The sequence below is a fragment of the Variovorax brevis genome (assembly GCF_030317105.1).
Classification (GTDB): domain Bacteria; phylum Pseudomonadota; class Gammaproteobacteria; order Burkholderiales; family Burkholderiaceae_C; genus Variovorax; species Variovorax brevis.
This window is the reverse complement of the sequence record NZ_JASZYG010000008.1, coordinates 225419-280446: the sequence shown is the minus strand read 5'-3', so window position 1 is coordinate 280446 and position 55028 is coordinate 225419. Positions and strand designations below refer to the sequence as shown.

Annotated in this window: 57 protein-coding genes and 1 pseudogene (2 of these 58 running past the window's edge); 19 read left to right on the top strand and 39 right to left on the bottom strand. The window is 66.3% G+C overall.

Going from position 1 to position 55028, the window contains the following annotated elements:
• Positions 1-273, top strand: partial view of an IclR family transcriptional regulator gene (locus QTI66_RS25200; RefSeq protein WP_286562793.1) — the 3' end only. 567 nt of this gene lie to the left of the window's left edge; the window shows 273 of its 840 coding nt (coding positions 568-840); the start codon falls outside the window, past its left edge; it ends in the stop codon at positions 271-273.
• Between the two features lie 6 nt (positions 274-279).
• Here the strand turns inward: QTI66_RS25200 and QTI66_RS25195 are convergent, their stop codons facing one another.
• Positions 280-2781, bottom strand: coding sequence for an AI-2E family transporter (locus tag QTI66_RS25195; RefSeq protein WP_286562792.1), 2502 nt, complete (start codon positions 2779-2781; stop codon positions 280-282).
• 173 nt (positions 2782-2954) lie between these two features.
• Between QTI66_RS25195 and QTI66_RS25190 the strand changes: the two genes are divergently transcribed.
• From QTI66_RS25190 to QTI66_RS25155, 8 genes are all read left to right on the top strand, one after another.
• Complete coding sequence (locus tag QTI66_RS25190) at positions 2955-3338, top strand: hypothetical protein (protein WP_286562791.1); 384 nt, start codon at positions 2955-2957, stop codon at positions 3336-3338.
• 136 nt (positions 3339-3474) lie between these two features.
• On the top strand, positions 3475-4446 hold the full coding sequence (locus QTI66_RS25185; protein ID WP_286562790.1) for a Bug family tripartite tricarboxylate transporter substrate binding protein: 972 nt from the start codon (positions 3475-3477) through the stop codon (positions 4444-4446).
• A gap of 17 nt (positions 4447-4463) precedes the next feature.
• On the top strand, positions 4464-5834 hold the full coding sequence (locus QTI66_RS25180; protein ID WP_286562789.1) for an MmgE/PrpD family protein: 1371 nt from the start codon (positions 4464-4466) through the stop codon (positions 5832-5834).
• A 55-nt stretch (positions 5835-5889) separates the two neighbouring features.
• Positions 5890-6711 (top strand): ABC transporter substrate-binding protein, encoded by an 822-nt coding sequence (locus QTI66_RS25175; RefSeq protein ID WP_286562788.1) that lies wholly within the window; start codon positions 5890-5892, stop codon positions 6709-6711.
• A 191-nt stretch (positions 6712-6902) separates the two neighbouring features.
• Positions 6903-8159 carry an MFS transporter gene (locus QTI66_RS25170; protein WP_286562787.1) on the top strand — a complete coding sequence of 419 codons (1257 nt, stop codon included), beginning with the start codon at positions 6903-6905 and terminating at the stop codon, positions 8157-8159.
• A gap of 109 nt (positions 8160-8268) precedes the next feature.
• Entirely contained in the window at positions 8269-8517 is a 249-nt protein-coding gene (locus QTI66_RS25165) for a DUF1272 domain-containing protein (protein ID WP_286562786.1), read from the top strand.
• Positions 8514-8966 (top strand): GNAT family N-acetyltransferase, encoded by a 453-nt coding sequence (locus QTI66_RS25160; protein ID WP_286562785.1) that lies wholly within the window; start codon positions 8514-8516, stop codon positions 8964-8966. The genes QTI66_RS25165 and QTI66_RS25160 overlap by 4 nt, the downstream gene beginning before the upstream one ends.
• 49 nt (positions 8967-9015) lie before the next feature.
• On the top strand, positions 9016-9969 hold the full coding sequence (locus tag QTI66_RS25155) for an AEC family transporter (RefSeq protein WP_286562784.1): 954 nt from the start codon (positions 9016-9018) through the stop codon (positions 9967-9969).
• Between the two features lie 72 nt (positions 9970-10041).
• Here the strand turns inward: QTI66_RS25155 and QTI66_RS25150 are convergent, their stop codons facing one another.
• Positions 10042-11103, bottom strand: coding sequence for a helix-turn-helix domain-containing protein (locus tag QTI66_RS25150; RefSeq protein ID WP_286562783.1), 1062 nt, complete (start codon positions 11101-11103; stop codon positions 10042-10044).
• A 178-nt stretch (positions 11104-11281) separates the two neighbouring features.
• Between QTI66_RS25150 and QTI66_RS25145 the strand changes: the two genes are divergently transcribed.
• Positions 11282-11974, top strand: coding sequence for a GntR family transcriptional regulator (locus QTI66_RS25145; RefSeq protein ID WP_286562782.1), 693 nt, complete (start codon positions 11282-11284; stop codon positions 11972-11974).
• A gap of 18 nt (positions 11975-11992) precedes the next feature.
• On the opposite strand, the gene blaOXA is transcribed toward QTI66_RS25145, so the two are convergent.
• The 5 genes from blaOXA to QTI66_RS25120 are packed head-to-tail and all read right to left on the bottom strand — an operon-like array spanning position 11993 to position 15137.
• Positions 11993-12796 (bottom strand): class D beta-lactamase, encoded by an 804-nt coding sequence (gene blaOXA, locus QTI66_RS25140; RefSeq protein ID WP_286562781.1) that lies wholly within the window; start codon positions 12794-12796, stop codon positions 11993-11995.
• Positions 12793-13296: a DUF2165 family protein gene (locus tag QTI66_RS25135; protein ID WP_286562780.1), complete on the bottom strand. Its 504-nt coding sequence runs from the start codon at positions 13294-13296 to the stop codon at positions 12793-12795. The genes blaOXA and QTI66_RS25135 overlap by 4 nt, the downstream gene beginning before the upstream one ends.
• 24 nt (positions 13297-13320) lie before the next feature.
• The gene (locus QTI66_RS25130) at positions 13321-13779 is read right to left on the bottom strand and encodes a DUF6790 family protein (protein ID WP_286562779.1); all 459 of its coding nucleotides are present in this window, start codon (positions 13777-13779) and stop codon (positions 13321-13323) included.
• A 23-nt stretch (positions 13780-13802) separates the two neighbouring features.
• Complete coding sequence (locus QTI66_RS25125) at positions 13803-14846, bottom strand: FUSC family protein (protein WP_286562778.1); 1044 nt, start codon at positions 14844-14846, stop codon at positions 13803-13805.
• Positions 14847-14876: 30 nt separating this feature from the next.
• Positions 14877-15137 (bottom strand): hypothetical protein, encoded by a 261-nt coding sequence (locus QTI66_RS25120; protein ID WP_286562777.1) that lies wholly within the window; start codon positions 15135-15137, stop codon positions 14877-14879.
• A gap of 303 nt (positions 15138-15440) precedes the next feature.
• Here QTI66_RS25120 and QTI66_RS25115 point away from each other — a divergent pair, with 303 nt between their 5' ends.
• From QTI66_RS25115 to QTI66_RS25100, 4 genes are all read left to right on the top strand, one after another.
• Positions 15441-15926, top strand: coding sequence for a peptidase associated/transthyretin-like domain-containing protein (locus QTI66_RS25115; RefSeq protein ID WP_286562776.1), 486 nt, complete (start codon positions 15441-15443; stop codon positions 15924-15926).
• 141 nt (positions 15927-16067) lie between these two features.
• Positions 16068-16286: a GCG_CRPN prefix-to-repeats domain-containing protein gene (locus QTI66_RS39935; RefSeq protein ID WP_444815048.1), complete on the top strand. Its 219-nt coding sequence runs from the start codon at positions 16068-16070 to the stop codon at positions 16284-16286.
• Positions 16283-16789: a cupin domain-containing protein gene (locus tag QTI66_RS25105; RefSeq protein ID WP_286562774.1), complete on the top strand. Its 507-nt coding sequence runs from the start codon at positions 16283-16285 to the stop codon at positions 16787-16789. The genes QTI66_RS39935 and QTI66_RS25105 overlap by 4 nt, the downstream gene beginning before the upstream one ends.
• Positions 16790-16853: 64 nt before the next feature.
• Positions 16854-17222 carry a hypothetical protein gene (locus tag QTI66_RS25100; protein ID WP_286562773.1) on the top strand — a complete coding sequence of 123 codons (369 nt, stop codon included), beginning with the start codon at positions 16854-16856 and terminating at the stop codon, positions 17220-17222.
• Here the strand turns inward: QTI66_RS25100 and QTI66_RS25095 are convergent.
• The 17 genes and pseudogenes from QTI66_RS25095 to QTI66_RS25020 all read right to left on the bottom strand — a co-directional run bounded on the left by QTI66_RS25095 (position 17199) and on the right by QTI66_RS25020 (position 33831).
• Positions 17199-17360 (bottom strand): hypothetical protein, encoded by a 162-nt coding sequence (locus QTI66_RS25095; RefSeq protein WP_286562772.1) that lies wholly within the window; start codon positions 17358-17360, stop codon positions 17199-17201. The genes QTI66_RS25100 and QTI66_RS25095 overlap by 24 nt on opposite strands.
• Before the next feature lie 122 nt (positions 17361-17482).
• Positions 17483-18478, bottom strand: coding sequence for a Bug family tripartite tricarboxylate transporter substrate binding protein (locus QTI66_RS25090; protein WP_444815044.1), 996 nt, complete (start codon positions 18476-18478; stop codon positions 17483-17485).
• Positions 18479-18508: 30 nt separating this feature from the next.
• Positions 18509-19495: a Bug family tripartite tricarboxylate transporter substrate binding protein gene (locus QTI66_RS25085; RefSeq protein WP_286562771.1), complete on the bottom strand. Its 987-nt coding sequence runs from the start codon at positions 19493-19495 to the stop codon at positions 18509-18511.
• The gene (locus QTI66_RS25080; protein ID WP_286562770.1) at positions 19492-20391 is read right to left on the bottom strand and encodes an amidohydrolase family protein; all 900 of its coding nucleotides are present in this window, start codon (positions 20389-20391) and stop codon (positions 19492-19494) included. Before QTI66_RS25080 ends, QTI66_RS25085 begins: the two co-directional genes overlap by 4 nt.
• Positions 20392-20435: 44 nt before the next feature.
• Entirely contained in the window at positions 20436-21374 is a 939-nt protein-coding gene (locus tag QTI66_RS25075) for a Bug family tripartite tricarboxylate transporter substrate binding protein (protein ID WP_286562950.1), read from the bottom strand.
• A gap of 112 nt (positions 21375-21486) precedes the next feature.
• A complete protein-coding gene (locus QTI66_RS25070) occupies positions 21487-23037 on the bottom strand; it encodes a CoA-transferase (protein WP_353506218.1) in 1551 nt (516 codons plus the stop codon).
• A 73-nt stretch (positions 23038-23110) separates the two neighbouring features.
• Positions 23111-23548 (bottom strand): annotated as a pseudogene (locus QTI66_RS39615) (CoA-transferase); the annotation flags it as partial.
• The gene (locus QTI66_RS25065; RefSeq protein WP_286562769.1) at positions 23545-24465 is read right to left on the bottom strand and encodes an alpha/beta fold hydrolase; all 921 of its coding nucleotides are present in this window, start codon (positions 24463-24465) and stop codon (positions 23545-23547) included. The pseudogene QTI66_RS39615 and the gene QTI66_RS25065, both read right to left, overlap by 4 nt.
• 54 nt (positions 24466-24519) lie before the next feature.
• Complete coding sequence (phaC, locus tag QTI66_RS25060) at positions 24520-25626, bottom strand: class III poly(R)-hydroxyalkanoic acid synthase subunit PhaC (protein ID WP_286562768.1); 1107 nt, start codon at positions 25624-25626, stop codon at positions 24520-24522.
• A gap of 11 nt (positions 25627-25637) precedes the next feature.
• Positions 25638-26528 carry a poly(R)-hydroxyalkanoic acid synthase subunit PhaE gene (locus QTI66_RS25055; RefSeq protein ID WP_286562767.1) on the bottom strand — a complete coding sequence of 297 codons (891 nt, stop codon included), beginning with the start codon at positions 26526-26528 and terminating at the stop codon, positions 25638-25640.
• Positions 26525-27652: a zinc-dependent alcohol dehydrogenase family protein gene (locus QTI66_RS25050; RefSeq protein WP_286562766.1), complete on the bottom strand. Its 1128-nt coding sequence runs from the start codon at positions 27650-27652 to the stop codon at positions 26525-26527. The genes QTI66_RS25055 and QTI66_RS25050 overlap by 4 nt, the downstream gene beginning before the upstream one ends.
• Positions 27649-29316 (bottom strand): acetolactate synthase large subunit, encoded by a 1668-nt coding sequence (locus QTI66_RS25045; protein WP_286562765.1) that lies wholly within the window; start codon positions 29314-29316, stop codon positions 27649-27651. The genes QTI66_RS25050 and QTI66_RS25045 overlap by 4 nt, the downstream gene beginning before the upstream one ends.
• A 75-nt stretch (positions 29317-29391) precedes the next feature.
• Entirely contained in the window at positions 29392-29880 is a 489-nt protein-coding gene (locus tag QTI66_RS25040) for an amidohydrolase family protein (RefSeq protein ID WP_286562764.1), read from the bottom strand.
• Positions 29877-30800: an SMP-30/gluconolactonase/LRE family protein gene (locus QTI66_RS25035; RefSeq protein ID WP_286562763.1), complete on the bottom strand. Its 924-nt coding sequence runs from the start codon at positions 30798-30800 to the stop codon at positions 29877-29879. The genes QTI66_RS25040 and QTI66_RS25035 overlap by 4 nt, the downstream gene beginning before the upstream one ends.
• Before the next feature lie 33 nt (positions 30801-30833).
• Positions 30834-32153 carry an MFS transporter gene (locus tag QTI66_RS25030; RefSeq protein ID WP_286562762.1) on the bottom strand — a complete coding sequence of 440 codons (1320 nt, stop codon included), beginning with the start codon at positions 32151-32153 and terminating at the stop codon, positions 30834-30836.
• 44 nt (positions 32154-32197) lie between these two features.
• Complete coding sequence (locus QTI66_RS25025; RefSeq protein WP_286562761.1) at positions 32198-33136, bottom strand: NAD(P)-dependent oxidoreductase; 939 nt, start codon at positions 33134-33136, stop codon at positions 32198-32200.
• Positions 33133-33831, bottom strand: a complete 699-nt coding sequence (locus tag QTI66_RS25020) for an RraA family protein (protein ID WP_286562759.1) — start codon at positions 33829-33831, stop codon at positions 33133-33135. The genes QTI66_RS25025 and QTI66_RS25020 overlap by 4 nt, the downstream gene beginning before the upstream one ends.
• A gap of 304 nt (positions 33832-34135) precedes the next feature.
• On the opposite strand from QTI66_RS25020, the gene QTI66_RS25015 reads away from it, so the two are divergent.
• Both QTI66_RS25015 and QTI66_RS25010 read left to right on the top strand, forming a co-directional pair.
• On the top strand, positions 34136-35026 hold the full coding sequence (locus tag QTI66_RS25015; RefSeq protein ID WP_286562757.1) for a LysR substrate-binding domain-containing protein: 891 nt from the start codon (positions 34136-34138) through the stop codon (positions 35024-35026).
• A gap of 64 nt (positions 35027-35090) precedes the next feature.
• Complete coding sequence (locus QTI66_RS25010) at positions 35091-35327, top strand: hypothetical protein (RefSeq protein WP_286562756.1); 237 nt, start codon at positions 35091-35093, stop codon at positions 35325-35327.
• Positions 35328-35354: 27 nt separating this feature from the next.
• Here the strand turns inward: QTI66_RS25010 and QTI66_RS25005 are convergent, their stop codons facing one another.
• Both QTI66_RS25005 and QTI66_RS25000 read right to left on the bottom strand, forming a co-directional pair.
• A complete protein-coding gene (locus QTI66_RS25005; RefSeq protein ID WP_286562755.1) occupies positions 35355-36353 on the bottom strand; it encodes a helix-turn-helix domain-containing protein in 999 nt (332 codons plus the stop codon).
• Between the two features lie 152 nt (positions 36354-36505).
• Positions 36506-37534: a helix-turn-helix domain-containing protein gene (locus QTI66_RS25000; RefSeq protein ID WP_286562754.1), complete on the bottom strand. Its 1029-nt coding sequence runs from the start codon at positions 37532-37534 to the stop codon at positions 36506-36508.
• 283 nt (positions 37535-37817) lie between these two features.
• Between QTI66_RS25000 and QTI66_RS39610 the strand changes: the two genes are divergently transcribed.
• Positions 37818-38285, top strand: a complete 468-nt coding sequence (locus QTI66_RS39610; RefSeq protein ID WP_353506217.1) for a DUF3565 domain-containing protein — start codon at positions 37818-37820, stop codon at positions 38283-38285.
• Between the two features lie 46 nt (positions 38286-38331).
• On the opposite strand, the gene QTI66_RS24985 is transcribed toward QTI66_RS39610, so the two are convergent.
• The gene (locus QTI66_RS24985) at positions 38332-39573 is read right to left on the bottom strand and encodes an alpha/beta hydrolase family protein (RefSeq protein ID WP_286562753.1); all 1242 of its coding nucleotides are present in this window, start codon (positions 39571-39573) and stop codon (positions 38332-38334) included.
• A 135-nt stretch (positions 39574-39708) separates the two neighbouring features.
• Here QTI66_RS24985 and QTI66_RS24980 point away from each other — a divergent pair, with 135 nt between their 5' ends.
• Positions 39709-40365 (top strand): TetR/AcrR family transcriptional regulator, encoded by a 657-nt coding sequence (locus QTI66_RS24980; RefSeq protein ID WP_286562750.1) that lies wholly within the window; start codon positions 39709-39711, stop codon positions 40363-40365.
• A gap of 74 nt (positions 40366-40439) precedes the next feature.
• On the opposite strand, the gene QTI66_RS24975 is transcribed toward QTI66_RS24980, so the two are convergent.
• From QTI66_RS24975 to QTI66_RS24940, 8 genes are all read right to left on the bottom strand, one after another.
• Positions 40440-40670, bottom strand: coding sequence for a hypothetical protein (locus QTI66_RS24975; RefSeq protein WP_286562958.1), 231 nt, complete (start codon positions 40668-40670; stop codon positions 40440-40442).
• Positions 40671-40674: 4 nt separating this feature from the next.
• Positions 40675-41178 (bottom strand): hypothetical protein, encoded by a 504-nt coding sequence (locus tag QTI66_RS24970; protein ID WP_286562749.1) that lies wholly within the window; start codon positions 41176-41178, stop codon positions 40675-40677.
• Positions 41179-41363: 185 nt separating this feature from the next.
• Positions 41364-42455 (bottom strand): helix-turn-helix domain-containing protein, encoded by a 1092-nt coding sequence (locus QTI66_RS24965; RefSeq protein WP_286562748.1) that lies wholly within the window; start codon positions 42453-42455, stop codon positions 41364-41366.
• A 33-nt stretch (positions 42456-42488) separates the two neighbouring features.
• Positions 42489-42812: a DUF4387 domain-containing protein gene (locus QTI66_RS24960; protein WP_286562746.1), complete on the bottom strand. Its 324-nt coding sequence runs from the start codon at positions 42810-42812 to the stop codon at positions 42489-42491.
• Complete coding sequence (locus QTI66_RS24955) at positions 42812-44176, bottom strand: acyclic terpene utilization AtuA family protein (RefSeq protein ID WP_286562745.1); 1365 nt, start codon at positions 44174-44176, stop codon at positions 42812-42814. The genes QTI66_RS24960 and QTI66_RS24955 overlap by 1 nt, the downstream gene beginning before the upstream one ends.
• A 22-nt stretch (positions 44177-44198) precedes the next feature.
• Positions 44199-45179, bottom strand: coding sequence for a Bug family tripartite tricarboxylate transporter substrate binding protein (locus tag QTI66_RS24950; RefSeq protein WP_286562744.1), 981 nt, complete (start codon positions 45177-45179; stop codon positions 44199-44201).
• 44 nt (positions 45180-45223) lie between these two features.
• Entirely contained in the window at positions 45224-47305 is a 2082-nt protein-coding gene (locus tag QTI66_RS24945) for a DUF4387 family protein (RefSeq protein WP_286562743.1), read from the bottom strand.
• Between the two features lie 193 nt (positions 47306-47498).
• A complete protein-coding gene (locus QTI66_RS24940; RefSeq protein WP_286562947.1) occupies positions 47499-48422 on the bottom strand; it encodes a LysR substrate-binding domain-containing protein in 924 nt (307 codons plus the stop codon).
• A 214-nt stretch (positions 48423-48636) separates the two neighbouring features.
• Between QTI66_RS24940 and QTI66_RS24935 the strand changes: the two genes are divergently transcribed.
• Positions 48637-52179 carry a helix-turn-helix transcriptional regulator gene (locus tag QTI66_RS24935; protein ID WP_286562741.1) on the top strand — a complete coding sequence of 1181 codons (3543 nt, stop codon included), beginning with the start codon at positions 48637-48639 and terminating at the stop codon, positions 52177-52179.
• A 13-nt stretch (positions 52180-52192) separates the two neighbouring features.
• Here QTI66_RS24935 and QTI66_RS24930 read toward each other — a convergent pair whose 3' ends face one another.
• The 4 genes from QTI66_RS24930 to QTI66_RS24915 form a co-directional block, all read right to left on the bottom strand.
• Positions 52193-53569 (bottom strand): FAD-binding oxidoreductase, encoded by a 1377-nt coding sequence (locus QTI66_RS24930; RefSeq protein WP_286562740.1) that lies wholly within the window; start codon positions 53567-53569, stop codon positions 52193-52195.
• A 91-nt stretch (positions 53570-53660) separates the two neighbouring features.
• On the bottom strand, positions 53661-53927 hold the full coding sequence (locus QTI66_RS24925) for a DUF4242 domain-containing protein (RefSeq protein WP_286562739.1): 267 nt from the start codon (positions 53925-53927) through the stop codon (positions 53661-53663).
• A gap of 116 nt (positions 53928-54043) precedes the next feature.
• Positions 54044-54850, bottom strand: coding sequence for an alpha/beta hydrolase (locus QTI66_RS24920; RefSeq protein WP_286562946.1), 807 nt, complete (start codon positions 54848-54850; stop codon positions 54044-54046).
• A gap of 27 nt (positions 54851-54877) precedes the next feature.
• Positions 54878-55028: the end of a spermine/spermidine synthase domain-containing protein gene (locus tag QTI66_RS24915; protein ID WP_286562738.1), read on the bottom strand. The gene runs 2255 nt beyond the window's last position; 151 of the gene's 2406 nt are visible here — the last part of the coding sequence; its start codon lies beyond the right edge, outside the window; the stop codon is at positions 54878-54880.

The following is a 55028-nucleotide window of genomic DNA, read 5'->3' as shown; positions in this document are numbered from 1 at the left end:
CAGCAAGCCGCCCTGCGCACGCAGATCCGGCAGACGCGCGAGCGCGGCTGGTCGGTGGACAGCGAAGAGAACGAGGCTGGCATCTATTGCTTCGGTTGCGCCATCCGCGGCGCCTCGGGCGCGCCGGTGGCGGCCATCAGCGTGAGCACGCTGATGTTTCGCCAGAAGGAAGATCCGCAACAGGCCTATGTGGCGCCTCTGCTGGAAGCCTGCCGCGTGATTTCGGAGCGCATTGCGCAGACGCCGTCGCTGTCGGCGGGCGACAACCTCTAGTCTGGTTCAACCTTCAGGCATCGGCACCAGTTGCCCCACGATGGCCGTGGGCCCGACGACTTGATCCGCCTTCACAGGCACCGTGATCGCTTCGCCCCATTTCGCCGCCGCCTCGCGCAAGGCCTCCATCACGTCGGTGGCCATGGATTCCAGCAGGTGCACTTCCCGCTTGCTGAGCGTGTGCGCCTCCACATCCAGGATGCACAGCGTGCCGATGGCCAGGCCGTCTTCATTGCGCAGCGCAGCCCCGGCATAAAAGCGCATGCCCCGCGCCTGCACGGCCGGGTTGCCCGCAAAGCGCAAGTCGCGCGTCAGGTCTGGCACCACCAGCGTGCGCGCATCGGCGACGACGTGGCCGCACAGCGACACGGATCGGGGCAGCCTCGGACCGCCCGTTTGCGCTTCCTCTTCCTGCGACGGCGCGTCCGCCATCGGCAAGTTGCCGAAGGAGCCCGCCGTGATCTGCTCGGTGGCGTCGATGAGTGACACCATCGCCATCGGCACATCGAAGATGTCCGCCGCGTGCTTGGCCGCCAGGTCGAAGATCGGCTTGGCGCGTGCGTCGAGTGCCCCGCTCGCGTTGAGCGCCTCCAGGCGCTTGGGGTCCGTGGCCAGCACGGGCGCCTGCACAAAGCCTTCGCTGAGATTGACGCCCGTGAGTTCCGCCAGCCGGATGATGGCCTCGCTCATCGAGGTGACAACCGCATCGGCGCGCACTGAACTGCTCGCATCCTCCGTGAGCAGTTCGGGCGGCGCATTCCACAGGGCGAGCACGATCTTGACGTCGGGCCAGCGGCGGCGCAGCCGGCGGCAGAAGTGCGCCGCATCCTCGCGCGGGTCGGTGCTGAAGTACGACAAGCACACCGCCTGCGCGTCCGTGAGGTCCAGCCCCGCGATGTAGTCCGCGCTCAGCGTCGCGGCTGGGCGATGGTCGGCATGCTGGCCCTGCAGCGTGAGAGCGTGCGCAAGCATCTTGGCCGCGAGCGTGTCGACTTCCCACTTGCCGCCGATGCACACCACCGTCGGCCGCATCCCCTCGGCAAAGCCACCCGAGAAGTCGGCGCGCAGCGCATCGAGGAGCGCGTCCATGCCGACCACGACCCGATGACGATGCTCGGCCGTCGCCACCACCGTGTGATCGCTGGAGGCCATGCGCAGCACAGGCAGGCCCGACGCGTCATAGAACGCAACCAGGTCCGCGTCGGCCACCTGCTTGGCGGCCAGCTCGATCGCTTCGTCCACGTCGCCGGCCAGCACGCGTTGATAGATGCGCGACGGCGTATCCAGCGCGGGCTGGCTGCCCAGCAGAACATCCAGGAACTTCAGCCGCGGCAGGTGCCGGCCGATGACCAGCAGGCACACCGTGAGCGGCGTCGACATGATCAGCCCCACCGGGCCCCACAGCGCCGTCCAGAAGGTGGCTGCGACCATGAGCGACATGGCCGACAGTCCCGTGCTCGCGCCATAGAGCCAAGGCTCGATGAGGTTGTTGCTGACGAGTTCCAGCACGACGATGAGCCCGATGACCCACAACACCATCGTCCATCCCGGGTCCACCGCAAAGGCCAGCACAACCGGAAAGATCGAAGCGATCAGCGGCCCCACGTAAGGCACGAAGCGCATGACCGCCGCCACCGCGCCCCAGAGGATCGCGCCCGGCACGCCGATGATCCACAAGCCCGCCGCCATCGGCACGCCGTAGCTGAGGTTCACCACGAGCTGCATCGTGAGGTAGCGGCTGATGCGCCGCCCGGCTTCGTCCATGGCGTCGGTCGAGCGATGCAGCGTGCCGCCCCACAGACGCAGCAGCCGGTCGCGCAGATCCAGGCGGTCGAGCAGGATCAGCACCATGAACACCAGCACGATGCCGGCCTGCGCGAGCGGCCCGCTGCTGGCCTCCAGCCATTGCACTGCCTGCTCCAGCGGCGCCGGCCGACGCGGCTCGACTTCCACGCGCTGCGGCGGTGGCGGACCCGCGCCACGCTTGGCGTCTGCCGTGCCTTCGACCTCATGCTTGAAGGTGTCGTAGGTCTTCACGGCGCCGTCGAAGAGGCCGGGTTTGTTCGCGCTTTGCCGCAGGTCGCGCAGCTTGGTCTTGATGTTGCTCTGGTAGGTGGGCAGCTGCGTGCTCAGCGAACTCACCTGGCTGCCCAGGAATGCGCCCGCCAGTCCGAGCATGGTGAGCGCGAACACCACCACCACGACGACAGCCGGCATTCGCGGCAGGCCCCAGTGGCGCAGGCGCACGACCAGCGGATCGAGCATGAAACCCAGCAGCAGCGCGAGTGCCAGTGGCATGAGGATCTCGCGCCCGAAATAAAGCGCACCGATGATGAGGCCGGCCGTGGCCAGGCCGATAAGCAGCTTGAGTTCGGGCAGCAGGTGATGAATCGACCGCTCCTGCGGCGCGGGCACACCTGCCGCTTGCGCGAGCGCATCGCGACCTTGCGCGCGGGCGCGTTCGCCGAAATGCTCGACGGGCTCGTCCGGGTTGTCTCTATCCACCATGCCTCCGCCTCGTGCCGCCGGGATGACGGTCATCTTGAGTGTGGTGACGCACCCCTCTCCGGACTGCCGGACGGATCACCCAAAGCTTGCAGGACACGCGCCCACGGCCTTGGTGAACTGGGCGATGACGGGAAGTGCCCACTTCGCCGCTCGCGCGCATACTGAACGGCGCCATGCAACTGGAGCCCTTCATACGCGTCGACGACGTTTCTTTCTCGGCCACGCAGGAGGATGTCTTGCGCCTGCGCGGCACGCCCGCCCTTGTGTGCCGCAACGGCATCGGCCTGAACGAACTGGACTACGGCGATGTGATCTACCGCTTTCAGGACTGCGGCCGGCTGGAAGAAATCACGCAGCAGGCGCCGGTGCTTCAATTCGGCAACGTGTCGGTGCCCTTCGGCGTGCTGGCGTCCTTTGTGCGAACTTCAGACCCGGCGCTGTTCGAACGGGCCGGCATGCTCGTCTCGCCGCGATTCGGCCTTGCCTTCGATCCGGGCGAACGGTGCTGGGTCACGGCGCTGGCCGCGCACTGCCTGGACGAATGGCGCGCCTTGTGAGGCGCTTTTCCACACCCCGTTGACCGCGATGCAGCGCTTTCCCGTAGTCGTAAGCCTGATGCGCGCGCCAGTTGTTTTTCATTAGTCTCCACAGGCGTCAGCACCTCAACACTGATCGTGAACAGGAGACCGCCCCATGCAACGCCGCGCTTTCAACCTCGCCATTCCCTCGGCCTTGCTGGGGCTGCACGGCTTTGCGGGTGCACAGGCCTTCCCCAACAAGCCGATCCGCTACATCGTGCCGGTGGCAGCGGGCGGCGGCAGCGACATGGTCGGGCGCACGGTCACGGAGCGTTGGGGCAAGCTGCTCAACCAGACTTTCGTGGTGGACAACCAGGGCGGCGGCGGCGGCGTCATCGCATCGCAGAACACGGCGCGTGCACCCGCCGATGGCTACACCTTGATGCAGGGCTATGTCGCCACGCACGGTACCAGTCCCGCCACGCGCAAGCTGCCCTACGACCCGGTCAAGGACTTCACGCCCATCGGCATGATCGGCGGCACGCCCAATGTGCTGGTGCTCAACATCGACGTGCCGGCCAAGGACTTCAAGGAGTTCGTCGCCTACGTCAAGGGCAACCCGGGCAAGTTCAGCTACGGCTCGGCCGGCCTGGGCTCGCTCACGCACCTCACGATGGAACTGTTCAAGCAGCAAACCGGCACGGAGATGACGCACGTGCCCTACCGCGGCGTGGCGCCGGCCTTCACCGACTTGCTGGGCGGTCAGACGCAGGCCATGTTCCCCGGCCTGGCAGCGGCCATGCAGTACATCAACTCGGGGCGCGCGCGGCCCATCGCCGTAACAGGCAAGACACGCCATCCGCAGATCAAGGACGTGCCAACGCTCGAGGAACTCGGCCTGACGGGCTTCGACGCCATGCAGTGGTATGGCGTCGTCGGTCCGGCAGGCATGCCCGCTGACGTGGTCAAGCAACTCAACGACACGCTCAACACGGTGCTCAAGGCGCCCGACCTGGCCGACAAGCTGGCCATCGAAGCGGTGGAGCCGATGCCGATGTCGTCGCAGGCATTCGGCGACTACATCCGCGCCGACGTGGCGCGCTGGACCCAGCTGGCGCGCGAACGCAAGATCGAACTCGAAAACTGATTCTTGAGGCACACGACATGGCACGCAACACACAGGTCGCAGCAGACCACAACGCACCGCCCATCACCCGCATCCTTGCCGAGTACGTCGCGGGCCATCCCTCGCGCGGCTGGAGCGACGCGGTGGATCACGAGGCGCATCGCACATTCCTCAACTGGCTGGGCTGCGCCGTGGGTGCCGCGCAGCATGAAGCGGTGCACGCTGCACTGGCGGCCGTGCAGGTGCTGCAGCCTGCGCCGCAGGCCACCATCCTCGGCCGCGCCGAGAAAGTCGACATCGCCAATGCGGCGCTGCTCAACGGCATCAGTTCGCACACCTTCGACTTCGACGACACGCACCTCAAGACCATCATCCACCCGGCTGGCCCCGTGGCCTCGGCCGTACTTGCCCTTGCCGAGCACACCGGCGCGAGCGGGCGCGCGGTGCTCGACGCGCTGGTGCTGGGCATCGACGTCGCGTGCCGGCTGGGCAACACCGTGTACCCCGAGCACTACGACCGCGGCTGGCACATCACCGGCACCACGGGCATGTTCGGTGCGGCGGCGGGTTGCGCGCGCCTGCTCGGGCTCGACGCGGACAGGACGCAGATGGCGCTCGGCATTGCGGCGTCGCAGCCGGTGGGTTTGCGCGAGCAATTCGGCACCATGACCAAGCCCTTCCATCCCGGCGGTGCGGCGCGGGCCGGACTCATGGCCGCGTTGATGGCGCAGCACGGCTACACGTCGAGCCCGAAGGCCATCGAAGCGCCGCGTGGATGGGCGCAGGTGGTGTCGACGAAATACGCGTGGAACGAAGTGACGGACGAACTGGGCGAGCGCTTCGAGATTTCCTTCAACAGCTACAAGCCCTTTGCCTGCGGCATCGTGATCCACCCCAGCATCGATGCCTGCGTGCAGTTGCGCGAACGCGGCGTGAAGGCCGAGCAGGTGGAGCGCATCGAACTCAAGGTGCATTCGCTGGTGCTCGAACTCACGGGCAAGAAGGAGCCGGCCGATGGGCTGCAAGGCAAGTTCAGCGTGTTCCACGGCTGCGCCGCGGGCTTGATCTTCGGCCGCGCGGCGGGGGAAGAGTTTGCGGACGACATCGTCTCGCGCCCCGACGTCGTCGCGCTGCGCCGCAAGGTCGTCGCCACGGTGGATGACGGCATCGACGAAGCCAGCGTCGACGTCACCGCGGTGCTCAACGACGGTCGATTCGAACATGTGTTCGTCGAGCACGCCATCGGCTCGCTGCAAAGGCCGATGAGCGACACCGACCTGGAGCGCAAGTTCCACGGCATGTCGGATGCCATCATCGGACAACAGCGCACCGACGAACTGCTGCGTTCGTGCTGGTCGCTGGGCGAGGCGGCGGATGTGCGCGCGCTGACGGGGCTGGCGCGTCCGTGATCCGCGTGATCCGGCGCGAACCGATGACCGTCTGACCAGCGAGAGACCGAAGCACATGAACCACCTTCCGAGCGGCACCCGTCGCGCCTTCTGCACCGCCGCAGGCGCACTCGCACTCACGGGCTGCGCCGGGCCGGTGCCCGACCCACGCGCCGCGGCCATCGCGCAGTTGGGTGGCACCGGCAAGCTGCGCGCCGCCATCAACTTCGGCAATCCGATCCTCGCCACTCGGGGACCGGGCAGCGAGCCGCACGGCGTGTCGGTGGACCTTGCGCGCGAAGCAGGGCGCGGGCTGGGCTTGCCTGTGGAACTGGTGCAGTTCAATTCCGCCGGCAGCGTCGTCGAGGCCATCAAGGCGCGGCAGGTGGACATGGCCTTCGTTGCCATCGATCCGGTGCGCGCGGCCGACATGGACTACACCGCGCCCTACGTCATCATTGAAGGCGCTTATCTGGTGCGCAATGAATCACCGCTGCAGCGCAACGAGGAGGTCGACCACACCGGCACGCGCGTGGTCGTGGGACGTGGCAGCGCCTACGACCTGTACCTCACGCGCGAGTTGAAGATGGCGACACTGGCGCATGCGCCAACGTCACCCGCGGTCACCGACATGTTCCTCGCACAGAAGCTGGACGTGGCTGCCGGCGTGAAGCAGCAACTCGAAGCAGATGCGAAGCGCGTGGGCGGCGTGCGCCTGCTGCCTGGCCGCTTCATGGTGATCGAGCAGGCCATGGGCGTGCCCAAGGGTCGCACGGCGGCGCAGGCGTGGCTGAGCAGCTTCATCGAGGAGATGAAAGCGTCTGGCTTCGTGGCGGATGCGCTGAAGCGGCACGGCATCGAGGGCGCGGCAGTGGCGCCCCGGCGCGGCGGCGTCTGAGCGGGAGCGGGCGCAGCACGCAGTCGTCTCCTCATGGTTCGCGAAGGCGCGTGGCGCGCATGCGTGTGCCCGCCTCCATCGTTCTGGCGTCACACGACGAACGGATACCCGCGCCGACGTTCGGGTCAAGGCCAAGGTCGCTATAGTCAACCATTCAGTTCACTATTTTCAACCCCCTTGGAGCAGGACCGATGACCAGCCAAGCCGCTCTCCGCCCGGGTGCGCATGACGCGCCCGATTCCAACTGGTCCATCGTGGCCGCAGGTGCGCTGATGACCTGCGTGGCCATTGGTGTCGTGTTCTCGCTGGCCGTCTTCCTGGCGCCCATGGGTGCAGCGACAGGCTGGTCGCGCGCGGGCATCTCCGCCGCGATGACGCTGGCCTTCTTGAGCATGGGCGTGGCCGGCTTCGGCTGGGGCGCGTTGAGCGACCGCTACGGCCCGCGCGTCGTCGTTCTGGCGGGCACGGTGTTGCTGGGGTTGTCGGCCGTGCTGGCCAGCCGTTCATCGAGCCTGATCGAGTTTCAGCTTTGCTTCGGCGTGATGACGGGCGTTGCCGCGGGCAGCTTCTTTGCGCCGGTGATCGCGACCACCGCGTCTTGGTTCGACCGGCATCGCAGCCTGGCCGTTTCACTGGTGTCGGCCGGCATGGGCGTGGCGCCCATGTCCATCTCTCCATTCGCGGCCTGGCTGGTCACGCACTACGACTGGCGCACGGCGCAGTTGATCATCGGCATCGGCGCGTGGGCGCTGCTGCTGCCGGCGGTGTGGTTCATCCGCGCCGCGCCGGGCACGGCCGCCGGAGACGCGACGACGGTTGCGCCGGCGCCTGCAGCAGGGCCACCGATGCGGGTCGGGGAGGCGCTGCGCTCACGCGCGTTCCTGGTGCTCAGCGCCACCTTCTTCGCCTGCTGCGCCGCGCATTCCGGACCGATCTTCCACACGGTGTCGTATGCGATCGGCTGCGGCTTGCCGACCTTCGCTGCCGTCACCATCTACAGCATGGAAGGCGCGGCGGGACTGGGCGGGCGCCTGCTGTTCGGCGTGCTGGCGGATCGGCTGGGCGCCAAGCGGGTGCTCATCGCCGGCTTGCTGATCCAGGCCTTTGCGGCAGCGAGCTACCTGCTGGTGAATCAATTGAACGGCTTCTATGCCGTGGCCATCGTCTTCGGCATGGCCTATGGCGGCGTGATGCCGCTCTATGCGGTGCTGGCCCGCGACTACTTCGGCGCGCGCATCCTGGGCACGGTGCTCGGCGCCGCGACGATGGTGTCCAGCCTGGGCATGGCGCTGGGCCCCGTGCTGGGCGGCTGGCTTTACGACCGCTCCGGCAGCTATGCGTGGATGTACATCGGCTCGCTGGCCGTGGGCCTGGGCGCGGTGGCCATTGCGTTTGCGTTTCCGCGTGGCGCGCGCGCGGAGCAAGGCCGCTTGCAGCCGGTGGGCTGAGCATTCCATTTGGCAAATGCGCGCGTCGCGGAAGAAAAGGAAGAACCCGAACCGGCGACCACGCCGTCGTTTAAGCTTGGCGCACCTGCTTTCACGGAAGGCCTGCGCCATGCTCCAGATGCGTCCCGGATGCGAGTGCTGCGACCGCGACTTGCCGGCCGATTCGGCCGATGCCCGTATTTGCTCCTTCGAATGCACGTTCTGCAGTGACTGCGCGCAGCAGCGCCTTGGCGGACGTTGTCCCAACTGCGGCGGTGAACTGATCCCCCGACCGCGACGGCCGGCCGACAAGCTCGCGAAATTCCCGGCCTCGAGCACGCGGGTGTTCAAGCCCGGGGGCTGCACGGCCGGGCCATGAGCGCCGTCACGGTCCGTGCGGCGCGCGACGGTGATGCTGTCGCGGCGGCAGCCTGCGTCAATGCTGCTTTCGAGCCCTATGTGGAGCGCATCGGCAAGCCGCCAGCGCCCATGCTTTCCGACTACGCGGCCCTCACCGCCGAAGGCGAAGTCTGGGTCGCCGAACTGGATGCACGCGTGGTGGGTGTTCTGGTTCAGTACGAGACCACGGACGGCTTCTACATCGACACCGTTGCAGTGTCGCCGGCGATTCAGGGCACCGGGGTGGGCCGCGCATTGCTGGTGTTTGCCGAAAACGAGGCTCGCCGGCGAGGCTTCAAATCGATTTACCTTTGCACGAACGCCAGGATGACGGAGAACCAGTTGCTGTATCCGCGCATTGGCTACGTCGAGTACGACCGCCGGGCCCAAGGCGGCTACGAGCGCGTTTTCTACCGCAAGAGGCTTTGACTTGTCATGAAGCAACGGTTTTTCGTCCACAGCTGAACCCGCGCGCCCCATGCTGCAAACCCTCGCCATCACCGGACCCATCTACCTCGTGATCGCGCTGGGTTTCCTCGCGGGACGATTCGGCGTCTTCACCAAGCTGGACATGCGCGTGCTGGGCACCTACGTCGTCCGGTTCGCACTCCCGGCGCTGGTGTTCACGGCCCTGTCGCAACGGCCGGTGAGCGAGGTCATGAACGGGCGCTACGTGCTGGGCTACGCCATCGGCTCGCTCACCGTGATGCTGGCCGCCTTCGGTTGGGGCTGGCGCTGGCAGGGCAAGAGCTTCACCCTGAGCGCGCTGTGCGGGCTGGGCTGCGCGAGTTCGAACAGCGGCTTCATCGGCTACCCGATCGCCATCCTGGTGGCCGGCCCCGCGTCCGCGGCGGTGGGCCTGGCGATGTGCATGCTGGTGGAAAACCTGCTCATGATTCCACTCACGCTCGTGATGGCCGACAGCGGCCGCGCGGGCGGCGGCAAATGGCATCGCATCATCGTGCAGTCGATGATCCAGCTGGGGCGCAACCCGGTGATCCTGGCGATCGTCGGCGGCTTCGCGGTCTCGTTGATCGGCATCCCCATCACCGGGGTGCTGGCGCGCACCATCAACATGCTGGCCATGTCGTCAGCGGCGGTATCGCTGTTCGTCATCGGCGGCACGCTGGTGGGCTTGAAGACCAAGGGCATGCGGCGCGACGTGACGGCCATTGCGCTGGGCAAGCTGATCCTGCACCCCTTGGCGGTGGGTCTGATGATGTGGCTGCTGCCGCCACAGGACGACACCCTGCGTGCGGCGGCGGTGGTCTTTGCGGCCGTGCCGATGCTGAGCATCTACCCCATCCTGGCGCAGCGGTATGGGTTCGAGGACATGTGCGCTGCAGCGCTGCTGCTGGCGACGGTGCTGTCGTTCGTGACGATCAGCGTGATCTTGTGGTTGCTGGGGCCGGTGCTGGGGTGGGCGGCGTGACGCAGGCGTTGTTCATGGAGGTCCGGATGCTTTGGCTGAAGGCCTCTGCGCGCGATCTGTAGCGCACGCTACTCACGCGACGGCAGGCGCAGAAGTCAGCCACCGTCCGAACGTGGAATCCAGCGCCGCCACACCTTGCGCGCCACGCGCACCCGAGCCTGTGACGCAGGCCTGCCCGGTGCGCGTCTCGCGCGGGCTGTAGCCGAACTTCGCGCGGAACGCGCGGCTGAAGTGCGTCGCGCTCTTGAAGCCGTTGTCCGCCGCGATGCGACCCAGGTAGCTCCGCTGCGTCGGCGATGCCAGCAGGCCATGGATGCGCAAGAGCCGGCGGTCCTGCAGGTAGTTGAGCACGCCGCCATCGGCTTCGAAGAGCCGGTAGAGCGTGGAGCGCGAGATATGGAAATGGGCGCAGATGCTGTCGGTGCCCAGGTCTTCTTCCGTCAGGTGCTCTTCCATGTACTTGCGGATCTGGCGCAGCAAGGTGCTTTCCATGGCGGGCCGTGCAAGGCCGAGCATGTCGATCGATGGCGCGAGGCTGGCTGCCAATAGTTGCAGCGTGGCGACCATGGCGTCCGGCGCCTCCTTGCGCGTGATGCGCGGCAGCAGCGTGGAAAGCGATTGCAAGTGGCTGGCCAGGATGGTGCTGCAGGCGCCCATCGGCACCACGCCATGCAGGTCGAGCTGGCGCGGCATCAGCGCATCGAGCGACGCGCGCGGGATGAACACCGTCAGCACGTCACCCTCGCAGTACACCGAACGCGGCTGCGCGAAATCGCTCACCAGCAACTGCCGTGGCCCGACGCTCGTGCGGCGGCCGTTGGCGTCGAGATGCATGGTGTGGGGCGCCTGGTTCAGGTGCAGCACGTAGTGGTCGAGCTTGTCGCGCGCGATGCTCGCGGGCGTGCGGGTGAGGGTCTGCGCGCTGTAGTGGCCACGCACGACCATCACGCCGCCGAGGTTCCAGCCCGTCGTGCGGGAAGCCCAATCCTGCGGCATGTGATCCGAGGGCAGGCTGACGTCCAGCGCCGGGCCCACGCATTCGCGCCAGCGCTCCAGCCGTTCCTTCGGTGCACCTTCCGCGGTCTCGAAGCTTTCTGCGGGAAGCAACAGGTCGTCATCGCACAAGAGTGTCATGCCAAGGCTCCGGGGGTTTCAGGCCTGCATGTCACGCGTCTGGGTGCGTGGGGCGGGCGTTGAGTGGAAGGCTTTCGCGCTGAGAGTGTCGACACTTTATGGACGGAACGCCCGTTTGTCCACTATTTTTACAATCTCCTCGCTACACTGTCGACATTGAATATCGAAACTAATTCACATGAATCAGCCCCAGGCGACCGAGGACATCACCGTCGACACCATCGTCGAATCGGTGCGGGGCAGCATCATCCGCGGCGAACTGCCGCCGGGCAGCATCGTCAATTCGGTGGACATCGCCAACCGCTTCGGCACCAGCCGCACGCCCGTGCGCGAGGCCTTGCTGATCCTCAACCAGTACGGCCTGGTCACGCTCACCGCCCGGCGACGGCCGCAGGTCACGCCGGTCTCCGCGCAGGCGATCCGCGACCTCTATGCGTTGCGCGCAGCGCTGCACGCCTACATCTCGGACGCGATCGTCGCCAACGCGCCGGATGAAGCGCTCAGGGCCTTGCGCGCCCACGCCGCTGCGCTGGCCGCCGACCGGTCGGACCAGGGCAGCGAGGAGTACATGGTGCTCATCGAGGCCTACCTTGCCGAAGAAGCGCGGCTGTGCGGCAACGCGCTGGTGATCGAGGTGCTCGACTCGCTGAAATGGAAGATCAGCTGGTTCCGCCGCATCGGCAAGATGAGCGAGGCGCAGGTGAAATCGCTCGCCGCCGACCGCCTGCGCGTCGCCGATGCCTACCTCGACCGCGACGCCCGCCTGGCCAACGCGCTGAACCGCTCCATGCTCCAACGTGGCGGCGACTACTGCGAGCAGAACTTCCTGGCGACGCACCCGGCGACAGACCTCCAGCCTGCCGGAAAGTGACGCGCGTGACACGCGGCGTCAAGACGCGGCTTGCGGCAAGGCATCGAGCGATCGAAGGATCCGCCGCGTGATGTCCATTCGCTTGGGCAGGTCGGACATGCGCTTGGGCGTGTCGATGATCAGCGCGAAGAACACCGGGCCGCTCGGCCATTCGACCCAACCGACCCACCAGCCGACCTTTCCGCTCCAGCCGCTTTTCGCGCGCAGGATCCAGTCGGGGCCGGCCTCGTTGACCATCACGTCCTTCACGAGTCGCTGGTGTTGGACCCGGAACGGCAACTGGTTGCGATAGAGCGCTTGCAGGAAAGCCACTTGCTCCAGCGCCGAGATCGCCAGATCGCCTTCGACCCAGAAGGGCTGCGCGCCGGTCGCCAGTTCATTGCCATAGCCGATTCGTTGAAGGTACTCCGTCTCGCGTTTGGTTCCCAGTTCCCTGGCGAAGCGCTCGAACACCCAGACGGTGGAATTGCGCATGGCGCTGCGCAGGTCCTGGTCCGCATTCCATGCGGGGACGGAGCGCTGGACGCCGTCCCACGGGATCACCTGGAACTCGTCGCGCAACAGGCCGGCGTCGAGCGCGAACAGGCTGTGGGGCACCTTGAAGGTGGAGGCGGGCGTGTAGCGCCGGGCTGCGCGCTGGCGGTCGAAGACCCGCGTGGCCTCGCGCCCGCGGCGGCCGTCCACCACGGCGATGGTGCCTTGCGCATCGGATGCCGTGAAGACGGCGGACCAGTCCGAGCGTTCCTGGATGTCGCTGGCGGCCAGCGCCTTGCCGGCCACGAAGAGGGGCGCGGCCGAAAGGATCAGTTGTCGTCGATTCATGTCTTGATGGGGTTGTCGCCTTCTTCGCGCATCAGCAGCACGATCAGCACCAGCATCGCGCAGGTGAGGAACATCACGGCCTTGGCTTGGCCGTTCCATATCTGCGATTGCCACATGCAGAACCACTCGCCACCGACGACCACGAAGCCGACGAAGTAGAGCAGGAACACCAGCACGAGCCCGCAGGCTGCGAGCGGCTTGGCGGCGATGAAGACAAGGCGGTCGCGGCGCCCGCGCCACAGGGCCCATGCGCCGGCCAGGCACAGAGCGCTCATCACGAACTCGGTCGCGATGATGGCCCAGTAGCCGATCGACTGAATCATCGGGCTGGTGATGGCGCGCCACTTCAGCGCGTTGTCAGGAAACACCGTGTCCATGGAGAGCACGTGCTGCACGAAGTGCCAATTGGAGTCGTAGTCGAAGATGTTGTCGGCAGCGATGAGCAGGGCCCACAGGCCCACGGCCAGCACCATGACTGTTTTGAGCAAGCGAATGGTCATTGTCGTTCTCCTTGCAACTGTTGACTACGCCGCGCCCCACACGCAAGCCGCGAGGATCAAGGCACCGACAAGGTCGGTGAGCATCGCGAAGTTCTCGCGCGCATTGCGGTGCGGCTGCGCCATGTGATTGACGCCTGCGAGCCCGAGAAACACGGCCCCCGCGATCGCAACAGGCGCGGCCCACGCAGGCCACCACAGGCTCAGGATGCCGATGGTCCCGAAGGCCGTGTTGGCGAAGCCAAGTTCGCGCACGAGGATCAAGGACTCATCGCTTTCCAGGCCGAGGATGTCTCGCGCCGTGTACGCAGGCTTGAGCATCTGCCGTAACCCGGCGCTGCCCAACCGCGCACCGACGATCCAGAACGCGAACCAATGGAGCGCGAGCGCCCAGTCGAGCGCTGCGTGATGCGCCAACACCGCGAATGCAATGCACGCCGCGGGCGCCAGGAACATGAGGACAGTCACGATGATGAAGTAGGACATGGAAAGTAGTCGGTTGAAGTGGCTCACGACGCAGGCAGTTCGCGCAGCGGAAAGAAAAAGCTCGCGGCCACCAGGCCGAGTGCGCCGCCGAGCAGCGTCTCCCACAGCCTGGCCGACAGCAGCAGCAATGAATGCTCGCCACTCGCGGCAAGCGTGACGACCAGCGTGAAGGTGTAGGCGCCGCATGCCACGTCGTAGTGCTCGGGAAGCGCCACCGCGTAGATGATCATCGCGATCGCCGCGGCCGTCCACACGACCACGGCGACGTGCTCGGCCAGCGGCAGGCAGGCCAGGCCGAGCGGAAGCCCGATGGCGGTGCCGATCACGCGCTGGCGGATGCGCGCCACCGTGCCCGCGGCGGTGCTGGTGATGACGAAGGTGCAGGCCGCCATGGCCCACACCGATTCGATGAGCCCGATGAAGCCATTCAATCCCACGATGACCAGCGCCGCGAGCGCCGCCTGCAGGCCCATCACGGTTTCGGCGTCGAGCCACCGGTAGGTCGCGACGGCGGGCGTTGGCGTCGTGGGTGTGGGCAGTTCGGCAGGCCCGCTGAGCATGCGCGGCACGATGGAGGCGACGGCGGCGATCAGGCCGGCGATGGCGATCGTCGCGAAGTCCGCGCCCGTCAGCTGCAGTCCGTAGGCCAACAATTGCCCGATGAAGAACTGCGAACCCATGCCGCTGCCCAGGATGCCCCAGCGCTTGGAGAAGCCGACGGCAAAGGCGCCGAGCACCAGCGTGGATTCAGGCACCACCTGGCCGCTGTGCGCGAGCCATGGCGTGAGCGCCGCCGTGAACGCGGCGCCCAGCACGGCACTCGCCGACATCAAGCCGAGGTCGCGCGCCGATTCGAAGCGCGTCGTGCGGCCTTCGCACACGCTGGCCCACAACGCAAAGCCACCGGCCAGCACGGCCAGTGGCGCGGTCTGCGGCGAAGCAGCGGTCGCCGCGAGCGACGCACCCATCAGCGCGGCAATGCCATAGGCCGTGACCAACCGCAGGCCCTTGACGCGCCGATGCGCGCCGGGGTCGACGCGGTCCAGCCAATGGAGGGCCGATGCCATCCGCACGCGTGTCACCACATCGCCACCGGCTTACCAGCGGCGGCCCTGGTGGTACTCGTCGGCGATCGCCACTTCGGACTGCGCTTGCTGGATGAGTTCCACGGCGCGGCCGGCGTGGCCGCCGAAGGTCGGGCCGTTCACGTTCTGCGCCGAGTGGATGTGGTTGATGGCCGCTTGCATCGCCTCTTCCGCGCTCTGGAAGTTGGGATGCGAGAGGGCGAACGAAGCCGCGCAGGCGCTCAGCGATGCGACGCACAGCGCGCCGAGGAAGAAGGCTTTCAGTTGGGACATTTCGGGTTCTCGTCGGTGAGTGATGGATGAATGGATGCGTACGAAAACGTACGCCGTTGAATTTAGAAGCGACGCGCGATCTGAAGTGGTGCGTGCATCCCAATTCATGCCTGTGCGTCTCCATGCGCGGACTTGCAGCGCATCAACGCGTGAAACGCCGGGGCACGAAATGGGATGCAGCGGCCACACACCGCAGGTGCCCGTTCCTACCATTTCTTCACCGCAATCAATGCACTCGTGCGGCGTGCGGAAGACCTTCACAACCAACCCGCGGGCGAGACCCGCATCGATGAGGAATTCGACATGCAATCCCATTGCAATACCCCGCCAAGGCGCAGCCCCTGGCAACCCCTTGCCGTGCTGGCCGTGTCCGGCGCCGCCCTGCTCGGCGCGATCGCGGCGCAAGCCGACGACAGCCCGACCGTCTACGTCAATGACGCCGGCGTCGAGTACGTCAGCGGCGGCATCGGCGCGGGCGAGGCTGCCCTGATGAAACACGCCAGCAACCAGTGGCCCGCGAGCTTCGAGTTCGCGATCCGCGACGGCAAGCGCGCGGCCTTTGCGTCCGACGTGCAGGTCACGGTGCGCGACGCATCCGGCCAGCCGGTGTTGCGCGATGTGGTCACGCAAGGCCCCTTCCTGCTCGCGCAGCTGCTCCCGGGCCGCTACGACGTGCAGGCCACCTTCGCCGGCCGCACGCTCACCCAGCGCATCGACGTGCGCACGGGCGCGCCCGCGCACAGCGTGTTCGTGTGGCCGGCCGGCACCGGCGTGAGCGCAAGCTCCTGAACGGGACACATGGCCATGTCCTCCAACTGGAAACACAAGCTGCTGGCAGCTGCCTTCATCAGCACCCTCGTGGCGGCCACGGGCGCTGCGAGCGCCGCCAGCGCCACGCAGTCGCCGGGCGCCGTGGCGGTCGACGCTTCGATGATCGTGCCGGTCTCCGGCGGTTGCGGGCCCAACGGATGGCGCGGCCCCTGGGGCCATTGCCGCTACACGCCTTACTACGGCCCGCTGCCCGGCGGCTACTACCAGCCGCGGCCTGTCGTGAGCAATGGTTGCCCGCCCGGCTATTGGCACGGGCCGTGGGGCCACTGCCGCAACACGCCGTATCACGGACGCCTCCCGGACGGCGGCTGGAAGTGAGCGGCGAGGCGATCGTCAGCACGGCCCGGCCGCGGCGCGAGGAGCCGATCATCCGCATCCCGGCGCTGGGGCTCACCGTGCGGGTGCGCTTTCCGTTCGAGGCCGACAAGGCGCAGGCCACGGTCATCGAGACCACCAACGCGGCCGGCTTCGGCCCGCCGCTGCACCGGCGCGCCGAGTCCGAGACCTTCGAGATCGTGACCGGCCGCTACCTCTTCGAAGTCGACGGCCGGCGCTTCATCGCGCGGCGCGGCGACCTGGTGCGCGTGCCCGCCGGCGCGGCCCGCGCCTTCGTCAACGTGACGGGCACCGGCGCGCGCCAGCAGGTGATCATCGAGCCGGGCATCGACGCCGTGCGCTTCTTTCGCGAGCTGGCCGCGCTGCTCGATGGCAAGGCCACCGACCGTGCCGCACTGCGCAGCTTCGGCCGGCGCTGGGGCGTCGTGCTGCTGGGCGCTCCGCTGAAGGTGGGCGGTGGCGGATTCGATGGCGAGGCGCCATGAGCGCTGCGCGCATCCCAACGGCGGGCAGCGAGGACACGCAGTGCCGAGCGCCGGGGTCTTGTTCATGACCGGATCCGTCTTCGTCGAGCTGCGCTTCTGGATCGCCGTCGTGGCGTCCTTCGTGGTGCCGCTGTGCCTTTACCTGTCGTTGCGCAAGCGTCGCGCCATTTCGTCCGGGTCGGTGTTCTGGCTCGGCCTGACGCTGGTAGTGATTGCGGCGGCCGACGTGAGCATGCTGCATGGCCTGCAGGCGGCCGCGAGCAAGTCGCCATCGCACTTCGACAACTTCTTCGATTCTGAATTGGCGATCGGCCTCTACCTGATTCCCGCCCTCTTCGGTGGCATCGGCATCGACCTGGTGTCGAGCGTGTTCCGTCGCCATCTGGAGGCGGCCGAGCATCGCTACAAGTCAGACAAGCACGAATCGCGATAGCAGCGTCGCGGCTGCCGGGAGCACGGGCAGCTCTTGCGGTGCCAGCAGGTGCGCGCACGCGTTGTCGGGCGACAAGCCGTGCAGGCGCATCGGCTGCGGCAAGGCGGCGTCGAGCGTGTCGCGCGGGATGTACAGCACGGCGGTTCCCAAAGAAGTCGTCGCTGAGGCGATCAATGTCGCTGCTGCGTCCCTCGCGTGGTTTCACACGTTTTTGTGCTGGCTTTCGTGTGGCCGCGAGGGCCCTTGTCACTCCTCAACCACTATTGCTTTTCCACCTTTGCCGTAGCTGCGACCTTGGCCCAAAGCTGTGTGTTGCCCTTGAGCATCTCGCTGAACGCGTCGCCCGCAACAACCGACGGGACCGACCCGAGGTCATTGGAGAACTGCTGCACATCGGCGCTGGCCATTGCAGTCGTCACCTCCTTTTGCAGCCTTTGGACGGCTGATAGCGGTGTGCCCTTGGGAGCCCACAAGCCAGTGAAGTTGATGACGCCATAGCCCTTCACGCCCGCCTCTGCGAAGGTGGGCACGTTCGGCAGGGCCGCGAGCCGTTTGTCGCCGCTGATGCCCAGCAGCCTGACCTTGCCCCCCTTGACCTGACCCATGATCCCCGGCGTTGACGCGATCTGGAAGTCAATCGTGCCGGAGAGCAAGGCAATCGTCGCCTCGCCCGCGCCCTTGAAGGGCACGTGCGTCACCTTGATGTTGGCTGCGCTCGCCAATGCCTCGGTGGCGAAGTGCGGCGTCGTGCCTGCGCCGCCCGTGCCGTAGTTGAGTTTGTCGGGGTTGGCCTTGGCATAGGCGATCAGGTCGGCCAGTGTCTTGAAGCGGGAGTCGGCTGGCACCACCAGCGCCATCGGCGCAAAGTTGAAGCCGACCACTGGAACCAGGTCCGCCTGCTGATCGAAAGGCAGCTTGTTGAAGACGTGCGGCAGGATCGTGTAGGTGGTGTCGTTTGCCATCAGCGTGTAGCCGTCGGCCGCCGACTTGGCAACCTGTTGCGCCCCAATGGTGCCGGTGGCGCCGGCCTTGTTCTCGACGTAAAAACTCTGTCCGGTTTGCTCGGTCAGCTTCTGCGCGACTTTTCGGGTCACCTGGTCGACAGCGCCGCCCGGTGGGTACGGCACGACGATCTTGACCGGCTTGGTGGGATACGCACCTTGGGCCATGAGTGGCCCCGCAGGAATTGCGCAGATGACGAGAGCGGCAGCCGAGGCCAGCGCGAGATGGCGAGTGTTTTCGAAAGCGTAGGTCATGGGTGTCTCCGTTGGATATGTTGTGAGCGCCTAGTCAGCCTTGATGCCGGCGTCCTTGATGACCCGCGCCCACTTGGCGAGGTCGGTCTTCTGGGTGTCGGCAAGCTGTTGCGGCGAACTACCGATCAGGGTGACGCCAAGCTTGTCGGCCATGGCCACCACCTCGGGGTCCTTGAGGATTCGAACGATCTCTTGGTGCAGACGCTGCACGATGGGCTGGGGCGTGCCCGCAGGCACATACGCCGCCTGCCATTGCTCGACGACAAAGTCCTTGATGCCGGCTTGGGCCATCGTCGGAACCTCCGGCAAGGACTTGATCCTCGTGGACGAGGTCACGGCCAGCGCCTTCAACCGACCGCTCTGCACATGCGGCAACGCGGCCGCAATGGGCGCGAACATGAAGCTCGCGTGACCTGCCAACACGTCCTGGACCGCGGGCGTGTCGCCCTTGTAGGGGACGTGTGTCATCTTCGCGCCGGTCTGCAGGGCCAGCAGCTCCCCCTGCATCTGCAGGACGGTTCCGTTGCCGCCAGACGCAAAAGAAAGCGCCCGCGGTCGCGCCTTGGCATCCGCAACCAATTCGGCCACGGAGCGGAATGAATGCGAGTTGCCAACGACCAGTACATGCGGGACCGTGCCGATCAGCGACACCGGCGCAAAGGCCTTGACCGGGTCGTACTGCATCTTCTGCATGAGGTTCGGCACGATGGCTTGCGGGCCGATCGACGTACCGAGCAAGGTGTAGCCGTCCGGCGCTGCCTTGGCGACGTAGCCGGAGCCAATCGTTCCGGTCGCGCCGGCTTTGTTGTCGACGATCACGGTGGTTCCAAGCGCGGTGCCCAGGCGAACCGCGATGGCACGGCCCAGTATGTCGGTCGTCCCGCCCGGCGGATACGGCACGACCCAGGTGATGGGCTTGCCAGCCGGCCAGTTGGACTGCGCGGTGGCGGGAGCGCCTGCAAGAGCAAGCAGCGTGACGGCGGCGGCGCAGAACGCGCGGCGGGAAGTGACTTTCATAAGGAGTCCTTCAAATTCGGTGGGGAGAATCCGTACAGCGCGGCCGGGTTGTCGACCAGTACGCGCTGCAGCGCGGCGTCGTCATCGGCCCAGCAGGCCAACAAGGTCATCTGGTGGGCGTCGTCCGGCATGGATTGATGCCCGGCCGACGCAGAGGCATGGGGCCAGTCGCTTCCCCACAGCACGCGCTTCGGCGCAATGCGCAAGTACTCGCGCGCCAAGGGCGTCACGTCCTCGTAATCGGGAGCGCCCGATTCACTCACGATGTAGCAACCTGACAGCTTCACCCATGCCCGCCCACTGGCGAGCATCCGCAAGACGAGCGCATGAGCCGGATGGTGGTTCGCCATGGACGGTGCAATGCGACCGAAGTGGTCGAACACGATGTCGACCGGCAGGCGGTCCAAGCGCGAACCGAGTTGCGCCAGCGTGTCGGGCGGCGCCAGCAACTGCAGGTGCCAGCCCCTTGGCGCGATGCGCGCTGCAAGGTTTTCAATCTGGCCCGACGAACCGACGACACCCAGCGACAGGTTCAGACGAATGCCTCGAACGCCAGCGTCATGCATCGATTGCAATTCGTCGTCGCTGATCCGTTCGTCGATGACCGCAACGCCCCGCGCTGATGCGCCGAATGCGGCAAGTGCGTGGACCATGGGCCGGTTGTCGGTGCCATAGGTCGATGGTGTGACGAAGACGACGCGCCCGGTACCGGTGCGCCGTTGCAGCAATCGGTAGTCCGCGACTGTGGCATCCGGTGGCGTGAGCCGTGCACCCGGCACCGCAGGAAATTTCGCGTCATAGACGTGCACATGGCAATCGCAGGCACCCGGCGGGACGTTCACCGGCGTGCGCCCCTCCCCCGCCGAGAACGGTGCGGTGACCGTCTCGTCGCTCATGGTTTGCATCTCGCGCCCCTGGCGGTGTGAGCGTCAAACGTGCGTCAGTCGACCTTGGCGCCCGATTCCTTGACGATCGCGCCCCATCGGACGATGTCATCCTTGATCAGGGCACTGAACTTGTCAGGTGTGCCAACGATGACGTCGGCGCCTTGCTCGCCCAGCTTCTTCTGCACTTCCGGCGTTTCCAGTGCCTTGTTGAAGGCACCATTCAGCTTTGTCACGGCGTCCTTGGGTAAGCCGGCCGGGCCTGCAATGCCGAACCAGGTGACCGCCTCGAATCCCTTGTAGCCCGATTCCGCGACTGTTGGCACGTTCGGCAGGTCGTCAGCGCGCTTGGCCGAGGTCACTGCGATGGCTCGCATCTTGCCGCTCTTGATGTGGCCAATGAGCGTCGGAATGGACGACATGTACATCTGGATCTGTCCGCCGATCAGATCGGTGGAACCTTGCGCCGCACCCTTGTATGGCACGTGCGTGAACTTCACGTTGGCGGTTTTCTGCAGTTGTTCGGCCGCGAGATGGGCAACCGTTCCGCTGCCCGAACTGGCGTAGTTGAGCGACTCCGGTTTGGCCTTGGCGGCCGCAATGACGTCGGCGAGCGTCTTGTAGGGAGAATTCGTCGCCACCACGAGCACCAGCGGCGCACTGGCCACCAAACCCACCGCCGTCAGATCTTTCTGCGGGTTGTAGGGCAGCTTGGCGTACAGCGTCGGATTGACCGCCAGATTGCTGGTTTGACCCAGAACCAACGTGTAGCCATCAGGTGGCGCCTTGGCGGCTGCATCCACGCCCAGGTTGCCGCCAGAGCCTGGCTTGTTGTCAACGATGATGGTCCAGCCTTGCTGCGTTGCGACCTTGTTGGCTACTTCGCGTGCGATGAGGTCTGTTCCCCCGCCCGCCGGGAATGGCACGATCAGCTTGATCGGCCGCGTGGGGTACGCCTGCGCATGCGCTGACAGTGCGGGAAGCGTGGTGGCCATTGCAACGGCGGTCCCGACGGCAAAGGTGAGGCGATGCGATGCATCGCCGGTGCGGCGAAAAAATTCCATTTGCTTGTCTCCAGATTTTTGCGGGGGTGCTGTTGATCAGGGCTCAACAGCGGTTGGTGGATGAAGTATTCACGGATGGATCCCGCTGGTCCAATCGATCTTTTCTTGCTATTGATAGATTTGGCTTTTGCAATTCTGCGTTCTGACTTTTCGGGGCAGACGTTGCGGCGTTCGGGCGACTCCGCAGAAATTCCGCTGCCTCGGCGCGTGTCTCAAAGACGCGAGCTGAGGATTGGCGAGACTGCAACGCGCCCCCCAGCTTCGCGCGCATGAAAGCGCTGGTGCTGTAGCGCCGGCCGGTGGCGTAGTACTTCGCCCGCAGCGCGGCCACCATTTCTTCATAGGGCTCGCTCACCATGTCGTCGAGCTTGAAGCCGTCGTAGTTGACGATCACGTTCACCTTGCGGTCGAACTGGCTGCACAGCGCCTCGAACACGCGGCGCACGCTCTCGATGTCTTCCATGCTGCGGATCACCATGCCCTCGAAGTTGACGAAGAGCGTGTTGCGCCCGGCGTCGTAGGTGAGGCGGTCGGAAAGCTGGAGGTCTTGCAGCACGGCTGCGAGGCCCATCGAGCGGGTGCGGTAGATGCGTGCGTCCATGGTGGCCACGGTGCCGATCACCGGCCGGAACGCCATGTGCGCGAGGATGTCGCGCTCCACGTCGATGCCCGGCGCCACCTCAATCAGTTGCAAGCCTTCCGGTTGCAGCCTGAACACGCAACGCTCCGTCACGTAGAGCACCGACTGACCCTTGGCCGCCCCCTGCGCACCGCTGAAGGTGATCTGCTCGACCGCATCGACAAACTTGCGCACCTTGCCTTCGGCGTGGATGCGCACCTTGCCATCTTCCACCGACACCTCCAGCCCGCCCGCGGTGAACGTACCCGCGAAGATCAGCCGGCGGGCGTTCTGGCTGATGTTGATGAAACCACCCGCCCCCGCCAGGCGCGGCCCGAAACGGCTCACGTTGACGTTGCCCACGCGGTCGATCTCCGCCATGCCCAGGCATGCGAGGTCGAGCCCGCCGCCATCGTAGAAATCAAACTGCTGGTTCTGGTGCAGCAGCGCCTGCACGTTGACCGCCGCGCCGAAGTCCAGCCCGCCCTGCGGCATGCCGCCGATCACGCCGGGCTCGGCCGTGAGCGTCAGGTCGTCCAGCACGCGCTCTTCGGCGGCCACGGCGGCCACCACCTCCGGCACGCCGATGCCCAGGTTGATGACGCCGCCCAGCGGCAATTCGAAGGCGCAACGCCGCGCGATGAGCTTTCGCTCGTCCAGTGGCGGCGGTTCGATCTTGTCGGTGGGCACGCGGATTTCGCCGGAGAAGGCGGCGTTGTAGTCGGTGCCGTAGGTCTGCAGGTGCGATGACGCAGGCGCCAGCACGACGCAATCGACCAGCACGCCGGGCACCACCACGCTGCGCGCATCCAGCGAGCCCGTGGCGGCGATGCGCTCCACCTGCGCGATGACCAGGCCGTTGGCATTGCGTGCCGCCATCGCGGCCGCCTGCGCGTCCAGCACCAGCGCCTCGCGTTCCATCGTGACGTTGCCGGACGCATCGGCGGTGGTGCCGCGGATCAGCGCTACGTTCACGGGGAAGGTCTTTGTAGAACAGCCATTCCTCGCCGTCGATGTCCATCACGCGCACCAGGTCTTCGGTGGTTCGCGCGTTGATCTTGCCGCCGCCGTTGCGCGGGTCGACGAAGGTGCCCATGCCGACCTTGCTCAAGCTCCCCGCACGGTGCGCCGCCACGTCGCGGTACAAGTGCGAGACAACGCCGAGCGGAAGGTTGTACGCCTCGATGAGGTTGTCCGTGGCCAGCTTTGCGAGCTTGGGCACGAGCGACCAGTGGCCGCCAATGGCCCGCTTGACCAGCCCCGCATGCGCGAGCCGGTTGAGCCCGCGCTCCTTGGCGTCGCCCGGCGCCGCGGCAAAGATCAGCGTGAGGTCGCGGGGACCCTGCGTTTCGACAAAACGCTTCTCCAGCGCCTCGATCAGCGCCTCCGGCGTGCCGATGCCGACGAAGCCCGAGCAACTCACCGAATCGCCATCGCGTATCAAGGCGACAGCTTCCTCGGCCGTGACGATCTTGTCTTGCTTCATGGTGTGCTCGCAGGGTTGGAACGGCCCGCACGCGAGGCTGCGACGGACGAACGCGCCCGGCCACTTGCGCGAGGTCTGGCCGGAAAGAGAAAGTCCTGGATGGTCGCGATCTGGCTCGCATCCATGAGCGCAGGCGCATGCCCGCACTCGGGTACATCGACAACGCTCACCTGGCCGGCCCTGGCTGCCGGGCCGCGATCGAGCATCGCCCGCGTCGTCGCTTCGCTCAACAGGTCGGAGTCCTCGCCGCGCAGGATCAGCACCGGGCATTCGATCCTGTCCCACAGCTGCCACAGCACCACGTCCAGGTAAATCGGGATGCCGAAGCGCATGCCGATGGCCGGGTCGAAATGGAAGCGGACACCGCCAGCCGGGTCCGGCGCGGCGCTGTATTTCGCCAGGTGCTGCCATTGCGCATCGGTGAGGTTGCCGAAGGGTTCGTGGATCTCGCGCAGGTGGGCCTCGAGGTCTTCCACGGATGCGAATCGCCAACGCTTGCCCAGGTAGGCACCGATGCGCCGCAGCGCCGAGGCGGACACGCGCGCTCCGAAGTCGTTGAGCACGAGTTTGCGGATTGGCGTCTGCTGTTCGGAAGCCATCAGCATGCCGATGTGGCCGCCCAGCGAGGTGCCGATCCAGTCCACCGTCTCGACATCGAGCCGGGCGATGAGCGTGGACAACGCACCGGTGTAGGCCCGGTCCGTGTAGTGCGCCGGCTTCGCGAGCCACTCGCTGCGTCCGCGTCCGGGGAGATCAGGCGCAACGACCCGAACGCCTTCCGCGGCCAGCGCGGAAGCCAGCACGTCAACGTCCCGGCCAGTGCGTGACACACCGTGCACGCAGACCACCGTGCGCTCTGCCTTCTCCGGCCCCCATTCCGCGTAGGCAAGCTTGCGAAAGCCGCCGTGACCAATCACCAACACCTCCTTCAGCCGAGGTTCCGTCGTGACGTGTTGACGCCTGGCCACCGGCTACCGATCGCGCTTCTTGAGCCAGTCGAAGATGCCCTTGCCGAGCACCCCCTGCGACTTGCCGCTGACGAACACGCCGACGTGGCCGCCATCGAGGCCGATCTCCGAATAGTCCTTGCTGCCGACGGCACCGCGCAGGGCCTGCGTGGTCTTCGGCGGGATGATGTGATCGTCCTTGGCGAATACGTTGAGGACCGGCATGCGGATGTCCGCCAGATCGACCTTGCGCCCGCCCAACTCGAATTCGCCGTGGATCAACTCGTTGTTCTTGTAGAGGTTCACGAGCAACTGTTTCGCCGCCTCGCCCGGGTGGTGCGGCCGGTCGGCCAGCCACTTTTCCATGCGCAGGAAGTTGAGCAACTTCTTCTCGTCGTCGAAGGTGTCGAGCAGGCCGACGTTGTATTTTGAGAGGGTCGCGCCGGGCGTCATCTGCGCGAAAACGTAGCTCATCAATTCACCGGGCAGGTTGCCGTTGGCTTCGATCAGGCGATCAACGTCTTCCGCGCTCATGCCGCGGGTCCACAGGTTCATCAGGCCGTGGTTGAGTCGGCCCTCGGCCTGGTCCTGATGGAAGTCGACAGGCGTGATCGTGAGGATCAGGTTCTTGATGCGCTCCGGGTACAAGGCCGCGTAGCACAGCGAGAAGATGCCGCCTTCGCAGATGCCCAGCAGGTTGATCGCCGGGATCTCGTGCTCGCGGCAGATGAACTCGATGCAGTCGTTCAGGTAGACGTCGACGTAGTCTTCGAAGGTCAGCCATCGGTCGCTGCGGGTGGGGCTGCCCCAGTCCACTGCGTAGACATCGACGCCGAGCGCAAGAAGGTTGCGCAGCATCGAGCGGTCTTCCTGAAGGTCCGTCATCGTGTAGCGGCCGACCTGCCCGTAGGCGACCAGCACGGGAACGCCCAGCGTTCGCTTGGCCGTGGGCTTGTAGCGGTAGAGCGTCGTCTTGTCTTCGCGAAAGACAACTTCCTTGTCAGCCGTGGCGATCTCGACGTGTTCGTCCTTGATCTTGCCGAGCAGCATCTGGCCGCGCGCCATCTTCAGTGTGAAGTCGCTGAACTCGGCGAGCGCTGCGGCAGCGGGGGATTTCTTGAGGGCTGTCATGGCGGGGGCCTTCAGGCTTTGGCTGGCCGGCGCGCCTTCTTGGCGGCGGCGGTGCGGCGTGTGTTCTTGGGAGCGTCGGTACGACCTTGGGGCTCTGGCTTGCTCGGGGTGCGCGGCGGCGGGGTCTTCGTGCCGGGGGTCGGCGCCGTCGTCAAAGCGGCCAGCTGGCGCCGTTGCAGGCGCAGTTCGCGCCGAAGCTCCGTGACCACGCGCTGCATTTCATCCATCTCCGTGCGCGTGGGGATGTGGGTCGCCGCACACCATGCTTCGGCCAGATGGCGCTCCTGCAATCGGTACTCCGACGCAGTGCGCAGCATGCGGCTTTGGGTGTTCACGAACTCGTCCGTGCGGTGCGCCTCGATGAGCGTGTCGTTGGCGATGGCGAGCCAGCGATCGGTCATGCCGCGCCATGTCGGCGGCGCTTCGCCTTTCTCCATGAAGGACGCGGTGAAGCGCTCGAAGGCCTTGTTCCACGCCTTCCGCTCGATCTCCTGATAGGCCCGCACCGCCTTGTCGCGCTCGGTCGCGCGCTGCTGCAGTTGCAGCAGTTCGCGGTCCATGTTCCACAAGGTGGCGTACTTCGGCCCTTCCAGCACATCGCGCAGGCCAGCGTCGAAGTCCGCGCCGGGGCCGCTCCAGCGCGCCGGGGAAAACAATGCGGCCAAGGCTTCGGGCGTCAAGGCATCGGGGCGTGACCCCTCCTTTGCCAGGGCGGTCCACTTCTGGATGGACTCCTTCCACGTGGCATGCAGCGCCTCGAACTGTTCTTCCATCGACGACTTCGCGCTCTCGCCCGCAGGTGCATCTGGCACCCCTGGAAACATCGCCTTCATGAAAGGCGGCATGCTGTCCGCCCACGCGTTCATCCACGGCGGCATGGCATCGTTCGGCCCGGCCATCATGAAAACTCCACCACTTGCCGGATCGCCTTGCCCTCGTGCAGCAGGTCGAAGCCGTGGTTGATGTCGTCGAGTTTCAGGCGGCCCGTCAGGAGCTTGTCCACCGGCAGGCGGCCCTGCTTGTAGAGCGCGATGTAGCGCGGAATGTCGCGCGACGGCACGCATGTCCCGATGTAGCTGCCCTTGAGGGTGCGCTCCTCGGCCACGAGGTTCACGGCAGGAACAGGGAACAGCGCGGCGGCCGGCGGCAGCCCGGCCGTCACCGTCATGCCGCCACGGCGCGTGATCTTGTAAGCCAGCTCCAAGGCACGTACCGAACCTGCGAACTCGAAGGCAAACTCGACCCCGCCCGAACTCAGCGTGCGGATCTGCTCCAGCGCATCGGCTTGACCGGCGTTGACCGTGTGCGTGGCGCCGAGCGTTCGCGCCTGCTCCAGCTTGTCGTCGGCCAAGTCGATGGCAATGATCTGTCGCGCCCCGGCCGCATGCGCGCCGATGAGTGCGGCCAGGCCCACGCCTCCCAAGCCAATGACCGCCACCGATGCACCGGCCTGTACCTTGGCCGTGTTGACCACCGCGCCCACGCCGGTGAGCACGGCGCAGCCAAACAGCGCCGCCTCGTGCAACGGAACGCTTGGATCGATCTTCACGAGCGAGCGCCGCGACACCGTGGCGTACTCCGCGAACACCGAGCAGCCGAGTTGATGGTTCAGCGGCTCGTTGCCACGGCTCAGTCGCCGCGCCCCCGAGAGCAGGGTGCCGGCACCGTTGGCCGCAGCGCCCGGTTCGCACAACGCAGGCCGGCCTTCCGCGCAGGGCGCGCAGTGGCCGCAACTTGGCACGAACACGACGACGACATGGTCGCCGACGGAAAGGTCCGTCACGCCCTCGCCCACCTCCTCGACGATGCCAGCAGCTTCATGCCCCAGCGCCATCGGCATCGGGCGCGGACGGTCGCCGTTGATCACCGACAGATCGGAGTGGCACAGCCCGGCGGCCACGACCTTGATCATCACTTCATCGGGGCCCGGCGACGCCAAGTCGACCTCCTCGATATGCAACGGCCGCGACTGCGCATACGGCGGTTTCGAATCCATCGAGTAAAGAACGGCGGCGCGCGTCTTCACAGCGCCACCTCCGGAACACGGTTCCTGAGTTCATCGACAAGCACGCGGCTGTTTTCCGCATAGTCGACGGGCACGGTGACCAGTTGCACGCCACCTTCACGGAACGCCGCTTCCAGCGTCGGCACCAACGACTCGGCCGATTCGACACGACGCCCTTTCGCACCATAGGCTTCGGCGTACTTGACGAAGTCAGGATTGCCGAAGGTCAAGCCCCAATCGTTGAAGTCATCGACCGCCTGCTTCCACCGAATCATTCCGTAGGCGTCGTCCTGGATGATGAGTACCACCAGGTTCAGCTTCAGCCGCACGGCGGTCTCGAGCTCTTGCGAGTTCATCATGAAGCCGCCGTCGCCACACACGGCCATCACGCGCCGATCCGGATACAGCAGCGCAGCCATCATGGCCGAGGGCAGACCGGCGCCCATGGTCGCGAGCGCGTTGTCAAGCAACAGCGCGTTGGCACTGCGCGTGCGGTAGCAACGGGCAAACCAGATCTTGTACATGCCGTTGTCGAGCGCCACCACGCCATCGGCCGGCATGACTTCCCGCACGTCGTGGACGATGCGTTGCGGCGTCAGCGGAAAGCGGGATTCGGTGGCGCGGTCCAGCGTGCGTTTCAGGATGCTCTCGCGCATCGGAACCAGCGCGGCGGCGTTGGGCAGTTTGCCCTCCACCTTGTCCGCCAGGCGCGTCAGGCTCGAGCCGACGTCGCCCACCACTTCGGCGTGCGGAAAGAACACCTGCTCAACGATGGCTGGCGTGTAGCCCACATGGATCACCTTGGGACCCTTGGCGCCCATGATGAACGGTGGTTTCTCGATCGTGTCATGGCCGATGGACAAGATCAGATCGGCCTTGTCGATGGCCTCGTGCACATAGTCGCGCTCGGTCAATGCCGCCGTGCCCATCCACAACTCGGTACCTCCATCCGCACTGCCGATGCCCGCGACGGTGCCCTTGCCCATCTGCGTGTTGAAGAACGGGATGCGCGTGCGGCGCACGAAGTCCGTCAGTTCGCCTTCGAGCCGCGGTCGGTTGGTCGCGGCGCCGAACATCACCAACGGGCGCTTCGCCGCCATCAGCAGCGCCGCAGCCCTGTCGATGGAAGCGTCCTGCGCGGCAGGAAGCTCGACCGGGTGCACATCGACGATGGTGATGTCGTCAGGCACCTGCTCGGCGGCGACATCCTCCGGCAGTTCGAGATGGACCGGGCCGGGTCTCTCTTCCATTGCAAGCCGAAAGGCTTCCCGCACAACCGTCGGAATGCTGGCCGCACTCACGATTTGCCGCGATGATTTCGTCAGCGGCTTCATCGTTGCGACGATGTCGACGATCTGGAAGCGCGCCTGGCGGGCCGTCATGATCGCCTTCTGCCCGGTGATGAGGATCATCGGCATGGCGCCAAGATGCGCATAGGCCGCGCCAGTGACCAGGTTGAGCGCGCCAGGCCCCAGCGTTGCCATGCAGACGCCCGGCTTGCCCGTCAGGCGACCGTGCGTTGCCGCCATGAACGCCGCCGATTGCTCGTGGCGCGTCAGGACGAGCTGGATGCTGGAGCCGCGCAGCGACTCCACGACGTCGAGGTTTTCTTCGCCTGGCACGCCGAAGATGCGGTCTACGCCCTCGTTTTCCAGGGCCTTGACGAACAGGTCAGATGCTTTCATGGTGTCTCCTTCAAGTTAAAGATTCGGGTGAGGTGGGTTCATGGACTGCGTTGCGGGATGTGCGACGCAAGGGTCTTATTGCGTCCAATAAAGTCGGGATGGGTTGCCGCGAACACCATGGCGATGGAGCCGCTGGAGCTCGGCATCGCTGTCGTCGAACTTGACCGCGGCGACACCGCGCGAGCTGTTGCCGAATGCGTCGAGTGCGTCGACCAGGCAGCGGTTGTCGAATCCGTAGCTCGATGGCGATGCGATCACCGAGCGCGACAAGCCCAGGCGCCGTTGCAGCAAGCGGTAGTCTTCCACGGTGCCCCAGATGCCGGTACGCCCGTTCGGGCGCGGAAAGCGCGGGTCGAAGATGTGGTGGTGGCAATCGGTCGCACCCACAGGCACTGCAGTGGCCGGAGCCTCGGTCCCCTCGGAATACGGAACGGCAGTCTTCTCGCCACGGACCATCGGTCCCAGCGTGGCGACGGCGCATCCCCCCAATCCGAGCGCGACACCAGAAAGGCCGGCAACGGACTTCACGAAGGCGCGGCGATTGTGGGTTTCATGAATGCTCATGGTTGCCCCCGGTGCACTGGAAGGCCCGCCACATCGAGTTCTGCCCGCAGGACAGTTCCGCTCGTTGACTCGGTGCAGTAAAGCGCTTGGCGATCGACGCCGCCAAAGGCAATATTCGTCAGCGACATGCCCTGGGTGCTTCGCAGTACCTGTACCGGCTCCGCGCGATGGTTCAGCACCCACACGTAGCCCAGGCCGGGGTTGGCGACAAGCACCCGGCCTTGCTGATCGACAGCAATTCCATCGGGACCACTGGGACCATGGGACGTGAAGAACTGGCCCACCTTGGCGACACTGCCGTCCTCGAGCAGTGGCACGCGCCACACGGCATTTCCTCGGGTCACGGCGAGGTAAAGGACCTTCTCGTCCGGAGATAGGGCCAGCCCGTTTGGACTCGGCGCGTTTGACAGCAGCAGGTCGAGCTGTCCGCCCGGACGCAGGCGGTACAGCCGACCGGTCGGGTCGTGCATGCCGGTCTGACCCTGATCGGTGAAGTAGAGGTTGCCGCTCGAATCGAACACCAGGTCGTTGATGCCCTTGAAGCGTTCGCTGTTGCGGCGTGCGAGAAACGGTCGTACCGCGCCGCTCAATATCTCGCACAGCATCAGACCGTTCTTGTAGTCGGCAATCAACAATTCACGGTCGTTGAGGAACTTCATTCCGTTGGGCTCGCCGTCGTACTCCGCGACGAGATCCCATTCGCCGCTCGCATCGATCCGGAAGATCCGGCCAAAGGGAATGTCGGTGACGTAGAGATTGCCCGCGCCATCGAACACCGGCCCCTCCAGAAAGGAATCGACCGGCGCGCCACCGCGGTTTGCGTCAGCCCAGGCCGAGCGCACATTGGTGCGTCGGTAGTGGGCCGGCATGCTCGTGAACGTCTCGGCGTCGCGAACAACCGGAGTCTGAAGAAGGTGCATGCGAGGCTCCTGCGTTGCCTGATGGGACGGGATTCAGGCTGGAGTCGCCGCAGCAGACGCGCCGGAATGGGGCTGGCGCGTCATCCACAGGACGCTGAGGGCACCCACAGAGGTCAAGATCACCAGGGGCAAGAGCGCAAGTGCAAAGCTGCCCGTCGACTCCTTGATCAAGCCCACCAGCGAGATCGCGCCACCGCCGACCAGGTTTGCAATCGCATTGATGCCAGCCAACCCGGCGGCCGCCGCCCTGGGTGACATCCAGGTCGACGACAGCGCCCAGAAAGGACCCTTGAACGAGTAGGCGCCAATCAGTGCGCAACTCAGCAACATGACCGTCGGCGCGAGCATGCCCTTGGTGAGCGACAGCGCCCCGAGGCCGCAGGCAATCAGCAGGAGAGCCAGGGCGGTATGCCAGCGGCGCTCACCGGTGCGGTCCGAATGACGTCCCCACAGAACCATCAACACGGACGCGATGCCGTAGGGAACAGAGTTGATGAACCCGGTCTCCAGGTTGCTGAGCCCAAAGCCCTTGATGATTTGCGGCTGCCAGATGGAAAGCGCCGTGCCAGTGGCCGAAGCGCCCGCGCAAACCATCGCCATCACCAGGAAATGCTTGTTGCGAAAAAGCTGCCAGATCGACATGTGGCCAATGGCCGCCTTCTTGCCCCCGTCCGCCTCGATGCGGCCTTGCAGCCAGGCACGTTGCTCTTCCGACAGCCACTTTGCGTTGGCGGGCCGGTCGGTGAGGATGCGCAGGCACGCCAGACCCAGCAGGATGGTCGGCACTGCCTCCAGGATGAAGAGCCATTGCCAGCCCTTCAGCCCCAGGACGCCATTGAGTTCAAGCAAGAGCGCAGAGACCGGCGAGCCGATGAAACTGGCAACCGGGATCGACACCATGAAGATCGCGATGATCCGGGCACGGTATGCGGCGGGGAACCAGTAGGTCAGGAACAAAAGGACGCCCGGGAAGAACCCAGCCTCTGCCGCGCCCAGCAGCAGCCGCATGCCGTAGAACGAATACGGCCCCACGACGAAGGCCATGCCCGCAGAAATGATGCCCCAGGTGATCATGATGCGGGCAATCCAGCGCCGTGCGCCGAACTTCTCCAGTGCCAGGTTGCTCGGCACTTCCACGAGGAAATACGCGACGAAGAACAGGCTGCTGCCCAGCCCGAAGACCGCCGCCGAGAGGCCGAGGTCCTGATTCATCTGCAACGCGGCGAAACCGACGTTCACGCGGTCCAGCAGCGCGAAGAAATAGCAAAGCATCAGGAAGGGCACGAGGCGCAGCGTGACGCGCCGCATCGTTGCCTTTTCCAGTGCCGCCTCGGGGGTGCGATCGACTTGCATGTCTTGTCTCCAATGTGATACTTAGATTGGGAGAGAGCGCAGGGTCAGGCGACCGCGGCTTGCCGCGCGATCACTTCCAGCGCGTTTTTCGCGGCGGCCACACCCATGTTCACGTAGGCGTCGCTCGTCACGCCGCCGATGTGCGGGCTCAGGATCAGGTTGGGCGCGCCCTGGAACGGATGGCCCGAGGTCATTGGCTCGACATGGAAGCTGTCAAGACCAGCGCTGGCCACCTGACCCGCTTGCAACGCGGCCAGCAAGTCCGTCTCGTTGATCAAGCCGCCGCGCGCGGTGTTGACGATGACCACGCCCTTCTTGCAGGCGGCCAATGTCTTCTCATTGAGCAGGTTGCGGTTCTCTTCCATCAACGGGCAGTGCAGCGAGATCACATCGGCCTCGCGCCAGATCGCGTCGAGCTCGACCGGCTTGATGTAGTCCGGCAGGTTTTTCGCGAACGGGTCGAAGCCAATCACACGCATGCCGAGTGCATCCGCCATCCTGGCAAAGCGTTGTCCGATGGCGCCCAGGCCGACAAGACCCACCGTCCGTCCATTCAGTTCAAGGCTCTTGTGGGTCGCCTTGTCCCAATGCCCCGCATGCATGCGCGCATTGAGGGTGGTCACGGACTTGGCGCATGCAAGCATCAGTGCCAGCGCTTGCTCTGCCACCGCCGCAGCATTCGCGCCGACGGCAGCCACCACTTCGATGCCGCGTGCGCGCGCCGCCACCTTGTCGATGGTGTCGGTTCCACTGCCGTGCTTGGAGATGACCTTCAGTGAAGGCGCTGCCGCCATCGCCTTCTCACCGACCTTGCTGTAGCGCACGATGATCGCGACCGGGTCGTGCCTGGCGCACAGCGCAACGATGTCGTCTTCGGTCGGCGTCTTGCCGGCGTACACGACTTCGTAGTCGCCCAACAGGCGCAGGGCTTGTTCGGCCAGGTCGGCGCCGGTGACCAGCAAAACAGGCTTTGTCGTGCTCACAGCGTTTCTCCTTCCTTCAGGACGCCGGCACTGCGCAGTGCGCCGTCGAGCCAGGCCGGGCGAAGCGCCTGGCGGCTCTTGATGCCAGCGATGCGCTTGGTTTCCATGTCCACCTTTTCTGCGGCCAGCGGCAGGAGGGATGCGGCCTTTTCGCGCTCGATCACCGTCACGCCGTCAGCGTCGCCGACGAGCAGGTCTCCGGGATGAACCGTGACGCCACCGATGGAAATGGGATGATTCAGGCGGCCCGACACCAACTTCGTGGGGCCGTTCGGATTCGTGCCAACCGAATACATGGGAAAGCCCATGTTGCAGATTTCTGCGCTGTCACGGCAGGCGCCGTCCATCACGACCGCGACGATCCCAAGGGCGACGCATTGCTGCGACATGATCTCGCCCATCAGTGCAGCGGACTGGTCGCCCTTCCCATCAATCACCAGCACGTCACCGGGTTTGGCGATGGCCATGGCGGCGTGGATCATCAGGTTGTCACCGGGGCGCACATCCACGGTGATCGCGGTTCCAGCGAAGCGCATCGACCGCGACAGCGGCGCGATGCGGCCATGCAAGGCACCGCGACGGCCGGCGACGTCGGCCAGGATCGATGAAGGAAACGCGGACGCCTTGTCCACGATGTCTGCGGGGGTGCGTTCAATGTCACGGATAACGTCGGGCAATGCAGCGGCTTGACTCATGAAAGTCTCCTTAAGGGTTGCCGGCAGTGCCGGCGGGGTGGGTGGGGAAAAGAGGCGCTTAGCGCGGGATGCGAGCGGCGTCAGTCATCGCGTTCGAATGCGTCCATTTCAGACACACGAAACGCGCAGGACTCGAGCAATGGGATCAGCTTCACGGTTGTCTCCTGTTCAGCAGTTGTTTCCACTTGTGACGCCGACTCTGCGGGGAACTCGGCAATCTGTGGTTCTTGGCCTTGAGTATTGATCCTGCAAGGCCTACAGTCCAATTGATTGTTTTTGCAGATACATAGATTGGACTTTTGCAATGGACCTCAGAGACCTGCGCTACTTTGAAGTCATCGCCGAGCTCGAACACATGGGCCAGGCTGCCGAGCGTGTGCACCGCACACAGCCGGCCCTGACAAGCTCCGTTCGTCGTCTGGAGGAAGTGTGCGGCGCGCCTCTTTTCGAGCGGTCCGGTCGCGGCATCAAGCTCACGGCCGCCGGAAAGGTGATGCTGAAATGGGCCCGGCGCACGCGCCTCGACGTCGAAGAGGCGCGGCGGGAGATCGGCGACATCGGGAGTGGACTCTCGGGCACTGTGCGGATCGGGATCATTCCGACGGCGGCGCAGTTTCTGCTGCCGCCGGCCGCGCGCCAACTGCTCGCGGAAGCGCCAGAGGTCAATATCCAGACCACTGTCGGCCTCAGTGACGTGCTTCAGCCCATGCTGCGTTCGGGTGAGCTCGACATGACGATCGAAACCGAGAGCGAAGCCGAAGCCGGAATCACTTCGCAGTTCCTGGCGGAAGACCCCATCGTTGTTGCAGCCAGCTCCAAGCACGACGTGTTCAAGGGATCCCCGACGTTGAAGGATCTGTGTGCATACCGATGGGTGCTGCAACCGCCCGGCGCACCGACGCGGGATTGGCTTGACCAGACCTTCGAGCGGCGGAACCTGCCACGGCCCCGAGTCCAGATCGAAAGTTCCATGCTCTTGATGTTGCCTGCGCTGATCGCCGAGACGGGCCTGCTCAGTTTCATTTCACGGCACCACTTGCAGGCCGGTCAACTGGGATCGGGGCTGAAGGAGGTAGAGGTCAAGGGCACGACCATGCGACGGCGCATGGTCGTGACGTACCGGGAGAGCAGCTATTTGTCGCCTGCGAGCAAACGCCTTGTTGCGCTGCTCGCCGCAACCGCGCGGGCAAGCTGAGCAACGACGGAAAAAGGGAAGGTGAAAGCTTGTGCCCGGCGATGCAGCGAGTTCTCGTTACGCCATGCAGATCGAATCGGCGGGGCAGCACGGCGTCGAGCGCATCGCGCGGCACGTAGAGCGTGATGCTGCTTTCGGTCATGAAGTGGCTGCAGCCGACACGCGCCATGTCCACCAGGATGGGTTGGCCGGCTTCGACGCGCACGCGAAGCCCCTCCGATTCCCGGCCGATGCCGCCCGGCGTCGTCGCAAGCAACAGCCCATAGTGGTACGCCACAAATCAGAAAAGCAATCGCAATAGCAGCGCTGCGGCTGCCGCTTCACAGCCTCAATGGCAGAGCGATTCCAGCCAATGGTCGAAGCGATCTTCCGCGCTGCCGCAGCCCGGCAGCCGCGCCAGCTCAACGGCACGCGGCACCTCGCGCGGGCTGTAGCCGAACTGCGCCCGGAACGCCTTGCTGAAGTGCGCCGCGCTCTTGAAGCCATGGTCTTCGGCCAGCCGCGTGATGACCTGGCGTTCGCTGGACTGGGCGAGGAGCTGGTGCACGCGCGCCAGCCGCCGCTCCTTGATGTACTGCGACACGCCGCCAAGCGGCTCGAAGAGCCGGTACAGCGCCGAGCGCGATATGCGCAGTTGCTTGCACAGCTGCGGCGCCGCGAGCTCCTCTTCGCACAGGTGTTCCTCGATGTGTCGGCGTACCTGCCGCAGCCGTGCGCTGTCGATGGCCACGCCGGTCGTCGCCGAGTCGATGGCCGTCGGCGCAAGGCTGGCGGCCACCAGGCCCACCGTGGCCGCCGAGAGCGCGGGCAGCTCTTGCGGCGCCGTGTCCGGCAGGGCCTTCAGCAAGGCCATGAGGTGGTCCGACAGCAGGTGCGCGCACGCGTTGTCGGGCGACAGGCCGTGCAGGCGCATCGGCTGCGGCAAGGCGGCGTCGAGCGTGTCGCGCGGGATGTACAGCACGGCGGTGGAGCATGCAGATTCGCTTTCTTCCGGCCGCGCCATGTCGGTGATGACGAAGCGCCCCGGTGCCAGCGACACGCGTTGCCCTGCGGCGTCGCAGTGGAACTCGCCTTCGCGCAGCATCAGCAGGCGGTAGTGGTCGAGCTGGTCGGACTGGATGTTGCGCTCGCGACGCAGGCGCTTCTGGAATGGCCCGAAGGTGGCGGTGCCCACAATCAACTCGGACATGCGCCAAACCGACACCTGCGCATGGAACTGGTCCGCATCGGCCTCTTCGGCCAACTGCATTTCCCAGCTCTGCGAGAGCGAACCCCGCCAGTAATCCAGCGCCTGTCTCGGCGAAGTCGAGCGCGAATCGAAGCGCATGTTCGGAAGCCGGGGTGAGCACGTGAGAGACATGGAGAGCACCGTTTGAATGCGATGCGGAAATTCTAGAAATCGGGACGCCGCGCGTCTCAACGCGGCGTGTCAATTCTTGCCTGCGCGTCTCAGGTGCCGCCCAGGCAATAGTTGCGCCTTCAGTCGCGCAGGGAACGCAGCCACTTGTCGAAGGCCGCCTGGCCCGCACGGCTCGCAGCGGATTCGGGCACCGCGCCCAGGCCGCGCTGACGCACCTCGTGAGGGCTGTAGCCGTATTGCTGGCGAAACGCCCGGCTGAAATGCGTCGTGCTCTTGAAGCCGTGGTCTTCGGCAATGCGCCCGAGGTACTGTCGCTGGCCGGAGGACGACAGCACCGCGTGGATGCGTGCCAGGCGGCGTTCCTTGAGGTAGTGCGACACGCCGCCGAGCGGCTCGAAAAGCCGATACAGCGTCGAGCGCGACACCTTGAAGAAAATGCTCAGCGCCTCGGCCGACAGGTCGGGCTCCGACAGGTGCAGGTCGATGTAGCGGCAAGCCTGGCGCAGCAAGGTGCTTTCCACCGTGGGGCGGGCGTGATCGAGCGTCTGCGCCGACGGCGTCAGGCTGGCGGCCAGCAGGTTGACCGTGGCGCGGGCGAGCGCCGCGGTCTCCTGCGGCTGAAGTTCGGGCGCCACGCGCGCCAGCGCACGCAGATGGTCGACCAGCATGCGGGCGGTGGCGCCACGCGGCACTGCGCCATGCAGGTCGACGCTGCGCGGCAAGGCCTCGTCGAGCATCTCGCGTGGCACGAACATCACGATGTTGGCGCCGCGCGTGGTCTCGTAGCCTTCGGCGCGCGACATGTCCGAGATCACCAGCTCGCCGGCTTCGACGCGGAAGCGGCGGCCGTCCGCGTCCAGGCGCAGCTCGCCCTGGGTCTGCAGGATCAGGCGGTAGTGGTCGACCTGGTCGGCGCGCGCGTTCTTCAAGGTGCGGCTTTGCGAGCGCGGGCCGAAAACGCTGTCGCTGAGCAGCACAGGGCCGAATTGCCAGATGGAGACGTCGTAGGCGCTGTCTTCGGGGCGCGTGCCGCTGGGGACGGACACGTTGAACGTGCCGCCCAGGCTCGCCTGCCACCGCTCGAAGCGCTCCTGCGCCGGGAATTCCCCGGAGACCAGGTGCAGGCGCTGCAACCCGCCTTCCGTCATGCAGCATTCCTCATGTTTTGCCTTCGGCAGTATCCGACGCGCAGGCCGCTCAGGCAAGGTCGCCCGCAGCCTCACGATGCACGACGACGCAGCCGGCCCTTCCGATCGCATCGCGCTGTCCATCACGCGATCGCTGCGCTTCCTGGCCGAAATCGACGAAGGCCGTGTCCAAACATTCCCGCGCCCAGTTCGACATTCAGGTACCGCCCTGTTACTCGCGCAGCACGCTGCACTACGGGGCCGAGAGCTATATTGAACTCCACAAGGTTTGAGGAGCATCGCAATGGAACGTCCCATCACCAGCTACACGCAGGATGAAGAAGGGCACTGGGTTGCACTGCTCTCCTGCGGTCATCCGCAGCACGTGCGCCACGACCCACCGCTGGTGTCGCGGCCATGGGTCATGAGCGAGGAGGGTCGGCAGGCGCACTTGGGGTCGATGCTCAATTGCGTGCGCTGCGAACGCTTCGAGTTGCCGGCGCATTTCGAGCCCTACCGCAGCTCCCCTGTTTTCACGCAGGACACCGTGCCCGCAGGGCTGCGCAAGGACCACACGACGCGCGCAGGCACTTGGGGCAAGATCCAGGTGCTGGAAGGGCAGCTGCGTTACCGCGTGGACGGATGGCAGGTCGACACCGTGCTCACGCCTGAGGCGCCCGGCATCGTGGTGCCGGAAGTGCTGCACAACGTCGAGCCTGTCGGCCCGGTGCGCTTTTTCGTCGAGTTCTACGGCGCGCCTGAAAAGAAATGAGCCCACACGGCGAACCGGTGATGACAGTCGCATCGCAAACCTCTCTTCAGGAAGAAAAGATCTCGTCCATCCAGCCGCTGCTTTCCTGCGCGAGCCGAAGCCGGTTGTTCACCTGCACATGGCCGTCCGCGCCCGAGGCCGCGTCGAGCAGCACGAAGGACTTGCGCGTCGAGCGGATGTCGCGATGCCAGGCCTTGGCCTGCATGGCGAAGACCTGCGAATCGCCGGCACCCAGGATCGACAGGAAGGGCACCGTGACGAGTGAAGCGTCCGCAACCATGCCGGCGGTGCGCGAAAGAAATTCGTCCGGCGTGCGGGCGCCGGCCTTCCAGAAGGTGACCGCCCGGCTGCGCTGCGTGGCCACGTTCGGCGTGGCGGCATCGGGTGCCGCCATCGCCGCGCGAACGGAGAGTGCAAACAGCTCGGCCGGATTCGGAAAGGGCGTGCTCGCGATCACCGTTGCCACGCGCGACTCGCGCCCCGCGGCACGGGCGACGAAGTAGCCGCCCAGACTCAGGCCGATCAACGCGATGCGGCCCGGCTTGGCCTTGAAGCGCTCGACCAGCACGTCGATCACCGAGGCGATGGACTTCTCGGCTTCCGCTTCCCAGTGCAGGCCGTTCACCATCGTGTCGCCCTGCCCCGGCAGGTCCACCAGTGCGACGGAATAGCCACGCGCCAGCAGGTTGCGACCCATGGTGAGAAACAGGTCTTCGAAGCAGGTGTCGGCGCCGCCGATGACGAGCGCGACGGGCGCATTCTTCACCGGGTTCTGAAGATAGACGCCAGGCAGTTGTTTGCCCTGGTACGGCACGTTGAAGAAGGTGGCCGGCAAGCTGAGTTCACCCATCGCGCTTGCGAAGGCGGTCTTGTGCTTGGCGTAGAGCGATGCAAACACCTCACCCGGCGCAGCGAACTGCCAGGCAGAGCGATACGAGGCGAAAGCTTTCAGGCGCGCCTCGCCGGCCGCCTGCTTCCAGCCACGGTCGAGCCACGCTTGGGCCTGCGCGTTCTGCACGTCGCCGTAGTTCGCAAAGGCCTGCACCCAGCTGTCGGCGTCGCCGTCGACGATCTTCGATGCCACGTAGTGCGCCTGACCGATGTCGAGCCCGCCGGTCGGTCCCCAGCCCAGTGCGGCCATGAAGAACAGGTCCATGTTGGGATCGTTGAAACGGTACTTTTGCGCGAGGCGTTGGTCGGGGCGTGCTGCTGTTGCGGCGGCGGCGCTGCTGCCGCTGGTCTGTGCGCCGGCGAGGGTGGCGGCGGCGATGCCTGTAGTGGCTGCCATGAAGTTCCTGCGTTTCATTGCTCTGGTCTCCGTTGAAGGTGTCGAATGAATGCGCCGCCGTTGTGTCTTTGGCGCCATGTGGAAATAATATGAGTCACCCTCATGTTTTGCCACTCGCGTTCGAAGGCGCACGCCATGACCGAAAAAAACCATAAAGATCAAGCAGTTGCGCGCCGCAACCCGCAGCAGGCACGCTCGCAGCACAAGGTCGAACTCATATTGGAGGCGGCCTCGCGGCTGCTGGACGAGGGCGACGTGGCTTCGCTCAAGACCAATGCAGTGGCCGAGCTGGCCGGGGTCAGCATCGGCACGCTCTACCAGTACTTCAAGGACAAGCAGGCCATCCTCGATGCCTTGATGCGGCGCGAACTCGATGGCCTCGCGGCCAAGGCGATGCGCTCGCTGACCGGGCCGCCGCCCGAGGCGCCCGGCGAGCGCGTGCGCTTGCTGGTGCAGGCGGTGCTGGGCGCGTACGGTGGACGCAAGCGCGTGCATCGCCGCTTGATGGAACACGCACTCATCAAGGGCACCGGCAAGCGCCTGAATCCCATGTTCAAGGACATCACCACCATGCTGAGTTCGCAAGGCATCGTGGGCGGCGACCGCGTCGTCGCGCCCATGACGCCGGCGCAGGCCTTTGTGCTGACGCATGCGGTGACGGGAGTGTTGCATGGCCTGGTGGCGGCGTCCGACTCACCGGCCAAGCGCGCAGACATCGAGGACGCGCTGGTGCGCCTTGTGCTCGGCTTCGTGGGTGGCGACTCGTCCGCGCCGGCAGTGCGCAAGCCCTGATGCGGTGTGGAGGATTTTTCAGAACGCCGTGGCGTCAGCGCGCCGAGGCGCGAGAGCTTGACGCCATCAACTCGCTAAGACGCAGGCCACATCCCGCGGCGCTTGTGGATTGAGCTTCGGATTCCACTCGACCCACAAGTGTTCCGGCCCGCGGGGCTGAAGAACACCGACCGCTCTTCGCGCGACCAGCGCAGGTACTCGGGCGCGTCTTGCTGGAAGCCGTCGCTGAAGGGGTCGAAGTCGGCGGCGCGTTGGCTGAAGGGGCAGGTCGAGGCGCTCGCTGCGGGCTGGGCGGTGGTGGTCATGTCTTCATTCCTGAAAGGCCAGTTCCGCACGGCGCGTCGGCTTCATGCTTTTCCGCAATGCCAATGCCCGGCGCCAGATGATTTCCGCCTGCATCGCGACCATCAGGCCAATCATGACGAGCACCTCGCCGAAGCCACCGTGCTCGCTGGGTTGATGCGTCAGGTACTGCCACGCGCCGAGCGCGTACTTCGCGGCGATGAGGGCCAGGAACAAGCCGATGCTGAGCGGCGTGCCCTGGCAATGGATGCGCCCGTCCGGCTCTGCCCAGACCTTGCTGAGGCGCCCTCGCGCCACGCCCACCAGAACGCTCGCCAGGACACTGCCACCCAGAATAGACCACGCCGTTGCACTGGGTGGCAAGTAGAAGCCGCCGGTGACAAGGCCCACGCCGATATAGATGGCGGCAAGCTTGAAGCGGGTCTTGCCGATGATTTCATGGCGAGTCGACTGCTTGTAGACCGCGTAGAAGGTCAAGGCGACGAGTGCAAGGATCTGGGTCGGTGTCATGAGCACGATGGTCTCGCGCCGCGTCCACATTGAGTGGACTGGCGATCCCACTTTTTGACTCAGCGTCTCTTGTGTCCCAAATGGTCAGGCGTTTGACCACTTCGGCCGCCGCGCTCGCCAAGATCGATGCGCTCTGGTCTTGCAGTGCAGTGCCGAAACCGCAATGCTCCGCCGCCTGGCGCCCCTCAGCCCATGCCCATCGCATCGATCCAGGCACGAAAGCCCTGCGCTTCCCAGGCGTGGCCCGCCCGCTGGCGCGACGTGGGCGCACAGGCGCGCTGCGGCGCCTCGCGCGGTCGATAACCGAAAGCCTCGAGGAAGGCACGACTGAAGTGCGCCGCGCTGGTGAAGCCGAAGTCTTGTGCAATGCGACCGATGTACTGCCGCTGCTCAGGCTGCGCCAGCATGGCGTGGATGCGCGCGAGCCGCCGGCGCTTGATGTACGTCGACACACCGCCCATGGGCTCGAAAATCCGGTAGAGCGTGGAGCGCGACACGCCGAATTGCCGGCACAGCTTTTCGGCAGTGAGTTGCGCATCCTTGAGGTGTGCATCGACATGACGCCGCATCATCTGGCTCAGGCCGAAATCCGATGCCGGTCGCGCCAGCCCCAGCGATTGCACCGACGGCGCGAGGCTTGCCGCCAGCAGATGCAGCGTTGCGCGCCGCGCACCCGGCGCCGACTCGGCGGACATGGAAGGCAGGTGCCGTTCGAGCGAAATCAGATGCTCCGCAAGCAGCCTGGCGCTCGCGCCGTTCAAGCGCACGCCGTGCAGGTCAAGCGCGCGTGGCAGCAGCGCATCCAGCGCGGCGCGCTGAAGGTACAGCGTCGTGCCCGGCCCGCTGTCCCATTCCACGCTGAAGGGCCTGGCCATGTCCAGCAGCACGGGCTGCATCGCACCTGCATGCGTCTGCACGCCATCGACGTCGATACGCTGGCTGCCTGAAGGGCGCACCAACACGGCGTAGTGGTCGAACGGATCGGCACGCAGCCGCCGCTGGTCGCGACTCATGTGCAGGTCGGCGTAGCGGCCCGAGACCATCAGCAGCCCATCGAAGATCCATTGGGAGGATTCGATCGCCTCTTCGCTTGGTGTTTCGCCTGGTGCACCCGGCATGCGCGCGGTGTCGTACACGCCGGCCATGTAGGCGTGCCAGTGGTCGAAGCGTTCCGCTGGCCGCACGTCACGGTTGCTGTAGCGGCCCGATGGAATTCCAGGGCATGCCATCACGGCCTGCCGTGGCAGCGGGCAACTGATGCTCAGGCTTGCGTTCATGGCCGTGTGCCTCGCGTCGGGAGGAAGGTTTTCTTACGACAGTTCAAGCGCCGCAAGCGGACCGTGCTGCTGCGCGCCGTACACGTCGCGATCGAAGGCCGAGCCGCTGCCGCGTGTGCCCGAGGTGCGCGCAACGGTCACCTCAATGGAGAACACGCGCTCGAAGGGAATGATCGACACCTGCGCCGCATCCACTTGATAGAGCCTTGCGACGGTCGCAGCATTCAACACGCCGGATCCCAGCACACGCGCGTAGGCCGCGGCGTCGCCGAACATCAGGTCGATGGTGATCTGGAAAGGCCCTGCGTTCTTGCTGCGCAGCACGCTGGCCAGTTGTCCAAGGGTGGTGGCTGACATCACACGCGCTCCATGTCGATGGGGAACAACTTGCGCTGGTCGAGCGTGCGCATGAGGTGGTAGATGCTGAACTCGAACACCTCGCCGGCGGCAACGTCGGACGGCGAGAAGGGAAAAGCCAGGTTGCCGGCCGTGGTCTTGCGGCCCGGAAAGCCGCAATGCAGCGTGGACGAGCGCGCCAGCGACAGCACATGGCTGGCCAGCGGCTGCGTGGCCGCCACCACTTCAATGAGCAGCCCCACCTCGTGCGGCAACTGATGGCGCTGCGGCTCGCGCGGGCCCAGCACCGCGTCGCGGCCGTAGAACCTGAAGGCCAACTGATAGTCGGCATCGTCGACCGAAGCCGGCAGGTTGCTGCGCACGGCCGCGCGCACCGAGGCTTCGATGCAATCGAGGTTCGCGATGACATTCGCATCGCGCACGCCGGCCAGCGTGAAGGCGCGGTAGCCCGCGCGGCGAGCGCCTTCGAGCTTGATCATGAGCTGCGGCGTTGGCAGGAAGCGCGAGCCCGACACACGCACCGTCTGCGCATCCACTTGCTCGAACTGCGCGTCGCGCATGTCGACGCGACCTTCGGGCTCGTGCAGCCACAGCGGATCGTTCTGCTCGTACATGGTGTGCGCCGCCACGGATTCGACGGTGCACACGCGATGCGGCGCCAGCGGACGCACGAGGAAGTGGTCGCGGCGCAGCACGCCCAGCAGGCAATCGTTGGTGCCCTGCGGCACGGCGCACTGCGCGCCGCATTCCATGATCTTGGCCAGGTGCAGCGCCAGCGCGGGGTCGTAGCCGCGCGAGATGGGCAACGCTGCATAGATCGCGGTGTCGCATGCGCGGCCGGCCAGCACCACGTCGGCACCGGCGGCCAGCGCTTCAGCAAACGGTTCGGTGCCCATCTGGCCGACGATGCGCACGCTGTCGCGCACGTCTGACTCCGTGAGTGCCGGCACGCCCGGCATGGGTTGAATGCCATCGCTGCCCAATGCATCGAGCACCACCGAGGGATCGATTTCGGAATGAATGGTCGCGAGGCGAAAGTGCAGCCCTTGCTCGTGCGCGCATTCGAGCAGGATCTCGCGCACCAGTTGCAGGTTGGGTTCGCCCCCCGCGATGCCGGCCGAGCCGATCACCAGGGGCACGCCGCTGCGGCGTGCTTGCGGCAGGGCAATGGAAAGATCGCGGCGGATCTGCTCGCGCCGGACCATCGAGGTGCCGCTGCCAAGGTAATAGGGCCCGGCGTCGGTGGAGCCTGCATCGGCACCGTACATGTGGGGCGAGACCTCGGCGCCCAGCGCCAGGCTCTGCGGATCGAAGCCATAGCCCAGGCAACCGTTGAGGGCGACGATGCGAAGTTCTTCGGACATGAAGGAAAGTCTTTTCTGTTGTTCAGGACTCGACGCGGATGCCGGTCTGGCGCACGAAGTCGGTCCAGCCTGGCAACTCGGAGCGGATCAGTGCATCGAAGGCTGCGGCACCCAGCGGCATGGGATCGACGAGCTGCGCCGCAAACTGGCTCTTGACCTCCGGCGTACCCAGCGCCTGCTGCGCGGCCTGCGACAGGCGCTGCACCACATCGGCGGGCGTGCCGGCAGGCGCCGCAATGCCCCACCAGGCCGATACCTGGAAGCCCGGCAGCAGCGCCTCGGCGACCGTCGGCACCTGCGGCAGTGCGGGCAGGCGCTCGGCACTGGTCACGGCCAGCGCGCGCAGCCGGTTGCCGCGCACCAGTGGCAACGCGGCCACCAGCGTGTCGCAGCCGAACAGCAGTTGGCCGCCAGCCACATCGGTGAGCGCGGCGGTGCTGCCCCGATACGGCACATGCACCGCCTTCACGTTGGCGCGCTTGAGAAAGAGCTCTGACGCAAGATGCGTGATGGTGCCCACGCCGGCCGAGCCGAAGGAGCCGCCATCCTTTTCCAGTCGGCGTGCCAGTTCGGCCAGCGTGCGCGGTGCGCCGGGGGTGTCGGCGGTCAGGATCACGAAGGGGCTGCGCGCGATGCCGGCCACGGGCACGAAGTCCTTCTCCGCGCGGTAGTGCACGTTGGCATTGATCAAGGGCGTGGTCAGCAGCGTGCTGGTGGTGACCAGCGTGAGCGTGTAGCCATCAGCGGGCGATCGCGCGCCCTGCTCCGTGCCGAGCGCGCCACCGGCGCCGCTGCGGTTGTCCACGATGATGGGCTGGCCCAGCAAGGGCGTCATGGCGTTGACCACGATGCGCGCCAGCGCGTCGCTGCCCGTGCCGGGCGCGAAGGCCACGATGAGCTTCACCGCCTTGTTGGGATAGGCCTCCGCGGCACGAGCAGGCCATGTGCCCATGCACGCGGCGCCGGCCAAGGTCGCGATGAGTTCGCGGCGGGACAGGTGCATGAAGAGTCTCCTTGCGTTGATTTCTTGTTGAGCTGCTCTCGGCTTCAAAGCGCCGAAGCCAACGCCAATCGATGGGCGAACACCGGCACCGACAGGCGCTCGATGCGCGACTGCTGCTGCGCGCCGAACACGTCGCGCTCGTCGGGCGACGCGGAGATGTTGGGACGGTCGATGGTGAGCTTGATCGCGTTGCAGGTGTCGACGAAATAGGTGCCCACCACGCGCGAGGGATCGAGTTGCAACAGCTTGGCCACGTTGCCCTTGTGGAAGACGTTGGAGCGCAGCGCGGCGTCGTAGTCGGCGGCGGAGTTGAAGACGATGTCGAAGGTCAGGCGGTTGATGCCCGCGTCCTTGCTGCGAATGACCACCGCCATGTCCAGCAGGCGATGCTCGGCGTGCAGCGGCTCGCCAGGCGGCGCGTCGGCGATGAGCGATAGCGTGCGGTCGTCGATGCTGCCGGCATGGTCCTTGAGGCCGACATCGAAGTAACGCGCGCGGTCCGTGCCCTCCTTCACCCAGTTTGCGCCGTCGGCACGGAAGTAGGTGATGGGGAACATGTTGATGCGGATCACCTCTTCGTTTTGCAGCAGGTGATAGAGCGACCACTCGTAGGCATCGGGGGCATCGAGGCCGACGAGCGAGCCCGGCAGCGGCTCGGCCAGGCGCGTCACCGCTTTCACCTCGGCGGCATGCCGCTCGGCCAACTCGGTGCTGTCGCGCCCGATGGTGCGAACCAGCACGGCCGGATGCGCGGCATCGGCGTCGATGATGCGATACGTGGCCCTGGCCAGCACATCCGGAAACTGCGCTTCGATCAAGCCGATCACCGCGGCCTTGACCTTCCCGTAGTTGGCGAAGAAGACAGGGTCGCGCGTGCCGCTGGGCACGATGGCGCCGAAACTGCCATCGGGCCGCGCGAAGCTCACCAGATTCGGCGAGAGCGGATAGGCGATGTTGCCCGCCGTGGCCTTGCGCCCCGGATAACCGTAGTGGATGAGGTAGTGCGTGAGCAGGCTGGCCAAAGCGGCGGCGTCTTCCTGCGTGGCGGCGGTAGTCTCGATGATGATGCCCAGCTCGCGCTCGCCGTCTTGCACCGGCGCAACCTGCACGCCGTTGCGTCCGTACACCAGCACCTCGGGTGGCAGCGCGGCCACGTCGGCCGGGTCGATGTGCAGCAGCGAGACCTTGCGCGCGCCCAGGCGTCGTGCGCCTTCGAGCTTGATGCTCAGCGGCCAGGGCTTGCCGGCATGCACGAACGCGCTCTTGCGAATGCCTGCAGTGCGCGCGTCGCGCGCGAAGAACTCGGTGTGCTCCATCACCAGCACGCCCTCCGGATAGAACTGCAACTGCGGATGGCTTTCTTCGTACAGCGAATGCGAAGCGATCGAATACGGCGTGCAGCGGCGGTCGGGGTTGGGTGCGATGAACAGCGCGGAGCCGTCGTCATGGATCTCGGCCACCAGGCAGTCCGAGGGCGAGCCCGGATCGCACGCCAGCGCGCCGCACTCCAGCACGTGACCCACGTGGTAGGCGATGCCGGGGTCGATGCCGCGGCGGACCATGTCGGCCGCGAACAGCGCGATGTCGCAGGCGCGTCCGGCAAACACGTACTGCGCGCCGTTTTCCAGTGCGCGGATGATGGGGTGGATGCCCATCTGCCCGACGATGGTGCTTTCGCGCAGCGCCTCTTCGCTCAGTTCAGGGCCCACGCCGGTCGGCAGCAACGCGCCGGCGCGCAACTCGCGCACCACCACCTCGGGATCGAGGTCGGAGTGGATCACCGCGACCTTCGCGTCGCTCACGCCCTGCTCGGCGAAGACTTCCTTCGCCACTTCGAGCATCCATTCCAGGTTGCGGCGGCCACCGGCCATGCCGCAGCTGCCCAGGATGACCGGCGCGCCGGTCTGGCGGGCCGCTTCGACCATGAGCGTGAAGTCGGCCTTGACCGCCTCGCGCTCGAAATATTCCTGGCCGGTGCCCAGGTAATAGGGCCCGGCGTCCATGGAGCCGGCATCGGACACGATGGCGTCCACCCTGCCCTTGATTGCCGCTTGCAGCGACGCTCCCGGAAATCCGTAGCCCAGTGCGCCACAGGCGGACACCACGCGATAAGTCAGCTCGGCCATGCCGTTTGCTCCAGTCTGTTGGATGCGGCGAACATGCCGCTTGGTTGAGGGGTGGAGGGACTGTCGCAGTTGCGGCTCCGCCAAACAAATATTGCTTTGGTATCCAGCTATAAGCTGAGCCGATAGCTCTTGCTTCCGGGGCAACGCAGCAGCCGCGCGAACGCGAATGCGCGACGAGCCGTTCAGCGGTGCCCTAAGCCTCTTCGCTTTCCACCGGCGCCATGCCCGCCTGCGCCTTGCGTTGCTGCACGCCCTGCGCGAAGGGCGCGAGCAGCGCGCGAACCGCTTCGCCCGCGCTGCTCAACGACGCATCGGTGGCCCACATCGCGCAGGCCGTCTGGTAGATCGGCGGATCGATCGGCGTGGCGACCAGCGCGTCCTGCCACGGCGTGCCGGTGAATTCGCCCAAGGGCACGATGGTCGCACCCAAGCCCGAGAGCACGGCCGACAGCATGCTCGGCAGCACGTTGGCTTCGGCCGCGACATTCGGCGTGATGCCGCTGCGCGCGAAGTGGCTGTCGATGAGCGCGCGGGTGGCGTTGCCCTGCCCCGGCAGCATCAGCGGATGGCCCGCCAGATGGCGCAACTGCACGCTCTTGCGGTGACCGCGCAGGGGCTGGCGGTCCACCAGGAAGAGTCGCTGCCGAAACAGCGGCTCGCGCGCCAAGCCCGCCGGGGCATCCTGCTCGTCGAACAGGATTGCCAAGTCCAGCGAATGCGCCAGCAGGCGCGCCTTGAGCGTGGCGCTGTCCTCGGTCACGAAACTCAGCGCCACCTTGGGCAGCCGGGTCTTGCACCAGGCCATGAAGTCGCCTGCGAGGAACGATGCCAGCGTGGACGCCATGCCCAGGCTCACCGGGCCGGCGACCTCGCCTTCGCTGAAGCGCACCAGTTCGGGCAGGCGCTCCACGCGGCGCAGGATCTGCGTGGCTTCGCGGTAGAGCACTTCACCGGCCTGCGTGGGTCGCACGCCGCGCGCGCTGCGATGCAAGAGCGTGACGCCCAGTTCGCTCTCGAGTTCGGCCATCTGCTGGCTGAGCGCCGGCTGCGCCACGAAGGCCGTGGTCGCCGCGCGCGAAAAGCTTCCGGCGTCGACGATCTTCACGAAGTAGTGCAGGTGGCGTAGCTTGATGGAGCGGCTCCTCGCGAATGGATCGGGATATTTTCAGCGAGTTCGGGAAAAGCTCCGGGGTTTGCGCGGGGGCGATGCATCGGGCAAGCGAAGCCAGTCTTCGCGTGACTGTTCATCCGGGGCATCCTCGCACCACCCCGCAGTTTGACCACCCCCACCCCGGCGCCCATACTTCGCGCCATCCCTGATTGCCCTGGACGTGAACGCAGCACCCGTCAAACACAGGCTCACGGCGATCCTCGCCGCCGATGCCGTCGGTTTCTCGCGCCTGATGGCAGCGGACGACGACGCGACGGTGATCGCGCTGGACGCGGCGCGCGGCGTGTTCCGCCAGCAGGTCGAAGCGCAGCAGGGCCGCGTGATCGACATGGCCGGTGACTCGGTGCTCGCCGTCTTCGACACCGCCACCGGCGCCGTGACCGCCGCGCTCGCGATCCAGCAGAACCTGGACGCACAGGGTGGCGCCGTTGCGCCCGAGCGGCGCATGCGCTTTCGCATCGGCGTGCACCTGGGCGACCTGGTCGAGAAAGAGGACGGCACGGTGTACGGCGACGGTGTCAACGTCGCGGCGCGCCTGCAGGCATTGGCCGATCCGGGTGGCATCACCGTCTCGGACGCGGTGCGCGGCGTCGTCATTGGGCGGATCGACGCGGTCTTTGCCGACCGGGGCGAGCAGCGCCTCAAGAACATCGCCGCACCGATCCACGCCTTCGCCATCGAAACCGCTGGCGGCATCAGGAGCATCCCGGCTGCGCCCTTTCAGCCGCCCGAGGCGCACACACTGGCGCGGCGCCCCGCGGGCCTGTTCGTCGGGCGCCGGCGCGAAATGGCGCAGCTGGACAAGGCGCTCGCCGCTGCGCGCGCCGGCCGCGGTGAGGTTGTGCTGCTGGCCGGCTCGGGCGGCATGGGCAAGACGCGCCTGGCGCAGGAGATGGCCGCACGTGCCGCGCGCGATGGCGTGCCAGTGCTGTGGGGGCGTTGCCTCGAGGAGCCCGGCGCGCCGCCCTATTGGCCCTGGCGCCAGCTGGTGCGCGCCTACCTGCGCGCAAGCGGCGACCCGGACCCGGCGCGCACCTTCGGCGCGGGTCTGCCCGACATCGCCGGCATCATTCCCGAACTGGGCGAGGCCTTTTCCACTGCAACCTCGCCGCAGCCACCGGAGCTCGACACCGCGCAGTCGCGCTTTCGCCTGTTCGACGCCGTCGCCGGATTCTGGCGGCGTGCCGCGCAGCGGGTGCCGCTGGTGCTGATCTTCGAGGACCTGCACTGGGCCGACGCCACGTCGCTGCGGCTGTTCGCCTTCCTGGCGGCGGAACTGGAAGACAGTGCCCTGCTGGTGATCGGCAGCTATCGCGACACCGAGCTGTCGCGCCAGCATCCCCTGTTCGAAACCCTCGCCGAACTCGGGCGCCTGCCGGTGTTCAGCCGGATCGAACTGTCCGGACTGAGCGAGCGCGAGACCGGGGAATTCATCGACGCGGCCAGCGGCGGCAACGCGAGCGCGCGCCTGGCGAACGCGATTCACGCCCGCACCGAAGGCCATCCGCTCTTTCTCGAAGAGACCTTGCGCTTCATGCTGGACACGGGTGGCGGTCCGCAGCCGCTGGAGGCGCACGAGGACGATTTGCGGCTGCTGCAAAAGATTCCCGCCGGGGTGCGCGAGGTCATCGGCAAGCGGCTCAACCGCCTGTCGGAGTCTGCGTTGCGCGTGCTCTCGATCGCCTCGTGCATCGGGCGCAGCTTCGAACTGGACCTGCTCGCGCAGATCGAATCGGGCAAGTCCGAGGACGAGGTGCTGGGCGCGCTGGAGGAAGCGATGGCCGTGCAGCTGGTCGAGCAGGTGCCGCAGAGCCAGCAATTCCGCTTCAGCCATGCCCTGGTGCGCGAATGCATCTACGACGAGATGCTGGGCCTGCGCCGTGCGCGGCTGCACCTGCGCATCGGCGAGTTGCTGGAGCAGCGCTTTGGCACCGAAGACCCCACCGTGCTGCCGCAGCTGGCCTATCACTTCAGCGAGGCCGGACCCGGCGCGGCGCAGAAGGCACTCGCCTGTGCCACGCAATCCGCCGGGCGCGCGGCCCAGGTGCTGGCCTTCGAGGAAGCGGCGCGGCTGTACCAGCTCGCGCTTCATCTACAGCAACAGCACTTCGCCGGCGATGTGGGCGGTCGCTGCGGCCTGCTGCTCAGCCTGGGCGAAGTCCAGTCTCCATTGGGTGCCACCGAGCGCACCAAGACGCTCTTCCAGGAGGCGGCGCAGCTGGCGCGCAAGGAAGGACTGGTGCTGCAGTTCGCGCGCGCCGCCCTGGGTTACGAGAAGAACAATGCGGCCGGGGGACGCTCGGGCGCGCCGGCCGTGGTCCTGCTGCTGGAGGCGATCACGCTGCACCGCGACGACGATGCCTTGCGCGTCGAGCTTCTGGCTCGCCTGTGCCGGGCCTACGTCTACTGCGACCTCGCCGACGAGGCCAGGGAGGCCCACCGCAATGCCGTCATGCTGGCGCGGCGCATTGGCGACATGAGCGCCCTGCGGGTGGCACTGTCGGCGATCGGATCGGCCGTCTACTGGCCCGAAATGCTGCGCGAACGCCTGGCCGCAGCGAACGAGGCGTGGGGCATCGCGGGCGACCACGAGCAGCCGCTCTTCGTGGCCGAGCTGCTGCCTTACTACCTGATCGACCTGATCCGCGTGGGCGACGTGCCGACGCTGCGGCGCCTGCGCGAAGAGGGCCTGCGCCTGACCGAGCGCACGGGCTGGGTGCACTACCGTGCCATCTGCAACTGCGTCGAGGGCGTGGTGGCCATCAACGAAGGACGCTTCGCCGACGCCGAGCGCTGGGCCACGCAGGCACTGGCCCTGGGACGGCGCGTCGCCGAAGAGCAGGCGATGGGCGTCTATGGCACACAGATGTTCTGCCTGCGGCGCGAGCAGGGGCGCCTGCGCGAGACGCTGCCGCTGCTGCAACACTTCGTGCGCACCACGCCCCAGGCGCAGACCTGGATCCCGGGGCTGACCCTGCTGTACGCCGAACTGGACATGCGCGCCGAATGCGAGGCGCAGTACGAGAGCCTGCCCTGGAACCGCCTGCAGGCACCGCGCGACGCCAGCACGATGACGGTGATCATGTTCACTGCCGAGGTGTGCGTCTACCTGGGCGACGCCGCGCGCGCCGCGCTGCTGTACCCCCTGCTGAAGGGACATGCCGGCGCCAACCTGCTGGCCGACTCGGGCGGGCCCTGCCTGGGTTCGGCCGATCGCCTGCTGGGCAGCCTGGCCGGCGTGATGCGGCAGTGGGTGGTGGCGCAACGCCACTTCGAGGCAGCGCTGACGATGGACGAGAAGACCGGTGCGCGCGTGTGGCTGGCACACAGCCGCTACGCCTATGCCGCGATGCTGCACCGGCGCGCACTGGCTGGCGATCACGAACTGGCCAGCACGCTGCTGGCGGCCGCCGGCGAGGAGGCTGCCGCGCTCGGCATGAACGCCCTGGTGCCGCGCATCGCCGCGCTGGCCGGGGTGTTGTCGGCACCGGCACCGGCCTTGCCTTGCGGGCTGACCGAGCGCGAAGTCGGCGTGCTGCGCCTGATGGCCATGGGGCGCAACAACCGCGACATCGGCCAGGTGCTGGCCATCAGCCCGAACACCGTGGCCAACCACGTGCGCAGCATCCTGGAGAAGACCTACACCTCCAACCGGACCGAAGCCGCCGCCTTTGCACGGCGCGAGGGCCTGCTGAAAGAGTAGGTCCGCTCCAACGCTACTGCGGCCTGATGTTCTGGTTCACCCGGAAGAAGTTGTCCGGGTCGTACTGGCGCTTGACCTGGACCAGCCGCGCGTAGTTGTCGCGGTAGGAGGCACGCACGCGCTCCTCGCCTTCGTCCATCATCATGTTCACGTAGGCGCCACCGGCCGAATAAGGATGCAATGCATCGAAGTAGTCCTTGGTCCAGGCGGTGATGGCTTCGCGCTCCTGCGGATCGGGACTCACGCCGACGATCACCTCGGCCCACTTGGCCTCGCGGTAGGCAAAGGGCGTGTCGGCCGACTTGACGCGGTGCGCCGCACCGTCTATCGGGTAGAGGTGCATGGTCGATTGCCCGGTGGGAAGTTTGGCGGCAAAGCGCTCGTGCTCGGCGATGGCGGCGTCCGGCAGTTCATTGACGAAGTCGGCACGCCAGTACCACTGGTGGCCCGGCGGATACAGGCCGTCGAAGGCGCCCTGCAGCGCCGGGAAGGGCATCGGCTGCACGCCGTGCATGAGGGGCGGGCCGAATTCCTGCACCGGCTTGAACACGGCGTCGGCATCTTTCTCGTTGCCGGTGTAGCACCACACCACGCCGCAGACCTTGCGACCATGCAGCGCTTCAGGAAACGGCGGGGCCGGCGGCACCGTCAGGAAGGCAAAGAAACCGTTGAGCTCGTGCGGCGCGTTAACGATGAAATCGCGATACCAGCGCATGACTTCGCCGGCTTGTTCGAGCGGCCAGAAGGTCGGCCCGGCCACCACCGTCGACACGGGATGCAGCCTGAACAGGAAGGACGTCACCACGCCGAAATTCCCGCCGCCGCCGCGCAGCGCCCAGAACAGGTCGGGGTTCTCTTCGGCGCTCGCGCTGACCATGCGGCCGTCGGCCAGCACCACGTCAGCCTGCAGCAGGTTGTCCACCGCAAGGCCGTATTGGCGTGTGAGATGGCCGATGCCGCCGCCGAGCGTCAGGCCGCCCACGCCGGTGCTGCTGATGATGCCGCAGGGCGTGGCCATGCCGAAGGCGTGGGTCGCGTGGTCCACGTCGGCCCAGGTGCAGCCACCTTCCACACGCACGGTGCGCGCCTTCGCGTCGATGCGGATGCCGCGCAGCCCCGACAGGTCGATCACCAACCCGTCGTCGCAGGTGCCGAGCCCGCCGCCGTTGTGGCCGCCGCCACGCACGGCCAGCAGCATCGCGTGCTCGCGCGCGAAATCGACGCAGCGCATGACGTCGGCGACGTCGCGCACTTGCGCGATGAGGGCCGGTCGCCGGTCGATCATCGCGTTGTAGACCTGTCGCACTGCGTCGTAGTCGGCATCGCCGGGCGCGACGATGCGGCCACGCAGCGCTGCGGAAAGTTGAACAATGGATTCGGTGCTCGGCATGGTGGTTCTCCGGTAAGGTGGTGCGTCCGGTTGAACGCAATTCCACGCTTTCCGTTGTAGGCGTCACCCCGAGCCGGGGGAATAGTCAGTTCTAACCAGCGGCCAGCATCAGCTCAGGCTGGAACTTCGAGACTTCGATGATCACGTCGGCGGGCACGTTGGCCCGGCGCGCCGCTTCGCGGATCGCTTCCGGATTGGTGGCTTCGTAAAGGCAGTAGGACTTGCGCTTGTCTGCGCTGAGGAAGGAGAAGAGCCAGTTCACTCCCTCCTCGCCATTGATCTTCGAGATGGCGGTGACACCATCGACGTTGAGTTCGAGCTGCTCCGCGAAGTTGCGCTCGATGAGGTAAAGCGGCATGAAGGGCCTCCAGAGGCCAAAGGCCAAGGCGAATCCACAGTAGCGCAACGCGGTGCGCTTGGCAATTTACCGTTGGCACTGCGCGGCGTTTGCCGAAAGGAATAGCTTCGGAGCCGTCAGCGCGCAGCGGCATCGCCCAGCAGGAACGCCACGGCACCGCGCCACCATGCATCGTCAACCTGCCGGATCCAGTCGTTGTGGCCGGCGGCCCGCAGCACTTCCAGCCGCTTCGGATCATGCAGCGATTCATGCAGCGCCGTGCCGAAGCGGGCGGGAACGACACGGTCACTCTCGGCGACCACCACCATCACGGGCCGGCCGATGGACGCGAGGTTCGCGGCGCTGTCATACCGGTCGCGCAGCAGCCAACTTACAGGCAACCACGGATAGTGATAGTCCGCCACGTTTTCAAGCCGGTCCCACGGCGTGATGAGCATCAGCGCCGTGACCTGCTCACGCTGCCGCGCGACCGCCGCGGCCGCCACGCCGGCGCCCAGCGATTCGCCGACGACCAGCAAGGGCGCGCCGTGCATTCGATGGGCCATTGCGATGGTCTGCGCAGCGTCATCGACCAAGCTCGATTCGCCCACCGCACCATCACGCGGTCCGTAGGCCGGGTATTCGGCGAGGATCACGCGCAGCCCCAGACGTCCCAATGCCGAAGCGTAATAACCGCGATGCCCAGCATGGCCCGCGTTGCCGTGGAACACGATGGCTGTGCCGCGCGCCGCGCCCGACGGCTCCGCCACCAGCCCACGAAACGCACCCCCAGCCGGCCACGCCACGAGTCCGGGCGATTGCATCTCGGCGACTTGCGCCTTGGCGGGGTAGTAGAGCAGGCGGTCCTGGATCATGGCGGGCGCAGCAGCCAGCGCCAAGGCGCAGCAAGTGGCGAGCACGATCATGACCGAGGCGGGTTTCATCATCAATGTTCCTTGTGGAAGAAGGCCTCATGAGCGCAGCACAGCCGCCACGCCATACAGGAGCAGCGCCACCACGACCACCGCAGCGAAGCCGATGTGGATCGACAGCAATGTAGCCAGCACCGCCGCCGTGACCGATGCGCAGCCGTTGATGCCCCAGGCCCACGGAATGAGCCGC

Excerpts from the sequence above, each read along its gene's own strand:
- QTI66_RS25195 (WP_286562792.1), bottom strand. The coding sequence starts at position 2,781 with ATGGTGGATAGAGACAACCCGGACGAGCCCGTCGAGCATTTCGGCGAA.
- QTI66_RS25190 (WP_286562791.1), top strand. The coding sequence starts at position 2,955 with ATGCAACTGGAGCCCTTCATACGCGTCGACGACGTTTCTTTCTCGGCC.
- QTI66_RS25185 (WP_286562790.1), top strand. The coding sequence starts at position 3,475 with ATGCAACGCCGCGCTTTCAACCTCGCCATTCCCTCGGCCTTGCTGGGG.
- QTI66_RS25180 (WP_286562789.1), top strand. The coding sequence starts at position 4,464 with ATGGCACGCAACACACAGGTCGCAGCAGACCACAACGCACCGCCCATC.
- QTI66_RS25175 (WP_286562788.1), top strand. The coding sequence starts at position 5,890 with ATGAACCACCTTCCGAGCGGCACCCGTCGCGCCTTCTGCACCGCCGCA.
- QTI66_RS25170 (WP_286562787.1), top strand. The coding sequence starts at position 6,903 with ATGACCAGCCAAGCCGCTCTCCGCCCGGGTGCGCATGACGCGCCCGAT.
- QTI66_RS25165 (WP_286562786.1), top strand. The coding sequence starts at position 8,269 with ATGCTCCAGATGCGTCCCGGATGCGAGTGCTGCGACCGCGACTTGCCG.
- QTI66_RS25160 (WP_286562785.1), top strand. The coding sequence starts at position 8,514 with ATGAGCGCCGTCACGGTCCGTGCGGCGCGCGACGGTGATGCTGTCGCG.
- QTI66_RS25155 (WP_286562784.1), top strand. The coding sequence starts at position 9,016 with ATGCTGCAAACCCTCGCCATCACCGGACCCATCTACCTCGTGATCGCG.
- QTI66_RS25150 (WP_286562783.1), bottom strand. The coding sequence starts at position 11,103 with ATGACACTCTTGTGCGATGACGACCTGTTGCTTCCCGCAGAAAGCTTC.
- QTI66_RS25145 (WP_286562782.1), top strand. The coding sequence starts at position 11,282 with ATGAATCAGCCCCAGGCGACCGAGGACATCACCGTCGACACCATCGTC.
- blaOXA (WP_286562781.1), bottom strand. The coding sequence starts at position 12,796 with ATGAATCGACGACAACTGATCCTTTCGGCCGCGCCCCTCTTCGTGGCC.
- QTI66_RS25135 (WP_286562780.1), bottom strand. The coding sequence starts at position 13,296 with ATGACCATTCGCTTGCTCAAAACAGTCATGGTGCTGGCCGTGGGCCTG.
- QTI66_RS25130 (WP_286562779.1), bottom strand. The coding sequence starts at position 13,779 with ATGTCCTACTTCATCATCGTGACTGTCCTCATGTTCCTGGCGCCCGCG.
- QTI66_RS25125 (WP_286562778.1), bottom strand. The coding sequence starts at position 14,846 with ATGGCATCGGCCCTCCATTGGCTGGACCGCGTCGACCCCGGCGCGCAT.
- QTI66_RS25120 (WP_286562777.1), bottom strand. The coding sequence starts at position 15,137 with ATGTCCCAACTGAAAGCCTTCTTCCTCGGCGCGCTGTGCGTCGCATCG.
- QTI66_RS25115 (WP_286562776.1), top strand. The coding sequence starts at position 15,441 with ATGCAATCCCATTGCAATACCCCGCCAAGGCGCAGCCCCTGGCAACCC.
- QTI66_RS39935 (WP_444815048.1), top strand. The coding sequence starts at position 16,068 with ATGATCGTGCCGGTCTCCGGCGGTTGCGGGCCCAACGGATGGCGCGGC.
- QTI66_RS25100 (WP_286562773.1), top strand. The coding sequence starts at position 16,854 with ATGACCGGATCCGTCTTCGTCGAGCTGCGCTTCTGGATCGCCGTCGTG.
- QTI66_RS25090 (WP_444815044.1), bottom strand. The coding sequence starts at position 18,478 with ATGACCTACGCTTTCGAAAACACTCGCCATCTCGCGCTGGCCTCGGCT.
- QTI66_RS25085 (WP_286562771.1), bottom strand. The coding sequence starts at position 19,495 with ATGAAAGTCACTTCCCGCCGCGCGTTCTGCGCCGCCGCCGTCACGCTG.
- QTI66_RS25080 (WP_286562770.1), bottom strand. The coding sequence starts at position 20,391 with ATGAGCGACGAGACGGTCACCGCACCGTTCTCGGCGGGGGAGGGGCGC.
- QTI66_RS25075 (WP_286562950.1), bottom strand. The coding sequence starts at position 21,374 with ATGGCCACCACGCTTCCCGCACTGTCAGCGCATGCGCAGGCGTACCCC.
- phaC (WP_286562768.1), bottom strand. The coding sequence starts at position 25,626 with ATGACAGCCCTCAAGAAATCCCCCGCTGCCGCAGCGCTCGCCGAGTTC.
- QTI66_RS25055 (WP_286562767.1), bottom strand. The coding sequence starts at position 26,528 with ATGATGGCCGGGCCGAACGATGCCATGCCGCCGTGGATGAACGCGTGG.
- QTI66_RS25045 (WP_286562765.1), bottom strand. The coding sequence starts at position 29,316 with ATGAAAGCATCTGACCTGTTCGTCAAGGCCCTGGAAAACGAGGGCGTA.
- QTI66_RS25040 (WP_286562764.1), bottom strand. The coding sequence starts at position 29,880 with ATGAGCATTCATGAAACCCACAATCGCCGCGCCTTCGTGAAGTCCGTT.
- QTI66_RS25035 (WP_286562763.1), bottom strand. The coding sequence starts at position 30,800 with ATGCACCTTCTTCAGACTCCGGTTGTTCGCGACGCCGAGACGTTCACG.
- QTI66_RS25030 (WP_286562762.1), bottom strand. The coding sequence starts at position 32,153 with ATGCAAGTCGATCGCACCCCCGAGGCGGCACTGGAAAAGGCAACGATG.
- QTI66_RS25020 (WP_286562759.1), bottom strand. The coding sequence starts at position 33,831 with ATGAGTCAAGCCGCTGCATTGCCCGACGTTATCCGTGACATTGAACGC.
- QTI66_RS25015 (WP_286562757.1), top strand. The coding sequence starts at position 34,136 with ATGGACCTCAGAGACCTGCGCTACTTTGAAGTCATCGCCGAGCTCGAA.
- QTI66_RS25010 (WP_286562756.1), top strand. The coding sequence starts at position 35,091 with ATGCAGATCGAATCGGCGGGGCAGCACGGCGTCGAGCGCATCGCGCGG.
- QTI66_RS25005 (WP_286562755.1), bottom strand. The coding sequence starts at position 36,353 with ATGCGCTTCGATTCGCGCTCGACTTCGCCGAGACAGGCGCTGGATTAC.
- QTI66_RS25000 (WP_286562754.1), bottom strand. The coding sequence starts at position 37,534 with ATGACGGAAGGCGGGTTGCAGCGCCTGCACCTGGTCTCCGGGGAATTC.
- QTI66_RS39610 (WP_353506217.1), top strand. The coding sequence starts at position 37,818 with ATGGAACGTCCCATCACCAGCTACACGCAGGATGAAGAAGGGCACTGG.
- QTI66_RS24985 (WP_286562753.1), bottom strand. The coding sequence starts at position 39,573 with ATGGCAGCCACTACAGGCATCGCCGCCGCCACCCTCGCCGGCGCACAG.
- QTI66_RS24980 (WP_286562750.1), top strand. The coding sequence starts at position 39,709 with ATGACCGAAAAAAACCATAAAGATCAAGCAGTTGCGCGCCGCAACCCG.
- QTI66_RS24975 (WP_286562958.1), bottom strand. The coding sequence starts at position 40,670 with ATGACCACCACCGCCCAGCCCGCAGCGAGCGCCTCGACCTGCCCCTTC.
- QTI66_RS24970 (WP_286562749.1), bottom strand. The coding sequence starts at position 41,178 with ATGACACCGACCCAGATCCTTGCACTCGTCGCCTTGACCTTCTACGCG.
- QTI66_RS24965 (WP_286562748.1), bottom strand. The coding sequence starts at position 42,455 with ATGAACGCAAGCCTGAGCATCAGTTGCCCGCTGCCACGGCAGGCCGTG.
- QTI66_RS24960 (WP_286562746.1), bottom strand. The coding sequence starts at position 42,812 with ATGTCAGCCACCACCCTTGGACAACTGGCCAGCGTGCTGCGCAGCAAG.
- QTI66_RS24955 (WP_286562745.1), bottom strand. The coding sequence starts at position 44,176 with ATGTCCGAAGAACTTCGCATCGTCGCCCTCAACGGTTGCCTGGGCTAT.
- QTI66_RS24950 (WP_286562744.1), bottom strand. The coding sequence starts at position 45,179 with ATGCACCTGTCCCGCCGCGAACTCATCGCGACCTTGGCCGGCGCCGCG.
- QTI66_RS24945 (WP_286562743.1), bottom strand. The coding sequence starts at position 47,305 with ATGGCCGAGCTGACTTATCGCGTGGTGTCCGCCTGTGGCGCACTGGGC.
- QTI66_RS24930 (WP_286562740.1), bottom strand. The coding sequence starts at position 53,569 with ATGCCGAGCACCGAATCCATTGTTCAACTTTCCGCAGCGCTGCGTGGC.
- QTI66_RS24925 (WP_286562739.1), bottom strand. The coding sequence starts at position 53,927 with ATGCCGCTTTACCTCATCGAGCGCAACTTCGCGGAGCAGCTCGAACTC.
- QTI66_RS24920 (WP_286562946.1), bottom strand. The coding sequence starts at position 54,850 with ATGAAACCCGCCTCGGTCATGATCGTGCTCGCCACTTGCTGCGCCTTG.